This is a genomic window from Bifidobacterium tsurumiense (assembly GCF_000741765.1).
Taxonomy (GTDB): domain Bacteria; phylum Actinomycetota; class Actinomycetes; order Actinomycetales; family Bifidobacteriaceae; genus Bifidobacterium; species Bifidobacterium tsurumiense.
The window spans coordinates 1-57,671 of sequence record NZ_JGZU01000015.1 but is presented as its reverse complement, the minus strand read 5'-3'; the positions used below and the strand labels follow the sequence as shown (position 1 = coordinate 57,671).

The 57,671-nt window shown below is 53.0% G+C and carries 44 protein-coding genes, 3 tRNA genes and 4 pseudogenes (1 of these 51 running past the window's edge); 31 read left to right on the top strand and 20 right to left on the bottom strand.

Annotated elements, in window-relative coordinates; genetic code table 11:
- The 6 genes and pseudogenes from rpsM to BITS_RS06065 form a co-directional block, all read left to right on the top strand.
- A pseudogene (gene rpsM / locus BITS_RS06090) lies at nucleotides 1-232 on the top strand (30S ribosomal protein S13); it begins 145 nt to the left of the window's first position.
- 83 nt (nucleotides 233-315) lie between these two features.
- Entirely contained in the window at nucleotides 316-714 is a 399-nt protein-coding gene (gene rpsK, locus BITS_RS06085) for a 30S ribosomal protein S11 (protein WP_026641529.1), read from the top strand.
- Between the two features lie 78 nt (nucleotides 715-792).
- On the top strand, nucleotides 793-1,788 hold the full coding sequence (locus tag BITS_RS06080) for a DNA-directed RNA polymerase subunit alpha (RefSeq protein WP_026641528.1): 996 nt from the start codon (nucleotides 793-795) through the stop codon (nucleotides 1,786-1,788).
- Nucleotides 1,789-1,868: 80 nt separating this feature from the next.
- Nucleotides 1,869-2,336, top strand: coding sequence for a 50S ribosomal protein L17 (rplQ, locus tag BITS_RS06075; protein WP_026641527.1), 468 nt, complete (start codon nucleotides 1,869-1,871; stop codon nucleotides 2,334-2,336).
- Between the two features lie 140 nt (nucleotides 2,337-2,476).
- A complete protein-coding gene (gene truA, locus BITS_RS06070) occupies nucleotides 2,477-3,397 on the top strand; it encodes a tRNA pseudouridine(38-40) synthase TruA (RefSeq protein ID WP_026641526.1) in 921 nt (306 codons plus the stop codon).
- Between the two features lie 301 nt (nucleotides 3,398-3,698).
- Nucleotides 3,699-3,784: transfer RNA gene (locus tag BITS_RS06065), tRNA-Ser, on the top strand.
- 193 nt (nucleotides 3,785-3,977) lie between these two features.
- Here the strand turns inward: BITS_RS06065 and BITS_RS06060 are convergent.
- A complete protein-coding gene (locus BITS_RS06060) occupies nucleotides 3,978-5,045 on the bottom strand; it encodes a hypothetical protein (RefSeq protein WP_152571188.1) in 1,068 nt (355 codons plus the stop codon).
- 85 nt (nucleotides 5,046-5,130) lie between these two features.
- On the opposite strand from BITS_RS06060, the gene nusA reads away from it, so the two are divergent.
- The 5 genes from nusA (at nucleotide 5,131) to ribF (ending at nucleotide 12,491) form a co-directional block, all read left to right on the top strand.
- Complete coding sequence (gene nusA, locus BITS_RS06055; RefSeq protein WP_026641525.1) at nucleotides 5,131-6,156, top strand: transcription termination factor NusA; 1,026 nt, start codon at nucleotides 5,131-5,133, stop codon at nucleotides 6,154-6,156.
- 185 nt (nucleotides 6,157-6,341) lie between these two features.
- Nucleotides 6,342-9,212 carry a translation initiation factor IF-2 gene (infB, locus tag BITS_RS06050; protein WP_026641524.1) on the top strand — a complete coding sequence of 957 codons (2,871 nt, stop codon included), beginning with the start codon at nucleotides 6,342-6,344 and terminating at the stop codon, nucleotides 9,210-9,212.
- 231 nt (nucleotides 9,213-9,443) lie between these two features.
- Nucleotides 9,444-10,082, top strand: a complete 639-nt coding sequence (gene rbfA, locus BITS_RS06045; RefSeq protein WP_081693467.1) for a 30S ribosome-binding factor RbfA — start codon at nucleotides 9,444-9,446, stop codon at nucleotides 10,080-10,082.
- A complete protein-coding gene (truB, locus tag BITS_RS06040; protein WP_026641523.1) occupies nucleotides 10,079-11,095 on the top strand; it encodes a tRNA pseudouridine(55) synthase TruB in 1,017 nt (338 codons plus the stop codon). Before rbfA ends, truB begins: the two co-directional genes overlap by 4 nt.
- 133 nt (nucleotides 11,096-11,228) lie before the next feature.
- The gene (gene ribF / locus BITS_RS06035; protein ID WP_026641522.1) at nucleotides 11,229-12,491 is read left to right on the top strand and encodes a bifunctional riboflavin kinase/FMN adenylyltransferase; all 1,263 of its coding nucleotides are present in this window, start codon (nucleotides 11,229-11,231) and stop codon (nucleotides 12,489-12,491) included.
- A 224-nt stretch (nucleotides 12,492-12,715) separates the two neighbouring features.
- On the opposite strand, the gene BITS_RS06030 is transcribed toward ribF, so the two are convergent.
- Genes BITS_RS06030 through BITS_RS06020 form a run of 3 tightly spaced genes read right to left on the bottom strand, consistent with a single transcriptional unit; the run spans nucleotide 12,716 to nucleotide 15,259 of the window.
- Nucleotides 12,716-13,465: an amino acid ABC transporter ATP-binding protein gene (locus BITS_RS06030; RefSeq protein ID WP_034533503.1), complete on the bottom strand. Its 750-nt coding sequence runs from the start codon at nucleotides 13,463-13,465 to the stop codon at nucleotides 12,716-12,718.
- A gap of 47 nt (nucleotides 13,466-13,512) precedes the next feature.
- Complete coding sequence (locus tag BITS_RS06025; protein WP_026641520.1) at nucleotides 13,513-14,367, bottom strand: amino acid ABC transporter permease; 855 nt, start codon at nucleotides 14,365-14,367, stop codon at nucleotides 13,513-13,515.
- Nucleotides 14,368-14,395: 28 nt separating this feature from the next.
- Nucleotides 14,396-15,259: an ABC transporter substrate-binding protein gene (locus tag BITS_RS06020; protein ID WP_034533448.1), complete on the bottom strand. Its 864-nt coding sequence runs from the start codon at nucleotides 15,257-15,259 to the stop codon at nucleotides 14,396-14,398.
- 282 nt (nucleotides 15,260-15,541) lie between these two features.
- Between BITS_RS06020 and BITS_RS06015 the strand changes: the two genes are divergently transcribed.
- Nucleotides 15,542-16,411, top strand: coding sequence for a 5'-methylthioadenosine/S-adenosylhomocysteine nucleosidase (locus BITS_RS06015; protein ID WP_044259606.1), 870 nt, complete (start codon nucleotides 15,542-15,544; stop codon nucleotides 16,409-16,411).
- Here BITS_RS06015 and BITS_RS06010 read toward each other — a convergent pair.
- The 4 genes from BITS_RS06010 to radA all read right to left on the bottom strand — a co-directional run bounded on the left by BITS_RS06010 (nucleotide 16,388) and on the right by radA (nucleotide 21,345).
- Nucleotides 16,388-16,876: a cupin domain-containing protein gene (locus BITS_RS06010; RefSeq protein WP_026641517.1), complete on the bottom strand. Its 489-nt coding sequence runs from the start codon at nucleotides 16,874-16,876 to the stop codon at nucleotides 16,388-16,390. The two genes, BITS_RS06015 and BITS_RS06010, sit on opposite strands and share 24 nt — an antisense overlap.
- A 76-nt stretch (nucleotides 16,877-16,952) precedes the next feature.
- Nucleotides 16,953-18,347, bottom strand: coding sequence for an amidohydrolase family protein (locus BITS_RS06005; RefSeq protein ID WP_026641516.1), 1,395 nt, complete (start codon nucleotides 18,345-18,347; stop codon nucleotides 16,953-16,955).
- 26 nt (nucleotides 18,348-18,373) lie between these two features.
- Entirely contained in the window at nucleotides 18,374-19,897 is a 1,524-nt protein-coding gene (locus tag BITS_RS06000) for an adenosylhomocysteinase (protein WP_026641515.1), read from the bottom strand.
- Nucleotides 19,897-21,345 (bottom strand): DNA repair protein RadA, encoded by a 1,449-nt coding sequence (gene radA / locus BITS_RS05995; protein ID WP_044259604.1) that lies wholly within the window; start codon nucleotides 21,343-21,345, stop codon nucleotides 19,897-19,899. The genes BITS_RS06000 and radA overlap by 1 nt, the downstream gene beginning before the upstream one ends.
- Before the next feature lie 187 nt (nucleotides 21,346-21,532).
- Here radA and BITS_RS05990 point away from each other — a divergent pair, with 187 nt between their 5' ends.
- Together BITS_RS05990 and BITS_RS08945 are read left to right on the top strand one after the other, a co-directional pair.
- Nucleotides 21,533-22,141 carry a hypothetical protein gene (locus BITS_RS05990; protein WP_026641514.1) on the top strand — a complete coding sequence of 203 codons (609 nt, stop codon included), beginning with the start codon at nucleotides 21,533-21,535 and terminating at the stop codon, nucleotides 22,139-22,141.
- A gap of 157 nt (nucleotides 22,142-22,298) precedes the next feature.
- A complete protein-coding gene (locus BITS_RS08945; RefSeq protein WP_003817716.1) occupies nucleotides 22,299-22,388 on the top strand; it encodes a 30S ribosomal protein bS22 in 90 nt (29 codons plus the stop codon).
- A 401-nt stretch (nucleotides 22,389-22,789) separates the two neighbouring features.
- On the opposite strand, the gene rpiA is transcribed toward BITS_RS08945, so the two are convergent.
- The 3 genes from rpiA to pgm all read right to left on the bottom strand — a co-directional run bounded on the left by rpiA (nucleotide 22,790) and on the right by pgm (nucleotide 26,847).
- Nucleotides 22,790-23,491: a ribose-5-phosphate isomerase RpiA gene (rpiA, locus tag BITS_RS05985; protein WP_026641513.1), complete on the bottom strand. Its 702-nt coding sequence runs from the start codon at nucleotides 23,489-23,491 to the stop codon at nucleotides 22,790-22,792.
- Between the two features lie 120 nt (nucleotides 23,492-23,611).
- The gene (locus BITS_RS05980) at nucleotides 23,612-24,871 is read right to left on the bottom strand and encodes a ribonuclease H family protein (RefSeq protein ID WP_034533445.1); all 1,260 of its coding nucleotides are present in this window, start codon (nucleotides 24,869-24,871) and stop codon (nucleotides 23,612-23,614) included.
- Nucleotides 24,872-25,170: 299 nt separating this feature from the next.
- Entirely contained in the window at nucleotides 25,171-26,847 is a 1,677-nt protein-coding gene (gene pgm, locus BITS_RS05975; RefSeq protein ID WP_026641511.1) for a phosphoglucomutase (alpha-D-glucose-1,6-bisphosphate-dependent), read from the bottom strand.
- Nucleotides 26,848-27,136: 289 nt separating this feature from the next.
- Here pgm and BITS_RS05970 point away from each other — a divergent pair, with 289 nt between their 5' ends.
- Together BITS_RS05970 and BITS_RS05965 are read left to right on the top strand one after the other, a co-directional pair.
- The gene (locus tag BITS_RS05970; protein ID WP_026641510.1) at nucleotides 27,137-29,269 is read left to right on the top strand and encodes a glucose PTS transporter subunit IIA; all 2,133 of its coding nucleotides are present in this window, start codon (nucleotides 27,137-27,139) and stop codon (nucleotides 29,267-29,269) included.
- Nucleotides 29,270-29,295: 26 nt separating this feature from the next.
- Nucleotides 29,296-30,180, top strand: coding sequence for a PRD domain-containing protein (locus tag BITS_RS05965; RefSeq protein ID WP_044259601.1), 885 nt, complete (start codon nucleotides 29,296-29,298; stop codon nucleotides 30,178-30,180).
- A gap of 25 nt (nucleotides 30,181-30,205) precedes the next feature.
- On the opposite strand, the gene BITS_RS05960 is transcribed toward BITS_RS05965, so the two are convergent.
- Nucleotides 30,206-31,324: a diacylglycerol/lipid kinase family protein gene (locus BITS_RS05960; protein ID WP_034533444.1), complete on the bottom strand. Its 1,119-nt coding sequence runs from the start codon at nucleotides 31,322-31,324 to the stop codon at nucleotides 30,206-30,208.
- A gap of 265 nt (nucleotides 31,325-31,589) precedes the next feature.
- Here BITS_RS05960 and serS point away from each other — a divergent pair, with 265 nt between their 5' ends.
- From serS to BITS_RS05945, 3 genes are all read left to right on the top strand, one after another.
- A complete protein-coding gene (gene serS, locus BITS_RS05955; protein WP_026641508.1) occupies nucleotides 31,590-32,876 on the top strand; it encodes a serine--tRNA ligase in 1,287 nt (428 codons plus the stop codon).
- Nucleotides 32,877-32,940: 64 nt separating this feature from the next.
- Nucleotides 32,941-33,025, top strand: a tRNA-Ser gene (locus tag BITS_RS05950).
- A 97-nt stretch (nucleotides 33,026-33,122) separates the two neighbouring features.
- Nucleotides 33,123-33,740 carry an HAD family hydrolase gene (locus BITS_RS05945; protein WP_034533442.1) on the top strand — a complete coding sequence of 206 codons (618 nt, stop codon included), beginning with the start codon at nucleotides 33,123-33,125 and terminating at the stop codon, nucleotides 33,738-33,740.
- A gap of 65 nt (nucleotides 33,741-33,805) precedes the next feature.
- On the opposite strand, the gene BITS_RS05940 is transcribed toward BITS_RS05945, so the two are convergent.
- The 4 genes and pseudogenes from BITS_RS05940 to BITS_RS05925 all read right to left on the bottom strand — a co-directional run bounded on the left by BITS_RS05940 (nucleotide 33,806) and on the right by BITS_RS05925 (nucleotide 38,494).
- Nucleotides 33,806-34,429: a DUF4125 family protein gene (locus BITS_RS05940; RefSeq protein WP_026641506.1), complete on the bottom strand. Its 624-nt coding sequence runs from the start codon at nucleotides 34,427-34,429 to the stop codon at nucleotides 33,806-33,808.
- A 91-nt stretch (nucleotides 34,430-34,520) separates the two neighbouring features.
- A complete protein-coding gene (locus BITS_RS05935) occupies nucleotides 34,521-36,731 on the bottom strand; it encodes a DUF4037 domain-containing protein (protein ID WP_044259596.1) in 2,211 nt (736 codons plus the stop codon).
- 244 nt (nucleotides 36,732-36,975) lie between these two features.
- A pseudogene (locus tag BITS_RS05930) lies at nucleotides 36,976-38,143 on the bottom strand (MFS transporter).
- A gap of 277 nt (nucleotides 38,144-38,420) precedes the next feature.
- A tRNA-Pro gene (locus tag BITS_RS05925) sits at nucleotides 38,421-38,494 on the bottom strand.
- A 291-nt stretch (nucleotides 38,495-38,785) separates the two neighbouring features.
- Here BITS_RS05925 and lysS point away from each other — a divergent pair.
- From lysS to BITS_RS05905, 4 genes are all read left to right on the top strand, one after another.
- Entirely contained in the window at nucleotides 38,786-40,447 is a 1,662-nt protein-coding gene (gene lysS, locus BITS_RS05920) for a lysine--tRNA ligase (protein WP_026641503.1), read from the top strand.
- A gap of 333 nt (nucleotides 40,448-40,780) precedes the next feature.
- Nucleotides 40,781-41,782 carry a hypothetical protein gene (locus BITS_RS08740; RefSeq protein ID WP_152571190.1) on the top strand — a complete coding sequence of 334 codons (1,002 nt, stop codon included), beginning with the start codon at nucleotides 40,781-40,783 and terminating at the stop codon, nucleotides 41,780-41,782.
- A gap of 298 nt (nucleotides 41,783-42,080) precedes the next feature.
- Nucleotides 42,081-43,205: a 1,4-dihydroxy-2-naphthoate octaprenyltransferase gene (menA, locus tag BITS_RS05910; RefSeq protein WP_051264292.1), complete on the top strand. Its 1,125-nt coding sequence runs from the start codon at nucleotides 42,081-42,083 to the stop codon at nucleotides 43,203-43,205.
- A gap of 80 nt (nucleotides 43,206-43,285) precedes the next feature.
- A complete protein-coding gene (locus BITS_RS05905) occupies nucleotides 43,286-44,026 on the top strand; it encodes a phosphoglyceromutase (RefSeq protein ID WP_026641501.1) in 741 nt (246 codons plus the stop codon).
- A gap of 332 nt (nucleotides 44,027-44,358) precedes the next feature.
- Here the strand turns inward: BITS_RS05905 and phoU are convergent, their stop codons facing one another.
- Entirely contained in the window at nucleotides 44,359-45,039 is a 681-nt protein-coding gene (gene phoU, locus BITS_RS05900) for a phosphate signaling complex protein PhoU (RefSeq protein WP_026641500.1), read from the bottom strand.
- Nucleotides 45,040-45,228: 189 nt separating this feature from the next.
- Between phoU and BITS_RS05895 the strand changes: the two genes are divergently transcribed.
- Complete coding sequence (locus BITS_RS05895) at nucleotides 45,229-46,491, top strand: sensor histidine kinase (protein WP_034533441.1); 1,263 nt, start codon at nucleotides 45,229-45,231, stop codon at nucleotides 46,489-46,491.
- A 7-nt stretch (nucleotides 46,492-46,498) separates the two neighbouring features.
- On the opposite strand, the pseudogene BITS_RS05890 reads toward BITS_RS05895, so the two are convergent.
- Nucleotides 46,499-46,752, bottom strand: a pseudogene (locus BITS_RS05890) (DUF2530 domain-containing protein).
- Nucleotides 46,753-46,879: 127 nt separating this feature from the next.
- On the opposite strand from BITS_RS05890, the gene manA reads away from it, so the two are divergent.
- Entirely contained in the window at nucleotides 46,880-48,295 is a 1,416-nt protein-coding gene (manA, locus tag BITS_RS05885; protein ID WP_044259594.1) for a mannose-6-phosphate isomerase, class I, read from the top strand.
- Between the two features lie 308 nt (nucleotides 48,296-48,603).
- Here the strand turns inward: manA and serC are convergent, their stop codons facing one another.
- Nucleotides 48,604-49,752: a phosphoserine transaminase gene (gene serC, locus BITS_RS05880; protein WP_026641497.1), complete on the bottom strand. Its 1,149-nt coding sequence runs from the start codon at nucleotides 49,750-49,752 to the stop codon at nucleotides 48,604-48,606.
- 423 nt (nucleotides 49,753-50,175) lie between these two features.
- On the opposite strand from serC, the gene BITS_RS05875 reads away from it, so the two are divergent.
- The 3 genes from BITS_RS05875 (at nucleotide 50,176) to BITS_RS05865 (ending at nucleotide 53,481) form a co-directional block, all read left to right on the top strand.
- On the top strand, nucleotides 50,176-51,153 hold the full coding sequence (locus BITS_RS05875) for a CHAP domain-containing protein (RefSeq protein ID WP_026641496.1): 978 nt from the start codon (nucleotides 50,176-50,178) through the stop codon (nucleotides 51,151-51,153).
- A 405-nt stretch (nucleotides 51,154-51,558) separates the two neighbouring features.
- Nucleotides 51,559-52,278: a C40 family peptidase gene (locus BITS_RS05870; protein WP_034533490.1), complete on the top strand. Its 720-nt coding sequence runs from the start codon at nucleotides 51,559-51,561 to the stop codon at nucleotides 52,276-52,278.
- A 159-nt stretch (nucleotides 52,279-52,437) separates the two neighbouring features.
- Nucleotides 52,438-53,481, top strand: a complete 1,044-nt coding sequence (locus BITS_RS05865) for a universal stress protein (RefSeq protein ID WP_026641494.1) — start codon at nucleotides 52,438-52,440, stop codon at nucleotides 53,479-53,481.
- A gap of 201 nt (nucleotides 53,482-53,682) precedes the next feature.
- On the opposite strand, the gene BITS_RS05860 is transcribed toward BITS_RS05865, so the two are convergent.
- Entirely contained in the window at nucleotides 53,683-54,096 is a 414-nt protein-coding gene (locus BITS_RS05860; protein WP_026641493.1) for an OsmC family protein, read from the bottom strand.
- A 490-nt stretch (nucleotides 54,097-54,586) separates the two neighbouring features.
- On the opposite strand from BITS_RS05860, the gene BITS_RS05855 reads away from it, so the two are divergent.
- The 3 genes and pseudogenes from BITS_RS05855 to BITS_RS05845 all read left to right on the top strand — a co-directional run bounded on the left by BITS_RS05855 (nucleotide 54,587) and on the right by BITS_RS05845 (nucleotide 57,051).
- A complete protein-coding gene (locus BITS_RS05855; RefSeq protein ID WP_238556566.1) occupies nucleotides 54,587-55,387 on the top strand; it encodes a thymidylate synthase in 801 nt (266 codons plus the stop codon).
- Nucleotides 55,388-55,594: 207 nt separating this feature from the next.
- Nucleotides 55,595-56,254: a dihydrofolate reductase gene (locus BITS_RS05850; protein ID WP_026641491.1), complete on the top strand. Its 660-nt coding sequence runs from the start codon at nucleotides 55,595-55,597 to the stop codon at nucleotides 56,252-56,254.
- A 279-nt stretch (nucleotides 56,255-56,533) separates the two neighbouring features.
- Nucleotides 56,534-57,051, top strand: a pseudogene (locus BITS_RS05845) (low molecular weight protein-tyrosine-phosphatase).
- Nucleotides 57,052-57,671: the final 620 nt, after the last annotated feature.

Sequence of the window (57,671 nt, the reverse complement as noted above, 5' to 3'; positions counted from 1 at the left end):
CGGATGAGCAGCTGATTACGCTGCGTGACTATCTTGAAGGTAATTACAAGATCGAAGGTGATCTGCGTCGTGAAATCGATGCAGATATCCGTCGCAAGATCCAGATCAACTGCTACCAAGGCCAGCGTCACCGTAAGGGACTTCCTGTGCGCGGTCAGCGCACCAAGACCAATGCACGCACCCGCAAGGTCCGAAGCGCACGGTCGCCGGAAAGAAGAAGGCTACCAAGTAGTCGGTGGCACGCTCCAGGCCACGAGATGAACAATCTCATCGTCTGGACAAACAAGTTAGTTCGTTACTAGGAAACGAGGGTCAATGGCAGCTGCAAAGCAGGCCACGCGCAAGCCTCGTCGTAGGGATCGCAAGTCGGTTCCTGTCGGGCAGGCGCATATCAAGTCAACTTTTAATAACACCATTATTTCAATCACCGATCCGTCCGGAGCAGTTGTGTCCTGGGCTTCCGGTGGCGATGTCGGGTTCAAGGGCTCCCGTAAGTCCACTCCGTACGCTGCTGGTATGGCTGCTGAGTCTGCTGCTCGCAAGGCCATGGAGCACGGTGTCAAGAAGGTCGACGTATTCGTCAAGGGACCTGGCTCTGGCCGTGAAACCGCCATCCGTTCCTTGCAGTCCGCCGGACTCGAAGTCGGTTCCATCACCGACGTTACCCCGCAAGCGCACAACGGCGTTCGTCCTCCGAAGCGCCGCCGCGTCTGAGCACTACTAGAATTCGTCCATCCAACCCGCTTATGTCCGGTGAGTGCACCACCGCGCAGAAGCTGAAAGGATAATACAGTGCTTATCGCACAGCGTCCGACACTTACCGAGGAATCTCTTACTCCACAGCGTTCCCGCTTCGTCATCGAACCACTTGAGCCTGGTTTCGGTTACACGCTGGGTAACTCGCTGCGTCGTACCCTGCTGAGCTCCATCCCAGGAGCTGCTGTGACTTCGGTGCGCATCTCCGGAGCCCTGCATGAGTTCACCACCCTTCCAGGTGTTGAAGAGGATGTCACTGAGATCCTCCTCAATGTCAAGGGCATCGTGCTCACCAGCGAATACGACGAACCGGTGGTTATGTATCTGCGCAAGAGCGGCAAGGGCGAAGCCACGGCGGGAGATATCACTCCGCCTGCAGGTGTGACCATTGCCAATCCTGATCTGCATATTGCATCGCTTGCCGAAGACGGCGAACTTGAGATCGAGTTCACCGTTGAGCGCGGCCGTGGGTATGTTCCTGCGCAGATGAACAAGCAGGACGGCGATGAGATCGGGCGTATCCCGGTCGATTCGATTTACTCGCCGGTGCTTAAGGTGAGCTATAAGGTCGAGGCAACCCGTGTGGAACAGCGCACGGATTTCGACAGGCTTATTCTGGATGTGGAAACCAAGCCGGCCATCACTCCACGTGATGCCGTTGCTTCCGCTGGTTCGACCTTGGTTGAGCTCTTCGGTTTGTGCCGTGAACTCAATGCCCAGGCTGAAGGCGTGGAAGTCGGTCCGGCTCCTGTCGTTGAGGAAGTCAACCCCGAGATGGCAGTGCCGATCGAGGATTTGAACCTCACTCAGCGCAGCTACAACTGCCTGAAGCGTGAAGGCATCCACACCATTGGGGAATTGGTCGCTCACACTGAGCAGGATTTGCTCGATATTCGTAATTTCGGTATGAAGTCCATCGATGAAGTCAAGGAAAAGCTGCAGTCTCTCGGATTGTCGCTTAAGGCTTCTCCTTTGGGATTTGATGCCAACAACCTTGAAGGTGGCACGTTCTTCTCGCCGGAAGACGAGTGACGTCCTCATTCACCAATCAGCTCGCGAGCATGGATGTTCGGGCATATGCCACCTATGCCTCGTGGCAATAAGGAGAAACAATGCCTACACCGAAAAAAGGCCCACGCCTGGCTTCAAGCCCGGCGCATGAGCGCCTGATGCTGGCAAATATGGCGACCAGTCTGTTCCAGAAGGGTCGTATCACCACAACTTTGCCGAAGGCCAAGCGTCTTCGTCCTCTGGCCGAGCGTCTTGTGACCTTCGCCAAGCGTGGTGATCTGCATTCACGTCGTCGCGTGATGCGTGTTATCCGCAACAAGTCCGTGGTGCACGTGCTGTTCACCCAGATTGCGGAACAGATGGAGCAGCGTGAGGGTGGCTACACCCGTATCGTCAAGATTGCTCCTCGCCGTGGTGATGCCGCTCCTCAGGCCATTATCGAGCTCGTGACTGAGCCGGTAAGCCCGAAGAAGGCAGTCGTCAAGGAAGCTGAAGCAGCAACCAAGGTTGCAGCAACTGAAGCTCCTGTCGAGACCGCTGCAGAGCAGACCACTGAGGCTGCTGAGTAGTCTTCATAGGCATAAAGATAATGGGTCGGAACCTTTATGGTTTCGGCCCATTATTGTTTTCAAGGGAGTTGCGGAGAATTTAGCGGCGCTAGGTGAATTGATACACTGAAGACACTCAACCCTTAGAATGTCAGGACCCAATGAGACTACGAATCGATTTAGCATATGATGGCGGTGCATTTTACGGATGGGCGAGGCAGCCTCATCTGCGCACAGTGCAAGGGGAAATCGAATCCGCATTGCACACGGTTCTGAGGATCCCTGATGATGATATCGCCAATCCTCTGCGATTGACCGTTGCAGGACGAACCGATACAGGAGTTCATGCATCTCACCAGGTATGTCATCTTGATATTGAGCCGCATGTTCTGGATTCATGCATAGGCCATATGCAGGTGAATGGTATTGCAGCCCTGCGTCACCGGTTAACCCATGTGCTGCCAAATGACATAGCTATTCACAATATCAGCAGAGCTCCTGATGGATTCGATGCACGATTTTCTGCACTTGAAAGAACATATGTGTATCGTATCGCTGACGCAACTTCTGTAATCGATCCGCGTATGCGGGGTTGCGTTTTGGCAGTTGATTACAGCCTTGATGTTGATGCCATGAATCAGGCTGCAGCCTTGACCGTAGGTCTGCATGATTTTGGTTCATTTGCAACTCCCAATCCCGGTGGCACCACAATACGCGAAGTGAAAACAGCCTATTGGCATCGAGTGAGACAAGAGGCATTGACACAGATCGGTGATGTGGACTCGTCAACGAAGATTGCGACGTATAGCACGCCCTTTATGGAGAGTGGATTGCTGTGCTTCACGATTGTGGCTGATGCATTCGCTCATAATATGGTGCGTTCATTGGTGAATGCCTGTGTCAAAGTGGGACAGGGCAAGAAGGATATCGAATGGTTCGCATCCAAGATGGACACCCCCGTGCGAGAAGGCTCTACAGGGCCGATTGCAGCATGCGGACTGACTCTCGAGCATGTGGCATATCCCGCTGATGCTTTGCTGGCAAGCCGTGCAAATGCAATTCGCGCAAAAAGGACGTTATGACGCTATGGCACAGCGGCGTGCCAGCGAATTCATGGGATACAGCACGGGATGGTTGCCATAAAGCGAGGAACACCAGCAATCTTGCACGTCGGATACCTTCACGGACTTCAACGTGATCTGGTCGTCACATGAATATGAAGTGTTCAACGTCTCATCGTTGTATTGATACACATTCAAACGCAGGTCGATATCAATGCGGACCGTGGCAGGGATCGACGCATGCGTATGGCCGCATCAAACGGCACGCCGCTTGCGCATATGAAAAAATGTCCTATAATAAACAAGTTGCTTTGCAATAGTTGGATGAGTGTCCGAGCGGTCTAAGGAGCACGCCTCGAAAGCGTGTGAGGGCGAACCCCTCCGCGAGTTCGAATCTCGCCTCATCCGCACTTCAGGGTTTTGGGTCATTCCCAAAACCCTTTTCCTTTTTCGTTTGGGAAACGTGTGCAATTCGGCCTGTAGGCCACGATTGGGGCCTATGGTCGGCCTATATAGGAACTGAGCGTGGTGCCTAGGGCCTGTTATTTGGCCTATAATTCCGTTGTTTGTCCTATAACCCTTTCAGTAGGCCGATATTCTATTATTTCGTCACCAGTAGTGCCACATCCAGGTTCGGGTATCCAAAAGTCAGTGCTTGGTAGATATGAGTTGCTATCAAGATGGCGAGATTATCATAGCCGGCGTTATTCGTCAGGACATCGGTGCTGGAATCTTCACTGGCAGAAGGCGATTCGTCTGAGTCGGCTGTGGAAGTGGCTGATGGCGAAGATGACATGGTGGGTGTCGAAGATGACGAATGTTGCGAAGATGACGAAGAAGATGACGAACCCTCTGAGGGTGAGGAATCTTGCGAAGCTGAAGAATCCTCTGGGGATGAGGAATCCTGTGAGAGTGAGGCCGAAGATGAGGATGCTTGGCTGGACTGTGTCATATCCGTTAAAGCGGCAAGCTCCTCTCGAGCGCAATCCATTTCTGTTGCAGCAATGGTGGGCACCGTCAAACCGGAGCTTGAATCGGTTATGGTGTCAGGATGCGCAAATATTTGGTCGACTGCGTACACTTTCTGACGATTGTCTTTAGCGGTGCCGCTCAGCGCAAGAAATTGTGACGCTGCTGCCTTGTGATTGTCGCTAATGGTCAATGAGGCATTGCTCACAGAACGGGCAGCCAGAACCTCGACGATGAAGCCAGCGCGGTCTTCTGCCAAAGCCATAGAGGAAATGGCGGAATCAGAAATAGCAAGAGCGGTTACCCCATCCAACCGTGAAGAGGTGCCGACGGAATTCGCGATGCCCAATCGCTTCGAGAGAATATATTGCCTATACATGGCCTGGGCTGCACGCACGGTTCCCTGACTGAAGCGTTGAGAACAAACAGCCGCTACCTGAAGCCATGCATTCTGGGCTCTCTGAGCAGACAGTAGCCTCAACTGATCAAAGGGGAGCGTATCGATATATGTAGAATTCGCGTGTGCTACGGCATACGACGCTTCGCATGTGCTCATGGTTCGCTCGGATTCCGCTCTGCCTGCCAAACGAGGCATGCTGCACGCCGCCAAAGTCAATGAAATCCCCAACGATACGCCTATAGCGCATATGCGACGCAGAAGTGAAGTACCGTGCGAAAGAATGCCGTAACGTGTCTGCATAGAGCTATAGACTAGTGGTTGTCTGTGACCAAGCGGGGCGGAACGCTTGGCATTATGTATAACTTCATATAGGAGGTCTTGCAATATGGAACTGGACCTGTCAGGAATCCACCAGCTGGCTGCTGGGCAAGGAATTGATCCCCAAACACTTGATGACGCACTTTCTGAAGCCCTGCGTCTGGCTTATTCAAAAACCCCTCACGCTGCAAAGCATGTTCGCGTGGAATTAGACGAACGTGCAGGCACATTCACGGTCTGGGCTCGAGATGAGATTCGTGTGGAACCCACCGAAGATAACCCGCATCCGGCACCGAAGTTAGGGGAGGAATATGACGACACCCCTAAGGACTTCGGTCGACTTGCAGCTGCTACGGCTCGTCAGGTTATTGGACAGCTCTTCCGCAAGGCTGAGGACGACCGTGTCTTGGGTGCTTTCTCTGGGCAAAAAGGCAAGCTGATTACCGGTATCGTACAACAGGATGTGAAGGATCCCACCAATGTGCATATTGCCGTAGGCGATGTGGAAGCGATTCTGCCAAGGCGAGAGCAGGTTCCCGGTGAGCGGTATAGGCACGGAGAACGTTTGCGCGTGTATGTGGTGAACGTGGCTCGTGGCCTGCGCGGTCCGGAAATCGTGGTTTCGCGCTCGCATCCGGAACTGGTTCGTCGTCTCTTCGAGCGAGAAGTGCCTGAACTGGTTTCCGGAGCGGTATCCATTATGGCAATCGCACGAGAAGCGGGAGCTCGTACCAAGATCGCAGTGCGGGCGAATACGGAAGGCGTGAATCCCAAGGGCGCGCTTATCGGGCCAGGCGGCGCTCGTGTGCGTGCCGTTATGGAAAATCTGGGACCGGAAAAAATCGATATCGTCGATTGGTCGGATGATCCGGCAAAGTTTGTTGCAGCGGCGCTCTCGCCGGCCATTGCCCGTGGCGTGCATGTGATCAGTGACAAGAACAAGACGGCTGTGGCATTTATTAATGACGATCAGCTCTCTCTGGCAATAGGCAAGGAAGGGCAGAATGCACGCCTTGCTGCAAAGCTTACCGGGTGGAAAATCGGCATTGAATCTGCCCAAGCGCATGAGGCAAAGGCTGAGGGCGCAAATTAAGCCAGCAATCCAGCGTAACGAGTATGCTGGAACGCGGTATCCGGGTGGGGGCGTGTGCGCCTCCACCACGGTCAGAGACGAGGTAGCACGATCATGGTCGCACGATGAGACGGGGTAAGCTCGCCGATAGAGAATAGTGGCCGCGCCCATATGCGCGTGGTCACAGAATTTTAGGAGAAAACTGAGTGGCAAAACAGCGCGTATATGAACTAGCCAAGGAGCTTGGCGTCGAGAGTAAGACGGTTCTTGAAAAACTCAAGGATATGGGTGAATTCGTCAAATCAGCATCCTCGACGGTAGAAGCCCCAGTTGTACGCAAATTGAAAGCAGCCTTCCCCAAGCAGGGCGGGGCTGCCAAGGAAACGCATCAGGGTGCACCGACACATGCTGCGCCCAAGCCGGCAAAGCCGGAAGCTTCAACACCATCAGCCGCGGCACGACCCAAGCCAGGTCAGCAGGCAACGGCGACACCGGGGCCGGCACCGGCGGCAAGGAATCCTCGACCTTCAGCGCCGAGGCCCGCAGGCCCTAAGCCCGGTCAGCGCTCCTCTCAGCAGCATGAGCGCAATGAGCGTTCTGAACGTAATGAGCGCAACGGTTCTCGTGATTCCCGCCAGCGTTCGCAGGGCATGCAATCGGGTCGTCCGGCACGCCCGCGCAATCATGAAAACAGGCCAGGAAACGGCAATGTTCCCACTCCGCATGCCCCTCGCGGTCAACAGCATGGCGGTGCTGCATCCCAGGGTGCTCAGGGATCGCGCCCGACCCCAGGCCCACGCCCAGGCAACAATCCGTTCAGCCGTAAGCAGGGTATGCGTACGCCTACGCCGGGGGATATCCCTCGTCCGCATCCGATGGCACGCCCCAATGTGGAAGGCGGTCGTGGTCGCGGCGGTCGTCCCGGACAGGGACAAGGTGGACAGCGCGGTGGTTTCCGCGGTCGTCCGGGCCAAGGTGGCGGTGCAAGACCAGGTCAGTGGGGGCAGAATCGTCCTCAGTCCGGAGGCTCGCAAGGCCGTCCAGGCGGCAATCGTTTCGGCTCCGGTAACGGTGGCGGATATCAGGGTGGTGGCAACTCCGCTCCTGCCTCAGGTCCGTCACGCGGTGGTGGCCGCGGTCGCGGCGGCGCTGCTGGTGCATTCGGACGCCAAGGCGGCAAGTCTTCTAAGGCACGCAAGAACCGTCTTGCAAAGCGCCATGAGTTTGAGGAGCTGAAAGCACCGGTTATCGGTGGCGTTCGCATTCCGGCAGGCAACGGCAAGACCATTCGCCTGCGTCAGGGCTCGTCGCTTTCAGATTTGGCTGAGAAGATCAATGTCAATCCAGCTGCTTTGGTGACTGTGCTCTTCCATTTGGGAGAGATGGCAACCGCCACCCAGTCTTTGGATGAGTCGACCTTCCAGATCCTCGGCGAGGAAATCGGTTGGAATATTCAAATCGTTTCCGCAGAAGAGGAAGATAAGGAATTGCTGCAGCAATTCGACATCAACCTCGATGAGGAAGAGCTGCAGGAGGATGAGGATTTGAAGCCTCGTCCGCCTGTGGTTACGGTCATGGGCCACGTCGATCACGGTAAGACCCGTTTGCTGGATACCATCCGCCAGACCAATGTGGTGTCCCGAGAGGCTGGCGGCATAACCCAGCGCATCGGTGCCTACCAAGTCACCGTCGATCTTGAGGGCGAGCCCAGGAAGATCACCTTCCTTGATACCCCAGGACACGAGGCGTTCACCGCCATGCGTGCCCGTGGTGCCGAACTCACTGATGTGGCGATTCTGGTTGTGGCTGCAGATGACGGCGTGATGCCTCAGACCGTGGAAGCGATCAACCACGCTCAAGCCGCACATGTGCCAATCGTCGTGGCAGTGAACAAGATCGATGTCGCAGGAGCCAACCCTGACAAGGTACGCGGTCAGCTCACTGAATTCGGCCTTGTTCCGGAAGAATACGGCGGCGACACCATGTTCGTGGACATCTCTGCTAAGCAGGGAACCAATGTGGACAAGCTGTTGGAATCAGTGTTGCTCACCGCCGACGCCGAGCTGGATCTGCGCGCAAATCCGGATATGGACGCCCGTGGTGCAACCATCGAAGCGCGTCTGGATAAGGGACGCGGTGCAGTGGCCACGGTTCTGGTGCAGTCGGGTACTTTGCATGTGGGTGATTCCATCGTTGCCGGTACGTCATATGGCCGCGTTCGTGCCATGCTTGACGAGAACGGTCAGCATATGGATAAGGCCGTGCCATCCGCTCCTGTTCAGGTGCTCGGTTTGACCTCGGTGCCAACCGCTGGTGATTTGTTCCTGGTGGCTCCTGATGATCGCACTGCTCGACAGATTGCTGAAAAGCGTCAGGCAACCGAACGTGCGGCCCAGCTGGCCAAGCGTCGCAAGGTCGTGTCCTTGGAGAGTCTCAAGGAGCAGTTCGCCAAGTCCGAAGTCGATATGCTCAATATCGTCATCAAGGGCGATTCCTCAGGTTCTGTCGAGGCATTGGAAGATTCTTTGATGAAGATCGAGGTTTCTGACGAGGTCGGTATTCAGGTCATCCATCGCGGTGTCGGTGCCATTACCCAGAACGATGTCAACTTGGCCACTGTCGACAAGGCAGTTATTATCGGCTTCAACGTGCGTCCTAATCGCCAGGTGGCTGATTTGGCCGAGCGCGAAGGCGTGGAAATCAAGTATTACTCGATTATCTACAAGGCCATTGAAGATATCGAAGCCGCTCTTAAGGGCATGCTCAAGCCGGAATTCGAAGAGGTGGTCACCTCGCATTCCGAGATTCGCGAGATCTTCCGTTCCTCCAAGTTCGGCAATATCGCTGGTGTCCTGGTTCAGGATGGCGAAGTGAAGCGTGGCACCAAGTGCCGCATTCTGCGCAACGGTGTTGCAACAGTGAATGATCTTGAGATCTCCTCGCTGCGTCGTTTCAAGGATGACGTGAATTCGGTTCAGGAAGGATATGAGGCTGGTATTAACCTCGGTACCTTCAATGACATCGAAGTGGGAGATATCATCGAGACCTTCGAGATGCGTGAGGTTGAGCGCAAGTAATTCACCTCAAGCTGTGAATTACTGATTCATACCAATGAAGCATTGCCTGTCGTGGTAGCGACGGGCAATGCTTTTTCTTGCCGCATACCATGCGGGAGCGGCCCGCGATAGACTGGGCATAGTTAATGCATGAAGCGCCGGAGCAAAACCTCAACATGCATGGTTGTGTTGAGGCTAACCGGCGTAATACAGCGAAATGAATAAGACCTAATACGAGGAAAAGGAAATCCCATGGCTGGAACGAACCCCCGTGCGGCACGCATTGCAGCGCTTATCCAACGAGTGATCGCATCATCAATGGAATCGCATCTGCATGATCAGCGTCTTTCCAATGTGACCATAACCGAAGTGCGCGTTACCAATGATTTGCAGTTGGCCAAAGTGTACTGGACTCAACTCGGTCATGCGGGCAAGGAAGAAGGCGAGCGCAAACGTGCTCAGCAGGCCCTTTCCCAAGCAAAAGGCCGACTGCGTTCTTTGGTGGGATCCAAGGCAGGTCTGCGTCTCACTCCTCAATTGCAGTTCATATATGACGAAGTGCCGGGTGAGGCTCATGAAATCGAGGATATTCTGGCCCTTGCGCGCAAGCGTGACGAAGAACTGGCCAAGGCGCGCGAAACGGCGCAATATGCGGGTGACGCGGATCCATACCGCCACGATGATGAATACGATGAAGATGAGTCCGACGATGAGTGGGACGAGCAAGATGATGGCATTGATGGCAGTGGCGAAGAATCAGATGGTTTCACGGATTCATATATTGAGCTCGATGATAATGACGACGATAATGAGGACGACGATGATCTCGATGACGACGGAGAAGAAGCCTCTGGCTTGGATTCGCATCATGATTCGGAGTCTGCTCAGTGACCGGTGTTTCACAGCATGATTCAGGATTATTGCTGGTAGATAAGCCTCAGGGCGTAACCAGTCACGATGTCGTTGCGGCCGTCAGATCAGCACTCCATATGAAAAAGGTCGGCCATGCGGGCACTCTGGATCCGATGGCCACCGGCATGTTGGTTATCGGTTTCGGCTATGCCACGCGGTTATTGAATTACCTTGTGGAGCATAGCAAAACATATGAGGCCACGATACGGCTTGGTCAATCAACCACCACTGATGATGCCGAAGGCGATATTGTGTCGCAGACTGCCTCGTTGTCCCCAAACGCTATTGCATTGTTGGCTGATGCGCAGGGTATGCGGCTCGCTGCGGAAAATGCGATTCGGAAGCATTTCCTTGGTGATATCGAACAGGTTCCGAGTTCTTTCTCAGCCATCAAAATCCACGGACAAAGGGCCTATGATCTTGCCAGATCAGGTGAGCAGGTCGAATTGCAGGCCCGACCCATCACCATCAGTGAATTTGAAGTACTCGATGTGCGTCAAGGCATCGCTGAAAACGAGCAAGCCGTCGTCGACCTTGATGTGAGAGTGTCGTGTTCCAGCGGAACATATATTCGTGCACTCGCACGAGATCTTGGTGCTGAGCTTTTGGTCGGCGGACATCTGACACGTTTGCGGCGCATACGAGTGGGACGATTCGATATCCAAGACTCGAAGGTTCTGACAGCGCATACCGAAAGTCGCCTGATCACCGGCAAAGACGGCTCACAGATAACAAGAAACAAGATCGTCCTCGAATGCGATCGCGACACCATCCGCGAATACGCGATTCCCATGTTGGATAGTGTGAAGCGATCTATGAATACGATAGAAATCACCGACAGCCAGGCTCAGGATTTACGCTATGGCAGGCGAATCGCCGCAGTAGTCGGAGAGCTCAGCGCCGCTTATATGCCTCATACAGGCGATGTCGTCGCGATTATCGAAGCCGATGGCGATGGGATGGCCAAGCCGGTGACGGTGTTTACAGCATAGATACGGTATTTCCGCGTAACATATGGTATTTTCCACACAATATGTTGAACCCATGTATTGCCATGGGCGTATGGCAGCGTTGGCGGTCTACTGCTAGCATGGACGCGAATAGAAGTTTGGATACGAGGATCATATGAATATCACCACGTTGATACCGGATAACAGTGGATTGGTGGATTGGCCCACCTTGAGTGCCGACAAAAAAGCAGTTGTGACAGTTGGGGCTTTTGACGGTATGCACCGCGGACACCGTGCGGTGATCGAGCGCACTGTTCAGCAGGCTAAGGCCACGCAATCATTCTCTGTGGTAATCATGTTTGATCCACGTCCGAATCTAGTACACCAATACGCGGGACAGCATCAGGGAATGGACCTTCCCGAAGATGCGCATGACGACCAGAAAATCTCCGGGATTCGCCAAAGACTAAGGATTATGCGTGAACTTGGAGTGGATCATGTGTTGGTAGTGCGCTATACACTCGCCTTTGCTGCAAAGTCCTATCGGTTCTTCCTTGGGCAGTTGGTCGGCAAACTGGGAATGCGCATGCTGGTCCTGGGGGCCGATGCGGTCATGGGCGCGAATCGGGCAGGCGATATCAAAGCCATATCATTGCTTGCACAGGCCACCGGCGTATTCCAGCTTGAAGTGGTCGATGACTTGGGTCCTGGATATGTGCGCGTTCCGGCATCGATAACGCCGCAGGCTCCTGAAAGTGAGGGAGAACCGGTTGATCCAACGGCCAGCATGAACAAGGCAGAGCTGAGAGCGTGGAGCAAGAGCGTACAGGGTCGCAAAGTGCGCGTATGGAGTTCTTCCCATGTGCGGTATTTGCTTTCGCAAGGCCGGATCAAGGATGCCAATGAGGTGTTGGGCCATGCCCATGGCATTGAAGGCACTGTGGTCCATGGTGAACAGCGTGGCCGCACAATAGGTTTTCCTACGGCAAATCTGGACACGGTTGTTGATGGGTATTTGCCGGTCGACGGCGTGTATGCAGGCTGGCTTATCGATTTGGGTGAGCAGGACTCGAAGACATCTGAATCAGCTGATTCAGAAGCTTCGGATGGTCACAAGAACAACTCAGTGCAACAATATCGCGATGAAGACGCACGATCTGATAGCGCTCGATTGGCGCCTCATTCGCCTTGGCGTTGGCCTGCAGCCATTTCCATAGGTACGAAACCAACGTATAGCGAGGAAACCGGAATTGCAGAGCGTGCGGTCGAGGCGTATGCCCTGCATGATGATTGGCTGGATCTCTACGGGCACAGAGTTTGTGTGGAATTCGCTGGATTCCTTCGGCCGCAAATAGCATTTGACGGTACGGATGCCTTGGTGGAAGCCCTGAAGAAGAATGTGGAAGAGACCAAGGAATTGACCCGCGACATGCTATAGCATCGGGAATCGTCTGAAAAGCGTTGAGATATCGTTGGGTCCCCTTGGAGTATTGCCGCTCCAAGGGGACCCAATCATTGAAAAGAACTGTTGTATTGCGGATGCGGTATGCCGTGGATGGCATGGATTGCAATGTGATATCCCCGATATCTTTTGCGCCATTCCTCGACGTTTTGAGGCTTAGAGCCGTTAACAGCCGCAGAGGAGCCAGGATCCGTAAACCACTAATGACGGAAATGGCTGAAGAACTCCTTGGTCAAAGGATTCTGTGATTCATCCATAACCTCATGCGGCGTGCCCTGCTCGGCTATGACACCATTGCGGAGCAAAACAATGCGGTCAGCCGCCTCATGGGCAAAACTCATCTCATGAGTGGCCATGAGAATCGTCGTACCTTGCTCTTTCAGCTCAGTGACCATATCAAGCACTTCGCCGACCAGCATGGGATCCAAAGCCGAGGTGATTTCGTCCAAAAGCAGCAATTCAGGATTCGTCATCAAAGCTCGGGCAATGGCAACACGCTGCTGCTGGCCTCCTGAAAGCTGATCCGGATATGCATCCGCCTTGGCCTGCATGCCAATGCGTTCCAAAAGTTCAGTCGCGCGTTCATAGGCACGATCCTTTTGCCAATGATGCACCTTGATCGCAGCAAGGGTGACATTACGCATCACGGACATATGAGGGAAAAGATTGAACTGCTGGAACACGACTCCGATGCGGGATCGGGCCTTGTCCTGATTGATTCGCGGATCGGTGATATCGGTATCGCCAAGCCAGATTTGGCCATCGTTGACTCGCTCAAGCAGGTTGACGCATCGCATGAGGGTGGACTTACCCGATCCTGAAGGGCCCAGAAGCGCCACCACTTCATGTGGCTGGATATCAAAGGAAATGCCTTTGAGCACTTCGGTTTCGCCATATGATTTGCGTATGCCATCCAAGCGAAGCACTGGATTGGCCACGGAAGAGCCCATATGTGCAGAAGGCTGTTGTCCCAAGGATGTTGGAGTCGAAGAGTCGCTCATACCACGCCTCCATTCAATTCGCGCTTGCGCAGTCGCTCGGTATACCAATCATTGAGCAGGATAAAGGGAACGCTCATGGCGACGAAGAGGACGCTGGCCACCACATACGGGGTGAAATTGTATGAGCTTGCAACGCTGATCTGAGCCGCACGAACGGCATCCACTGCGCCAAGCACAGAGATCAACCCTACATCCTTTTGCATTGCGATGAAGTCATTCATCAATGCCGGCGCAACCTTCCGCAAAGCCTGAGGAATCACGATCATGCGGATGGTCTGCGCCGAAGTAAGTCCCAAAGACCGTGCCGAGGCGCGTTGCGAAGGATGAACGTCTTGGAATCCCGCGCGCAGAACCTCCGCCACATATGCGGAATAGGTGAGCACAACGGCAATCGTGCCCAAAACCGCAGCTGGAATGCGCCCGAAAAGGTTCAATCCCGGTATGCCAAAACCGACAAGGTACAGCACCACGATCATGGGGATGCCTCGCATAACAGTGGTGTACACCTGCGCCAAGGCTCGCAGAGGAAAGAGCACTGCGGAAGTGCTTATGCGCACCACGGCCAATAAAGTGCCCACAATAGCCACGCCGATTGTCGCAAAGAAAAGCACCTGAACATTCAGCCACAGACCTTTGAGCACGGCGGGGAAGGATTTGACGAAGTATTCGCCGGAGAAGAAGGATTGCTGCACGCGGGACCATCCCGGCGACAACCCAAGAACGGTTGCTACCAGCGCAGCCAGCACCAGAGTGCTGACGATGCTGATAACAACCGATGTCAGATTCTGCTTGCGTCGATATTGGCGGCGATCAAGTTCTACCGCACTCACCGATTGCGAAGAATTGTTCATAGTGGTTTCCGCACAGAAGACTAGTAACTTAGGCCAGCGTTGGAATATCGGTGGTGTATTCTGCAAGCCACTTGTCCTGCAGTTGCTTGAGTGTTCCATCCTGCTGTAAATCGTTCACGGCCTTGGTAACGGCTGCGGTCAGTGCAGAGTCCTTTGGCAGGACAATGCCATTGCCCTGAGGATCTTCAGATCCGGAAAGCTGCCCCACAACCACGGCATCCTTGACCTGATCGGTATCCACGATATTGACTGCCGTCGGAGTGTCCACAATGAGGGCGTCGATCTGATTGGAGTCCAGTGCCTGGGCAAGAACGGCATTGTCGTTGAAGGTTTGAATGTCGTCCTTGATCAGCTTCTTGGCGAAGTCGTAGCTGGTGGTCCCAACCATGGCACCGATTGCGGCATCCTTGAGATCCGCAATGGAAGTTGCCGAAGCATAAGAGGAATCCTTGCGCACCACAACAGCCTGAGTGGCATTGAAATAGCTGGGGGAGAAGTCCACAGCCTGCTTGCGTTCATCGGTTATCGAGAACTGCTGGATATTCATATCGAAATCCTTGGTTCCAGGAGCGATGGCTGCATCGAAAGTGGTGCGCACCCACTTGACATTGTCCTTGCTGAACCCAATCTTTTCGGCAACCGCATAGGCCACGGCAGCCTCATATCCTTCACCCGATGCAGGATCGTCATTGAGAACCCAAGGCGTATAGGCCGGGTCTCCAGTGGCGATGGTAAGGGTTCCCGGGGTGATGGTCTGCTGGGTGATATCGCTGGAATCGCTCGAGGCTGAAGAAGCGGAATTACCGCCGCATGCTGCGGTAAATGACAAGGCAGCAATGCTCACAGCTGCTGCAATGGTGCGGAGGATGGAGGGCTTGAAGAAGCGGGGCATGGTCTCTCCTTAGCAATGTTGAAATCGGAGCCGCAAAATAGAAATGAAATAAGCGTGGAAACGACCCGAACAAGCACAGTGTATCGAGTGTTCTGTACCGACATGAGCGTTAGGGTATTGCTGTTGCTTATATCTTGCTATTGATAGTTGGCGGATGGGCGAAAAGGCCGTCGAATCAATGCGTTGTGTATGCGCAATTCCTTTCACGCACATCGCTTATGGCGAAATTTCCATTGGTCTGTGCGCTGAATATTGTCTCGGCATGCCTTGAATATTCGACTTATGAGAGCTCAACGCATTGCTGTGCTGTGTGCATTGGATAAGGAAATCGCTCAGATCGAGGCCGCGCTTGATGGTGCCGAGCGCCAAGAGCGGTATGGCGTCACGATTATTACCGGCCGAAGAGGTTCTGCTACAGTGACTGCTGTTGTGGGCGGCATGGGCAAAAGTGCAGCCGCGGCAGCCGCTCAATTACTGATCATGCTCGCCCAGCCGGATGTGTTGATCTTCACAGGCATCGCAGGAGGATTGAATCCTGCGCTGCAGGTCAGTGATGTGGTGATTGGCACATCATTGCATTATTTGGAGACCAATACTGCTATCATCGCTGAATGCGATCCGTGGCTGGAATCCTTTGTTTCTGATGAATCCCTGGTGGAATTTGCCGAACGATCGTTGGAAAGCCTGGGGTATCGGCGTACTGCCTCATTGCAAGAGGCGCATCAAGAGGCGCTTGACAAATCAAGTCAGGATGCGTGCCCACAGACGGACTCTCACAATCGACAATGTCCTGTGGCCAAAACTGGTGAAATCAAGCGAGATCTGACTTCTCATGCGGTCGAAGAATGCGAAACCAGGCATTATGTGCGCGGCACAATAGCGACAAGCGACCAATTCAATACCGAAGCGGAAGTATTGGATCTGATACGCAGCACCATTTATGCGGACTGTGAGGAGATGGAAGGTGCGGCCGCAGCCCATATCAGTGCCAAGAATCGCGTGCCTTTTGTCGCAATACGAGCCATAAGCAATCAGTGCGGTGAATCATATGAATCGCTTGATGAGCATCAGGACGCACTGGTCAAAGCTGCCAATGCCGCGGCAGCAGTTACGCTGGGCGTTGTGAACTCACTCATCCAAAGTGAATCCTGAGAATACGAAGCCAGGGCTGACCACGCAAGAAACCAAGACATCCCCGGTTGCGGGGAGTGTGCGTTGCCAAACTCCTGCCGGGACTATGGCATGGCCAACCGGCACAGCTGCGTTGGATGCGGGCGTTGATTTTTCGTGTCTTGTGCTCAATCCGGATCCCAAGACGATGGTGGTGCATTCGGCATCGGCTAGGGGAGAATCGCCGCTGCCGCCTAATTGCAGGTTCAGCCTCGAAGGACCATGCCAAAGCCACAGTTCATCGGCGTCGACTTTATGCCATGCGCTGGCATCCCCTGTGGGCAGCAGGAAATAGATAAGCGATGCCAATGGGCGCTCGCTTGCGATGTCGGTGTGAGGAGACTGCCAGTCGCGCACATACCATCCGCCTTCTGGATGTGCTTCCAGACCTAGCTTATGCACCAAGGATTGGGCATATGCACTCATATCAGTCAATGCAACGCTCATATTCGCTCCCTATGTTGTGTGTCGATATTGCAGTCCCGTAAGGGTAATTCGGCTGCGCAGTTTTGGACGGGCAGTGTTATATCGAATCTGCCTCAAACGCATTATCGTTATATGTCAAATGGCTGGAAATAACCGTCGCTCTATTGGTGCCGGCGCCATGTCGGACAAAATCCTCCAGGGCTGTTTCTATTCCTTGAGGAGTGGTTGAGGATATGGGAATATCGAAGAATGCCAGATCTGCGGTCGCTCCCGCATTGATTTGGCCGATTCTTCCCGGGCCGACATGCATTCCCATGACTTCGGCGCCGCCCAAGGTCAGCATGCGAATGATACGATGCGATAAATCGTCATTCGTATAACCCTGCTCCCGGGCGATGTCATAAATCATTGCCGCATCGTCTAGCACATCCAGACTCGGTGAGCTGGACAGCGAATCGGTGCCGATTGCCAGGAGGTTGCCCTCTTCGAGATATTCGCGAATAGGAGCGTCCTTGCCGGTAACCGTTATCCGATTCGAACGCGGGCATAAGGCTACCCCCACACCTCGTTGTCGCAGAATGCGCCGATCTTCTTTGTCTGCCCATACGCCATGTGCGATATGTACATCCGGGCCGAGCGATCCCAATTGGTCCAGGAACTGGATGGCGGAAGCCCCTTTTCCTGCTTGTCTCAGTTGCTGATAGCTATTCCAATCCTGATCTCGCCAAGCGGTGGAGGAATAGGTGGTCAGCGAGGTGTCGCGATCTCCGGCTTCCAAAGGGGTTTCTGCAAGATGGATGTGAAGCCTGATATCTAGCTGTCTGGCAATATCGGGGAGATCCACGAAAGGAGAGGTTTCCAGAGTGTATGGAGCATGCGGACTGATGCCGATGCTGGGGAGCTGCTCGGCATTCATCCTGCCTAGGTGCGAAACGAGCTCGCTTACCCCTGAGGCCTTCCAATCGGCGTTATGCCAGTCCATAACCTCCCAATAGGCGATGCCGTGCATGGACTGCGAAGACAGCGCCCCGGCAGCTTCCGGATCGGTGACGATATCGGCAGCCGCGGTTGTGCCAGCCTGCACCATAAGTCGCGCTCCCAGATTGGCTGATTCTCTCCAAGAAGGCAGTGTTTCAGGTTGGTCATACACCGCATTAAAGGCCAGCTCCCATTCATGGAAGCTGGAATATGACCCTTGTGCGACCTTGGACATGCTGGTGTATTGCAAATGGGTATGGGCATTGATCAGCCCTGGGGTGATCAGGCCATCCCAATGGCGTTCGGTGATATGCCCATGAGGTGCCATGTCTTGCTGCAGAGCTTCCAGAACCCAGCGCCTGGTACCAACATGCACTACTCGACCTCGGCTGACGGCAACTGCTCCGTCGATAATAACCGGGCCGGTTATGGGAATGACCATGGGTGCGCTGTACAAAATCACCTGGTCCAAAGGGATCGGGTGGGCTGCGGCATAAAGCGGATCGTGAAACATCATATGGTCCTTGGCTGGGCTGTGATTCACTGCGAAGTATGGGTTTTGCCGCGCTCTTCGCGAGAGTCGGCAAAGCGTGTCAGCTTCCAATGATAACCGTTGTCCGTGGCAGCCTGACTTGCGCTGTAACCACGAAGTTCCAGCGCCACGGAGGCGATATTTCGATCGCATGTTTCAGGAAGTCGATGAAGTCGTGCTTCGAGATGTCCTCTTGTGCGCAACAAATACGCAACGGCGCTGGCCTGCACGGCGAAGCTGAAATCCATAATCTCGATGGGATTGCCTCCGCCCGCCGTGTAATTGACGCCGTCACCTTGTGAAAGCAGCACGAGATTCGGTCCATGGGGAATGTGGATTGTGCTGACGGCACCCTCATGGTAGTCGAAGGATGGAAGCTCATCCAAGGCGAGCTCATTGGCAATGCCTCCAATCACAGCCAATACCGCACCTTCGCGCATATGCCTCATATGATTCACTGTTATGGTGTGGCGCACGCCGGTTGCCGACACGATCATATCGGCGTGAGGCAGGCATTGATCAAGGTCCTGAGCTGCAAATCCATCAAAAACAGCGCGCAGAGCCGCCACGGGATTGCTGTCGCATATGGTTACGCTTGCGCCGATTGAGCGAATGCGTTTGGCGAATCCTTCTCCCACGGGACCATATCCGACAACGACAACCCGAGAGCCGTCGAAGGTCTGTGGGCCAAGCAGTCGTTGAATGGTGGTCACGCAGGTTTCACCCGTGCCATGAGCATTGTCAAAACCTGTTTTCATGGCACTGTTATTCACAGCGATTACCGGGAAGGGGAGTGCCTGCTCATCTTCCATCGCTTGGAAGGCGCGGATGCCGCTTGTCGTTTCTTCGGCGACACCGATGAGTTTCGATGCGATATCGGGGCGTTCCATAATGGCCAATCGAGCCAGATTCCCGCCATCATCGATGATGATATCGGGCTGGAGAACGTCAAGTAGGCGAAGAGCGCCTTGATGGGCTTCCTCATCATTCCAGGAGGCGTTGGCTTCGACGGCAATGCCCTCGCGTTTGAGCTCATCGGCAATGCGCTGGTCTGTGGCATCGGGTTCGCAAAACACTCCCACAACGGCTCCGGCTGCAGCGAGTTCACGAAGGAGCACCGCAGTTTTCGGTTCGAGTATCAAGCATGTCGCTATGCGAATGCCTGAAAAATCCATCTCTCTGCGGAAACGCTGCATCAGGGTTGTGAGCACCGGCATATGTTCAGCCGCATAACCGATGGCTTCTTCCCCTGTGAGATTGGGAGCGTCCGTGATGTCTTCGAGAGGAGCGCTCATATCGAAATCGGCATCCTCCTGAGTCTGAGCGAGTGTCATTCCCCATGCATATGCCTGCAGAGCTTCGTGAGATGCAGTTTCGGATGTTGATTGCAGGCTGTTGTTGAAAGGCTCACCTTTCGTATTGGATGTAGCGAATCCTTTGGCGGCCCCTGGGAACAAGCGGGAGCCTGCAAGGGAACGGTTGCTCCGTTGAGAGACGGCGGCTGCCCATTGTGCAAAAGTCGGGGATGGCATTATTTCCTTTCGGTAGGAATGTGAGCGTCTGCGGATACCCGACGGTTGGAAGATCGTAATCCAAGCGCTTCCAAGGCGTCTCGAAGGGAGGATGCTTCGATGATATTCAATCCCGGAATATGCAATTGTTTGCGAAGCGGAGCGGTGACTGCAGTGGTGAAGCCCAACCGAGCAGCCTCTCGCAAACGATGTTCCAGCCGAGGAATAGGTCGCACCTGCCCGGTCAGGCTGATTTCCCCTATCGCGCAAGTGGTGCGCGCAATGGGAGAGGATTTCGCAGCGCTGGCCAAAGCGGCAACTATGGCCAAGTCGCATGAGGGTTCTTTTGCTTGGCCACCTGCGATGGTGGAAACATAGAGGTCTTTGGACAGCAGATTAACGCGCCCATGACGATACAAGACTGCTGTGAGCATGGCGATACGGCTTGGATCCACGCCATTCACCGCCCTACGCGGTGCAGGAAGCGCTGAATCGGTGACCAATGCCTGCACCTCAATAGGAAGGCTGCGGTGGCCGTCAAGCGTAAACGTGACACAAGTGCCTTCCACGGCAGCATCCGCCGAGGAAATGAACAAACCTGAGGGATCGCTCACCTCTTCGATGCCCTCGCCGCTCATATCGAAGCACCCGACTTCATCAGTAGGCCCGAATCTGTTTTTCACTGCGCGCAGCATGCGCAATGCAGTTTGTGAATCGCCTTCGAACTGGCAAACGACATCAACCAGATGTTCGAGAGTGCGTGGGCCTGCTATGGATCCGTCTTTGGTGACATGTCCAACCAAAAGAACGGGAATATTCATGGTTTTTGCCGTATCGATCAATGCGCTCGCCACTTCGCGCACTTGTGTTGAACCGCCCGAAATGCCATCGACATCCTGGGAGATGATGGTTTGCGCGGAATCCACGATTGCCAAAGTCGGATGTTCGCGTTCAATAAGAGCCAATACCGTGGATAAGTCCGTTGTCGAAGCGAGCAGCAGATTCTCGCATGTCGCATCAATGCGTCCGGCACGCATGCGCACTTGGGATTGTGATTCCTCACCGGACAGATACAGCACGGTTTGATTCGGATATGCGCGTGCGATATTGCCTGCGGTTTGCAATAGCAATGTTGATTTGCCGATGCCGGGTTCTCCTGCGACCAAGGTGACGGAGCCGGGAACGATGCCGCCTCCTAATACACGGTCAAATTCGCCATAACCTGTGTGAAGTCGGGCGACATCTTCTTGGCTCACCTGTGTTATGGGCTTGGCTGCCGTTTGAATGGCCGATGCAGGTAAGGTGCGTGAAGTGCGTCCCGGCGCTGCTGTTCGGGAAGCCGAAGCTGGCTTTGCCTCGTGGAATTCTTCTATGGTTTCCCATTCGCCGCATTGAGGGCATCGGCCGTACCATTTCAGACCACTCCATCCGCATTCTGAACAGAGGTATTGCACAGAGGATTTCGCCATACCCTGACGCTATCGAAGTTTCGCGACAACATGCCGGCTTCATTCTCAGAGCCGAAGTACGTCTGAATCATCTTTGTACTCATGCTTATGGCTAGATCAGGGAGCGAAACGATTGTGCTGTGCAACCTTTGAATATGTATTGCCGTCACCGACCGCAGAGTCATAGCGATGTGAGAGAATATGCACCATGTCGAACACGCAGCATTCCTCTTCTCATGGCAAGCTTATCGCCGTGCTTATTGCCGCGGCATTGGTCATCATCCTGGCGTTGATTTCCGCTTTTGTGTGGCCCGGTTGGGCGCTGAACGGACAGACTCAGCCGGCAACGCAAGAAACGACAACGTCGACTGAGAGCAGCACCCCAACCATCAGTGCGACACCTTTGCCTGAGGATGCAACGGAATTGCTGAAATCCATGCCCGACTCTGTCCTGAATTTTGCGCGTACGGCAGCTTCGCCGAGCGCGACATGGGGGAGTTCATCGCCGCTTGAGGAATACACCATGACCTATTCCACCGGTGAAGACGCATTGAATATTACGTTGATCGCTGCCCAGTGGTCCGCTGCGGATAATGCGAAAACCCAATATGATGCCCTGGTCGGTGGTTTAAGCGGTCAGGAATTGAGCTCTGGCAATGTCAAAGTGAATGGCAGCACTGTGGGAAGCTACACGGTGAAGACCGACGCCTCCGATGATACGAAGGCAGTGGCTGTTTGGCAGAACGATACTGCAGTATTCCAGGCCTCGGGCCTCAAAGAATCGGTGTTGCGTTTCTACGAAAAATTCCCCATGTGATCGACTCGAAGCGTAATGCGCCTGAATCGATCGGTATTGCAATGCACTGAGGTCACAACACGCCGCCTGTTGAGATGAACATGTGGTATATAAAGTCCCCAAAGCAGTGTACTATTGGGCAAGTTGCAATCTTACACCTTAAGAATGGAGGCTTCAGATGGGTTCTGTCATCAAGAAGCGCCGCAAGCGGATGAGCAAGAAGAAGCACCGCAAAATGCTGCGTAAGACTCGTCACCAGCGCAAGTAGTCTTCGCGCTCGAATTCGAGAGCTTTGCGACCCCGGTTTATCTACGGATATCCGGGGTTGCGTCATATCGGGGCAACGCGGCTAAGCAGCAGGCGGCGCTTTGTGCGCGCTGTTGACTTGCTTTGCGCGCACTGTTGACTTTGGAAGCGTCGACTGTTATGCGAAGATACATCGGAGCTTCGAATGACGGTAAACACGCGACATTCTCGTTTTCTTTTGGGCTCCGCAGTCGTTGAGAACGGAGAAGAGAACGGGTTATGTGAGGGGTGCATGTATGTGTACATGGGATGTTGAACACAGCTGATCAAGAACAAGAATGCCGTCCCATCTTGGCGAGGGACGGCATTCATTGAGTCGAAGGACCTCTGAACAAACAATATTCAGCGGCAGGAGCTCACGGATTAACGCTTATTCGGATTCGTCAGCGTTCGCGGTCCATTTGGATCGCCAACAATCACTTGGTCGACCATATTCAGGAACAGGCCATGCTCGACAACGCCGACGGTGGTTATGAGATCGTGTGCCAGTTCCAATGGGTTGTCAATGCGGTCCAAATGCAGATCCACCACGAAATTCTGCTCGTCAGTGCGAACTTCCTTGCCATCAGCATCCATACGCAACACGGGCTTGTATCCCTTGGCCTCGAAACGCTTGATCACATGACCCGCACCAAAGGGAATCACCTCCACGGGCAGCGGGAAACGACCGATGGTGTCCACTACCTTGGACTCGTCAACGATCCAGACAATGCGATCCGAATTGGTGGCAACGATCTTCTCCCACAGCAGTGCTGCGCCGCCACCCTTGATTCCATTGAAGTTCGCGTCTACCTCATCGGCGCCGTCGATGGTCACATCAATATGATCCACATCATCCACGTCAACGATGGTGATGCCATAGCTTTCTGCCTGTTCCTGGGTGCGTCGTGAAGTGGTGACACCCGTGAACTTCAAGCCTTCTTCCTGAACGCGACGACCGAGCTCATCAACGAGGAATCGAACGGTCGAGCCAGTGCCCAGACCCGCGATCATGCCATCCTGAATCAGTTGAGCGGCCTCGATGCCGGCAGCCTTCTTGAGTGCGTCCTGTTGTGCCTTATCCATAGTGCTCCTTTGTCTTCTATTGTGTGACGTTGTTCAATCTGTGGATTGTTGGTTCCATAGTAATGGGAGTGCGGTATGTGCCTGCTCAGTATCGTCTCTGCGAGAATGACTATTCAGCGCCTAATCATCGGATTCGATCATGAACGGTGCTCGTGTAATGACGATGCGGCCGTCACCTTCCACATATCCTTCGATATCAATACTGCCACGGACCAAACGAGGGCGGCCCTTGTATGTGGCGCTTGAAGAAGGAGGAGGAGAGAATGTGAGTGTGCCGGAAACGGTCAAACCGCTTGCTCTGCGCTGATTATGGCGGCTTTGCGTAGAGGAGGTAGAAGCATTGCCATGTGCAGAGTCATTATCGGTCGAGTTTCTTTGGGTTGAGTCACTTCCTGCTGAGTCGCTTGTGTCTGAGTCGCTCGTATCTGAGCCACTTGCGTCTTGAGCGTCATTATGTTCCGAAGAATCAGAGTTCGTTTCGTTATTTGCTGTTGTTTCGTTTGCGCTGGCATCTGATATGCCTTCCGCATGTGAGGGGGTTGTTGCGGATTCTTGATCTGCTGAGGGGAGGATACCGTGTGCGTCAGCCGATCTGTTTTCATCCTCATCCGTTTCGTCCACTGCATCCGTTGCGATGGCAACCGTTTGCGCATCATCGTTATCAGAGACAGTGATATCGTCGATATCGCTACGCTCTGAATCGCCAGAATCCTTTGTTGTGCCGTCATGTGTATCTGCACTGTCTGCATCTTCGACATCAGGCAATGATGCCGAACCGCGGGCCATATGGTATTCCTCGGCAGAAATACTGCCATCGAGCAACATTTGGGCATCGGATGGAATATCAAGCCCTTTGGCATATTCAGATGACATCAAGGACTGCCATCCCTCGAGTGGCAGATAGCCATCGCGAGCTTTGCTACGCGCATCACCGGCATATGAATGGGCAAGATCATCGACCTTTTCATTGCCGGGATTGCCGGCATGACCCTTCACCCAAACGAATGTGACAGGACCGGGTCGTTTGGAAAGTTCGGCATCAATGGCCTTGATCAACGCCGCATTTTTGACGGGTTTATTCTGTGAATTTTTCCATCCGTTGCGTTTCCAACCATGCACCCATTTCGTGGAACAATTGATGGCATATTGTGAATCGGTTTCTATGGTCAGTGGCTCTGAACCTGGATGCGCTCGCAATACCTCGAGCACTGCGCATAGCTCGCCTATTTGATTGGTGCCGTTGGTGGCCCCGCCCGCATCGCTATCTCCGCTATGGCGATGCTCTTGGGCGTTATCAGGTGTCGCATGGTCGGCCCAGGCCCATCCCATTGGCCCGTTCGGATTGCCCAAAGCCGAACCATCTGTGGAAACTGTGATCATGCTTGTTCTCCTGACATTGCGTTGGCCTTAAACATCCTTAACAACTGCATAAGCATTGTAGTTCATGCGATTGCAGGCATTTTCAGTGCCCATTGCCTGAGGAAATGCTCAAGGCGCGGGTTGCATTCAGTGCATACCATACCTGAGGTATCCGATACATCCGCTGTAGCTCTGTGCCTGAGACAAGCAGAGAAGCGCAGGAATTCATGATATGCGCAGTTGCAATGCATGCTGGCATGACAAGAGGGTGGTGCAAGACATAAGCCTCGCGCCACCCTCTTGTCATGCCGAAGCGATGATTATTCGTTCAAAGCCTTGTCAACGACAACCGTTGCCTCGTCAAGGACCTTGTCCAATGCCTCGGGAGATTCAAAGGACTCGGCATACACCTTGTAGATATTTTCGGTGCCGGAAGGACGGGCAGCGAACCAGTTGTTCTTGGTCGTCACCTTCAGGCCGCCGATTTTTGCGCCATTGCCAGGAGCTTCGGTGAGTTTGGCGGTGATATCTTCGCCTGCCAGCTGAGAAGCGGTGACATCATCACCAGTGAGCTGTGCGAATTTCTGCTTCTGCTCGAGCGTCGTTGGGGTGTCAACGCGCTTGTACCAGCTTTCTCCGAAGCGCTCGACCTGCTCCTGATGCAACTGTGCCGGATTCTTGCCGGTGCGAGCGGTGATTTCTGCAGCCAGAAGATCAGGAATCAGACCATCCTTGTCAGTGGTCCACACATGGCCATCCTTGCGCAGGAAGCTCATGCCGGAGCTTTCCTCTCCGCCGAATGCCACCTCGCCGCTGAACAGCGGGTCCACGAACCATTTGAATCCGACCGGAACCTCGACGAGCTTTGCGTTGATGGCTTCGGCAACGCGGTCGATCAGACTGGATGACACCAAGGTCTTGCCGATACCAGCATTTGCAGGCCATTCAGGACGATTGCCGCCGAAGAGATATTCGACGCACACTGCGATGTAGTGGTTCGGGTTCATCACGCCCCAATTCGGGCAGACAATGCCGTGGCGATCGGCGTCTGGATCCGTGCCGCCTACGAGATCGTATTTGTCCCAGGCACCGGCATTGAGCTCGTCAACCAAACCCTTCATGGCGTATGGAGAACTCGGATCCATGCGGATCTTGCCGTCATGATCCAAAGTCATGAACTTCCATGTAGGATCGACATCCGGACGCACCACACCGATATTCAATCCATACTTCTCGTTCATCAACGGCCAGTAGTTCACCGAAGCGCCACCGAGCGGATCGATGCCCAGACGAACACCTGAAGAACGAATGATGTCAAAGTCGATGACATGTTCCAGATCCGAGACGTAATGCTCGCGATAATCGAAGCCTTCAACGAGATCGGACTTGATGGCTTCTTCATAAGGAATGCGCTTGACGGAACGGTAATTGTCCAACAGCTCATTGGCACGGGCGGCAATGGCATTGGTCGTTTCGGCAGGTGCGGGGCCTCCTGTGACGGGATCGTATTTAAATCCGCCGTCGGTTGGAGGGTTATGCGAAGGAGTCACCACAATGCCGTCGGCCAGACCTTCTCCGGTGAAGCGCTGAGAACCGTCAGCGGCACGGTTATGCGTCAAAATCGCCTGGGAAACCACTGGCGTGGGAACATAGTCACCGCGAGAGTCCACGCGGACATGAACGCCATTGGCGACCAAAACCTCAATGGCAGTTTTCTGTGCCGGTTCGGACAATGCGTGAGTATCACGGCCGATATACAGAGGGCCGGTAACTCCCGCCTTTTTGCGGTATTCGGCAATAGCCTGCGAAATCGCAACGATATGTGCCTCGTTGAATGAGGTTTTCAGCGAAGAACCGCGATGGCCCGATGTGCCGAAAATAACACGTTGCTCAGGGACGGATGAATCGGGGACTAGGTCATAGTATGAGCCGATGACTTCGTCAACATTGATCAGATCAGCTGGGGTGGCGGGCATGCCCGCATTATTTGCAACCATACTTGTATTGTGCCATGCAGTAAGGAAGTCTGCATCGTTGTCTCGTTTCTTATGTTCCGAATGGTGAAATCCAAGTATTTTCAAGTGTGACAACGTTGGCAAAAAGAAGAATTTGCTAAATCGATTGAAGATGGTTATAGTAGCTAATTGCTTATTTATTTGCAGGGTTGCAAGTCCCAAACAGACGCAAGACCTGAGGTATTGTCATACCTCGGGTCTTTTTTGTTGTCGGAATGCCTCTCTGCCGATGGTGAGCTGAAAATACACTCCCAAGGAAGGAAGCGGCGAGATGGCTCAATCAACTGCCTCTCAGATCATCGACGCAATCGGTGGTTCGCAGAACGTCAAGACGCTGACGCACTGCGCGACCCGTCTGCGCTTCGAACTGGTCGATGCGGACAAAGTGGACCAACAGCGATTGGAGCATATGCAAGGCGTTTTGGGTGCGGTGCCCCAAAGCGGTGATAGATACCAAGTGGTCATAGGCGGTGCCGTGGCCTCAATGTATGAGCAGATCATGCATCTGCCTGAAATGTCCAACGCAGGAGCTGCTCAGGCACAGGATTCCGGCGACGGTCAATTAAGCAACGCAGAGCTCAAGGCACAAGAGCGTGCAAAGGCACGAGGCAAGGTGAAGTGGCTGGACTCCTTCTTCGAGTATTTGGCCGATTCCTTCCGCCCGATTCTGGGCGTGCTGTTGGGCGCATCTCTGATTATTGCTTTGGTGAATCTGCTCATTTCTTTGAAGCTGATTCCCAATGACACTGCCAACGCATCCCTCGTATTCGTGCAGGCACTGTGGAAGGGCGTGTTCTACTTCCTGCCGATTATGGTCGCTTTCAACGCTGCCAAGAAGCTGAAGGTGGATCCTTGGCTGGGCGGCGCCATCATGGGTATGCTGATGACCCCACAGTTCATGTCATTGGCCAACCCGCAGATGTGGTCGAGCGTATTCGGCACCAATACCGCAGGTTTGGATGCGGTCAATGGTGCTCTCAGCTGCTCTGAGAACGCAGCTCTGGGCTCGCAGGTGTGCCAGACGAGCGTATTCGGTTTGCCGATGATGCTTTCTGATTATTCCGGTAACGTCTTCGTGCCATTGATGATGGCAGCGGTGCTTGCCTTGGTGTATCACGGGCTGAAGCGCATCATTCCTGACTCGGTCCAGCTGGTATTCGTGCCGTTCCTCTCCATGATTATTGTCGGTGCGCTTACCGCGTTCCTCATCGGACCTCTGGGCGTCTGGATGGGCAACTACCTGGGCATTGGATTGGCCTGGTTGAACGGACACGCGCCATTCATCTTTGCAATCCTCATTCCTATGCTCTACCCGTTCTTGGTGCCGTTGGGTCTGCATTGGCCGCTGAATGCACTGATGCTGCTGAATATACAGACCATGGGTTACGACTTCATCCAAGGTCCTATGGGCACGTGGAACTTCGCATGCTTCGGTGCAACTGCTGGCGTTTTGGTACTAGCGATGCGTGACCGCGACAAGGAAATGCGCCAGACCGCATTCGGCGCTTTGGCAGCCGGCCTGCTTGGTGGTGTTTCCGAGCCGAGCCTGTATGGTATCCATCTGCGTTACAAGTTGGTGTACCAGCGCATGTTGATCGGCTGCGGCACCGGCGGTGTGGTGATCGCCATTTTGGGTTGGATCTTCCCATCAACCGTTGCCAACGGTGCAGTCGTTCATGGCGTTACCACCACGGCATTCGCATTCACTTCCTTGCTGACCATCCCTGTGTTCAGCCAGACCTGGGTGTACACAGTGTCCATCGCAGCGGCATTCTTCGTCTCGATGTTCCTTATCATCACTTTCGATTACCGCACTCCTGAGCAGAAGGCGGAAATCAAGGCTGCTGTCGCAAAGCGTGAGGCGCAAGAGGCCAATAACGCCACCGCACAGTCTGCCGACCAGGCTCCTGCAGTCGCTTCCTCAGCAACGGCCACGGCCACTGCAGTAAGCACTGACACCGTTCAGGCACCTGTTTCCGGTCATGTGGTGTCCCTTGACGATGCCGGTGATGCGGTATTCGCGTCTCGTGCACTGGGTGAAGGCGTTGGCATTCAGCCCACAGATTCGGTGATCACGGCACCTGTGTCCGGCACCTTGCAGACAGTCGCCGAAACCGGTCACGCCTTCGGCATCAAAACCGATGATGGCGTCGAGGTTCTGGTGCATGTGGGCATCGATACCGTCAAAATGAACGGCAAGGGTTTCAAAGTCGCAGTGAGCAAGGGGCAACGCGTCATTGCAGGTGATAAGCTGGCCACGGTAGATTTTGATGCCGTCAAAGAAGCGGGCTTCAGCACTACGACACTGATGACGGTACTGAATACCGCCATGCTTGCCAGTGTGACCCCGCGAGTGGGCATCGATGCGCACGCCGGTGATGCGGTGCTGGACATCGTGCACTAAGTCGGCTGAGTAGTCGGAGGGGTGCTTTGGAAGTACTGCGCGTATTCAACAATAACGTCATACTGGCCAGGGACGGCAACCGCGAGGTGATTCTCACCGGTCGTGGACTTGGCTTCCAAGCCAAGCCTGGTCAGCATGTTGATGACGCGAAAGTGGTTCGAAAGTTCATCCCCTCCGATGGTCGCGATCCAGATCATATGGCCGAATTGATGGCCGGTATCCCTCCTGAGGCGATCCGGTTGGTCACTGAGGCCATGGGAAAGGTGGGGCTTGGTCCGCAAGCCGAGTCAAGTCCCACCTTGGTTATGGCGCTTGCAGATCACGTGGTTGGCGTATTGCAGCGCATGGCCAAGGGGAATATGGTCGAATATCCTCTTCAAGTGGAAGTCGATTCCCTGTATCCCCGCGAATATGACCAAGCTGAGCATTTATTGGATGCTCTGAATAAACAGCTTGAGGTGCAGCTTCCGCATAGCGAAGCGGTAGCATTTGCCTTGCATTTGGTCAATGCAGGGTTTTCCACAGGTGATTTGTCTGCCACATATACGATGACGGGCGTTATCCAACAAATTTTGACGGTTATTGAACGTAGCTTTAATGTCAAACTCAGCCAGCATAGCGTGAGCGTGGGCAGGTTCATCACGCATCTGCGGTATCTGTTCGTCAGAATTCATCAGGGCAAACAGCTCGACGGTGAACCTGAGCCGATCGTTGATGCCATACGGCAGTCATATCCTGATGAGTATGCATGTGCGATGCATATGGCCGAGATTGTGGAATTGCGCTTGGGGGCGTCATTGAGCGCAGGCGAAGTCGCTTATCTGGCCTTGCATGTTGCCCGTGTCGTTGCGGATGTCAACAGGGGAGATGTCGACGAAGTGGCGGCCGAGGCCGGTCTCCAAGACGATTAACTTCGAGGCATTGTCCTCATACTCGTCACTCCTGTGATGAGGATTCGATTTCCTGTGTTTCAGTTTCCGGCACGCGCACGCATAATGAGCGTTGTTCGATCGAGAAACGAATATGGCGTGTTTGTCCGAGAGTATCGCCATCCACTTGTGCCAATGCTGGTTTGTCTAATGTGATTTCGGCTTCGGTGCCTTGGATTTGTTCGATACGCGAGTTCGTGGAAAGAGGACTTTGCTGAGCTTTTCCCGTAATGGTCTGATGCAGAACGTCGCCGAAGAGGTTAGCCCATCCGATCAGTCCTCCTGAAGTGTCCAAAAGGGCGAAATCAAGAAGGCCATCGTCATATTGTGCATCCGGCATCAAAGAGAACATGGGAATCTGGCCGCAATTGCCGGCCATGAGTGTGCGGAATGAGACATTCTTCAAAGTATGCGTTGTGCCATTCGATTCAGTGAATACCATGGAACCGCGTGATTTGGCAGCAAACAAATGCTTCACGCCTGAAACGAAGTATGCTAGCCAACTGATGTTTTTCTTCAATGTGGGATCGGTATCGTCGATCATCAAAGCATCAAAACCAATGCCTGCAATGATGAGAAAGGCATGTGCCAAGGTGTCGTCCTCGCGGTCCAACAACGTGAGTCGTCCCATATCCACCATGCGTGAACCGTGAGAAGTCGCCACTGTAAGCGCAGCTTCAATATCGTCCACAGGAATTCCCATATTGCGGGCGAAGAGATTGCCGGTCCCGATGGGGATGACTCCCATGGCATGACCCGTTCCTGAAACCGCGCTGGCAACTGTGCGCACAGTGCCGTCACCGCCGACGGCCACCACGACATCGGCGCCTTGTTCCAAGGCTTCCAGAGCGCACTCACGTCCATCCTTATCGAGTTTGGTTTCGATGAAATTGATCTGTGTCAAACCCTTGGACTCACAGAATTGCCGAATGGTCTGTTCGGTCGCATTGGCGTGGGGTTTGGAAGGGTTGATGATGAAGGCGTAGTGAACTTGATCGTCATCACGCTGCTGCAAACTTTCTGCTCGCCTCCGTCGCTTGATTCCGCGGATTGTGGCAACAGTGATGCTGCCGATAATGAATACCGCAACTACGGCGACTATGGCGATGAGAACAGCTTGGGGCATGGTTCCCATTGTGCATGACTTCATGAACAGAGCGCGGCATAGGGCGGAATATCAACGATTCCTGCACGAAGGCTGGAAGAAATCGAAACTCATTGAGAACAATCACACAAAAGGCGGGACATTATCTGCGATGTGGTCGAAAAGAGTCGGTGTGAAGTTGATGACAAAGCCTGTCATGGTATGTGGATAATCCGCTGTTGGCCGTGACCGGCTTGAGGTTGATGCCATATATGCTGTGTCGGCTTGCGGCACTAGTCTTAAGGCTATGCTCGATATTCAATTCATTCGTGAACATGCCGACATCGTCAAGGAATCACAGCGCAAGCGCGGAGAGTCCGTCGAGTTGGTTGATGAGGTGCTGCGCTCCGATGAGATTAGGCGTTCTTCTTTGAAGGAGTTTGAAGCCGCTCGTGCAAAGCAGAAGGAAATAGGCAAGCAGGTCGCTGCCGCCGCTGCGGACGAGAAAGCCGCATTGATTGCCCAGACCAAGGAACTCTCTTCCAAAGTGTCTGAATTCAAGTCGGCTGCAGATGAGGCTGCTGCGTCATACACTTCGGCGATGTGGAAGCTTTCCAATATCGTGGAGCCGGATGCGCCAGAAGGCGGCGAAGATGACTATGTTGTGGTGAAAAAGGTGGGTACACCACGCGATTTCGCCGCTGAAGGATTTGAACCCAAGGACCATTTGGAACTTGGCACAGGTGTGGCGGGCATCGATATGCGCCGCGGTGTGAAGGTTTCAGGCTCCCGCTTCTACTTCCTGCGCGGGGCTGTGGCGCGTTTGCAGATAGCCATGCTGACCATGGCTGTGGATCAGGCTGAAGCGAACGGGTTTACTTTGGCCATTACGCCGACTCTGGTTCGCCCTGAAGTCATGGCCGGCACGGGCTTCCTCAACTCCCATGCCGATGAGATCTACCGTCTGCGTGAGCCTGATGAGCAGTACTTGGTTGGCACTTCCGAAGTGGCACTCGCAGGTATGCATGAGGATGAAATTCTCGATCTGAGCAATGGTCCGTTGCGCTACACCGGCTGGTCCAGCTGCTACCGTCGTGAGGCTGGCGCTGCAGGCAAGGACACGACTGGCATCATCCGCGTTCATCAATTCGACAAGGTGGAGATGTTCGTCTACACCAAGCAGGAGAACGCCCGCGAAGAGCATCAGAACTTGCTGCGGATGGAGCAGGAGATGCTGGGCAAGGTCGAGGTGCCGTATCGCATTATCGACACCGCAGCGGGGGATTTGGGTTCCTCTGCGGCTCGTAAATTCGACTGTGAAGCCTGGGTGCCGACACAAGGTCGTTACCGTGAGCTGACTTCAACCTCCAACTGCACCGAGTATCAGGCTCGCCGTCTCAATATTCGTGAGCGTATGGAAGATGGTGGCACGCGACCGGTAAGCACCTTGAATGGAACGTTGGCAACAACCCGCTGGTTGGTCGCCATCCTCGAGAACCATCAGCATGAAGATGGTTCCATCGATATTCCACAAGCCATGCGTCCATATATGGGTGGCCGCGAGGTTATAGAGCCAACGGCTTGGGAAGCGTGACACGTCGGTGCGTCGTTGGATGGCATGATGATATAATCTTCATTCGTGTGCATTCCGCGCACATGGATAGGTGTCCGAGCGGTCGAAGGAGACGGTCTTGAAAACCGTTGAAGCGCAAGCTTCCGCGAGTTCGAATCTCGCCCTATCCGCTTGATCAATCCCCGGTTCCATCCGGGGATTATTCATATGTGGAGCAATGCAATAATGCGAGAACTCTCATGCTTGAGCGGTCGGGAAGGTAATGAAATGGCACAGCCGTTGACGGATATTATCTTCGATTGCTGCGGTGTTTTGGTGGATTGCAATCCGCGATTGACTCTGGAAGGCCTGTATCCTCCTGGTGTGGTTGAAATGTTTTTCGATCCTGATGATGAGTGGGGTTTCGATTATTTCAATGCCATGACCGATATCGGTTGGAGCCAGGAGCGCGTGCTTGCACAATACGAATTGCATCACGGTCCTGCTGTGGCTTGGATACACAGGATGTATTTCGAACGGCATAAACTCGCATTTGCGGGGATGATTCCCGGAATGGCCAAGCTCTTGAAGGAATTGCACAACAGTGGCAAAAGACTGTGGGGACTGACGAATTTTACGACATCGTATTTGCAGGAGGCAATGGAATTGTATCCGGAGCTGCACCTGCTCCAAGATATTGTGGTGTCTTCTGAAGAAGGAGTGCGCAAACCTGACGCATTGATATATCAACGTGCAATAGGACGTTTTGGCGTGAATCCTTCGACTACGGCATTCGTGGATGATAACCAGCGCAATGTGCAGGCGGCGGAGCGTCAGGGCCTCATGGGGATTCAATTCACAGACGCGGTGCAACTTCGATCGACATTGGAACGGCTTATTGGATAACGTCCATTATGCCGATCAGTTGATGATCGGTTTTGGGATGCAGCAGAGCATAGGCCGAATATTGTTTATTGCGCTGATTCCGCCTCTTCCAAGCCGGCGAAACCTGCGAGTTTCACCGTGTTGGCTATGGTGAGTTCGGTGAGATTCTTGTGCTCAGCCTGCAGTTCGTGAATAAACGATTCGTATTCATGAAGTGTGCTGTCGCTGTATGTGCTCAGTTCTCCGCGCAGATAAGTTTCAAACGAAGTTGTTTGCTCGGTATCCTCGCTCGTCCGTAATGTTCTCATGGCGCTGCCAAGTTTGGGGTAACGGGAGCGGAAATCGTCGGCCCACTGAACCTGGATGGCAATAATACGTTCCTGCTGGTCGATTCTATGATGATCCAGAGTCGCCAGATATGGTTCGATATGGTGTCGGTATTCTTCAGGAGCCGTTGATTGCATCATGCGCGCATACTTCTCGGTCACGAGATTGCGCCCGATACTATCGGCTTCCTGCAAGTCGGATTCATATGATTGCAATAACGACTCCGGCCATGTAAGGAATTGGCTCATTCGCATTTCGTGGAACATTGGCCAATTGCTCTGGCATGACGCAGGTCCGCCCTCGTTGGTGGTGTTTTGGAATTGTTCCCATTCCAATTGCACGATGCGTTCTGTGAGTGCGGTGCTCTTTTGTGTTCCCTGCATAGTCTGCTCTCGATTGTGGTGTGTTGTTCCGTTGTCCGTGTATTCATCCATGCGATATCCCTGTGTTATGTGACCGTGCCGTCTATCGGCTTTATAGGCTATGAAGACATGCATCAGAGGACACGATATGCTCCTCCACATAGGGACGCTGCCATTCCAAGAAATCCTCGGAGGATGAAGTGAGTCCTTCTCGTTGCAATTCCACAACCACTGCTTTGCTTATTGCCGCGATATGCTCGTTGATTTGCCGCTGAGCTGGGTCGGCGCCTTTGCCTCCTTCGCCGAATCCAGCTCCGCCAAAGCATGCTGCAGAGGACAGTCTGAGAATATCTTCCAACCGGGCACATACGCCGGCAAGTCTTGTGGCGATACGGTTGCTCAGTGAGCGCAGTGCGGCAAATTGCCATTTGTAATATGGCAGATACCCTACGGTGATGGGATTATTGATAAGAAAAACCAACGAAGCAGTTGCTTGTACGAATTCATGAACAGACATCCATGCAGCAGCGCCATCGCCACGCTGCGCCATTCTCGGGAAATTATATTGCCCGGCTTGGGCCATCATCCCCAATCGACGAGAGATCAATGACAGCCTGACATCATCCGGCATATTCTTGAATCCCTGTCGTGTTTTCAAAACTTGCCCATATGGATCGGCGAAGACCTCACCATTCGTTGCGGCGGCCAGAGTCGCTTCATCAAGCATCAGCCATTCATGAGATTTGTCGGTGCGAGGAGCTTGGGTATATCCGGTAATGCCGCTGAAGAAATCACTTGTGGCAAAGACACCAACACGACGGCTCGCACCTTGCGCTCGCGCTGTCGAGGACCGTGGTCCGTATCCCATGAAATGGGAGGGGAGTCGATCGTAATCTTCCTGAAGTCGGCTTCCAATCGTTGCATAGTCCTCGTCGGTGAGCCATAGGCAGAAGCCAGGGCCGAAATCATGGTCCTGCGAATACTCGTCATCGAAACCATAGCATTCTGAACCGTGTCCTATGAGCCCTGCGGCAATACGCCCCTGATATTCGGGGTAGCGGTTTTCGATTAATGGCTTTCCATAGGCTTGCCAGAATGCTCGAGAGAGTTCCAGACCTTGTAGTGCAACTTGGGTTGTCGCCTTGACGCTGGGTGCATTTGATTCATAGTTTCGGTGAGACTCGTTGGTCGGATCAATGGCGTCACTGGTGGAATGCCGATGGAATGAGGACTGTGGTGACGAAGTGCGTTGGGAAGTAAGCGGTTGAATGGATGATGACTGCGAGGATGACGGCTGAGTGGATGAAGACTGCGAGGAAGGCTGCCGAGTGGAATCTCGTTGAGCCTCGGAATGCTGCTGATGCGCTCGTTTCGACGCCTGCTTCGCTTCCTCCAGGTTCGCCGAGGTAATGCGGTAATAGTCCGTGTCGGTTCCGTAGCATTCGGCGATGACGTCCAAAGATTGACGATAGAGCTGCACTGCCTGGTCATAGTGCTGGGAAGCGAAACATACTTGAGCATATCCTGCCAATGCCGAAGCAAAATGCGCGCTGTGCTCAAGATGCCCATGACGATAAATATCCAGAGCCGTTGAAGCGTGTGACATGGCTTCTTTCAATAACAAAGAAGCCTGGGTTGCGGTTGGCTGAGCAATTTCCCCATGCTCTTCAGCAGTATCGGAAGCTTGCGAAGGATGGACATGCGGGTGTGCACGTTCCACCAAAACCAGCGCGAGATTGGTGTGGCTTGATGCGATATCAATATCGCTTAAGGCGTCCACGCTGGAAGCATGCAGTATGCGAAGAGCTGTTTCCAATTCTCTTTGCGCCTTGTCAAGTCTCCCCGTCTCTGAATACAGCATGGACAGGTTATTGTGCAATGCCGCAAGGCGGCGGTCCTTCGCACCGAAAGTTGATTGTGCGCTTTGCAAGGCCTGACGATAGAGATCTTCCGCCTGATCATAGCGTTGGGCGGCGCGCATTCCAGTGGCCGCATTGATAAGCGTTGTGGTCCAGGCTTCTGTGCCTTCCAATCCCATGCGTAATGCCAATTCAATGGCACGCTGGATAATCCATTGATTATCGTCATGCCGTCCTTGTGATCGGTAGAATCCCATGGTTTCATTCAGCACGGTGAGCAGACCTGCGTCATCTCCTGCATTTTCTGCGTCGGTCAAAGCCTGCAAGAGGTAAGGCTCGGCTTTTTCAGCTGCCTCATGGGAGGAGAATATGGAATCCAATCCTTGCAAAAACACTTGCACGTCAAATATTGACTGTTGGTTTGTGTCCGGGGTATCAGACTCTGTCGCATCGAACATTTGCATATTCACTCCCTTGTGCCGACTACACTGACACCAGTCTAATCCTCGACGAGCGCAGTGATATGCGTGGCATGCTGTGGGTGAAGACCATTGATGTGCTCCCGCCGCCTGTAGAAGCGGGAGCTTCCTGCTCAAGAATCCTGTATTGAAGTCTGCACGACAGGGAGTGTGTCAGGTTGATGCTTGATTGATTATTCTCGTCAGTGGCATGCGCTGTGTTCTCGAGCAACAATCGTGGTAACGCTGCTCAGACTTGCTGAATTTCTCGAATGCCTTCATATCGCAAGGAGAACATGGCCAGTAGGAGGACCGCCAGTATTGCGAAGGGAATGCCTCCCAACGCTGGGTAGTGATAATCCATGGAGAAGGAATTCAACATGGATCCGCCAACAATGGATCCCACGGCGTTTCCGAAGTTGAAAGCCACTTGAACCGCAGCTCCACCAACAAGTTCGCCGCCGCCTTTACCCGCTTCGGCCATCAACAATTGCTGAGGCGCCGAGACGAAAAACAGGCCGAATGAGATAAGGAAGGTGAGCAGAGCCGTTTCCCATCGTGATCCAGGTGTGAGCAGTACCAGAATCAGTCCGACTGCTGCGACGGTCTGTCCGACTGCTGCCGTTCCTGCATGACGCCATCGATCACTTAAACGTCCTCCGACCAAACCGCCGACAACCATGCCGAATCCTGCAAGCATCATCATGGCTGAGATCATCGATGTCGGATGCCCTCCCACTTCGATAAGCCAAGGAGAGACATAGCTCCACCAACAGAAAATACCGGTATTGCCGAAGAACACCGCTGCAAGGATCAGCCAGGGTCCGGGTTTGGAAAGGAAACGGAATTGGCCGGCTATGCCGGCATCCTTCACAGGGGGCACAGCGGGCACCCACTTATGCACCAGCACTATGGTTATGCCTGCCCAAAGCGCAAGGATGGCAAAGGCCAGGCGCCAAGACAGTATGTCTGCCAACATGGTTCCAGCGGGTACTCCAATCATATTGGCGACGGTTTGTCCAGTGACCATTGAAGCCACTGCTTGCGACTCCTTGCCCGGCTCGGCAAGCAGTTTTGCGATAAGGGTCGCGGTTCCAAAGAATGCTCCGTGGGGCAGGCCCGCGATGAATCGTGCCACGATGAGCATAGGGGAATTCATCGCCACCGTGCTGAGGAGATTGCCGGTCAAGGCGATGATCATAAAAAGGATGATGAGGTTTTGGGAGGTATTTTCGTCCGAATACCAATATCAAGGTGCCGAAGCACACGCCGATGGCGTATGCGGAAATATATGAGCCTGCTGTCGGGATGCTTACATTCATGGCTTGCGCTGTTTGCGGCAAAATGCCCATCATAACGAATTCAGCTGCGCCGAGAATGAAGGCGCCGGAGGCTAGGGCAAGCAGACTGCGTTTCACTGCGGACTCCTGAAAAGTGTGGTGATAACCGATGCTGCACACATTGCGCATCGGCGACAAGGTATACGATGTATCTTACATACACTGCCGGAACAAACGGAGTAGTTTGAGGTGTTGCACGAGACAGTCGATGGCTCGTGTGAAACGATGCGTATGGAGCCATATTGCCACGGTCGATTCCGGTGTGAAACGGTGTTGGCAATGTGTGCGCATTGCCGTACAACCACTGCGATAGTAACGAAAAAGCCACATCCTGAAAGGAGTGGCTTTCACAAAGTCGGGCTGGCGGGATTTGAACCCGCGGCCTCTTCGTCCCGAACGAAGCGCGCTACCAAGCTGCGCTACAGCCCGTTTGGCAACGTCGGAAATGATACAACGGGGACTAGGACAAAGGCAAGTCGCGTGTCGGTGAAAATGCGGAAATCGGTTCGATGGATAATGCGGTTGAACCTAGGCATGAAAGGTTGTGGCTTCATACGGTCATGAGGTTATGAAGGCCGAGAGTGTTTTTGGGGTAGGTTGACCCTTTGTCGGCAACACAATATCCATGAACTGCGTGAAGGGTTGCCTTGTTTTCATTGACGCAGAGTGTGCGCGGCTTCGAAGCCTTCTCAGTAGAGGTAGTTCGATACACTGTGCGTTATGAGTGAGTCGATCGAATCGCAAGATAATGAAATTGAGGGCGAGGCCGCTGCCCCAAGCATGACAACTATTGAACGTGCGGAGCTTTTGGTGGCTCAGGATGAAGCCATACAGTCAAAAATCAACGAAGGTGCAAGTCTTGATGAGGCTGTGGATCCTAGCAATAAGGAATTCGGACCCTTGGCGCATCCGGAACAGGTGCAGATGCGAGTTGCCAAGCGCGCTTTGATGCTCAAAGAAGGCGTCGAGCCTTATCCTGTGCACCTAGATGTGACGGATACCATCCTCCAGGTACGCGAACGATACGATGGCAAGCTGGAAGCGGGCCAAGAGACTGAGGATATGGTCGGTATTGCCGGCCGTGTGCTGTTCATTCGCAATGCAGGTGGTTTGTGCTTCGTGAAGATTGCGGCTGGTGATGGCACGGCAATTCAGGGCATGGTCTCCAAGCGCGAGGTGGGTGCCGATTCACTCAAACGATTCAAGCAGTTGGTGGATTTGGGCGATCATCTCTATCTACGTGGACGTGTGATCTCTTCAAAGACCGGTGAACTCTCCATATTCGCCACAGAATGGTCCATTGCAGCCAAGGCTCTTCAGCCATTGCCTGCGCTGCATAAGGATCTGAATGAGGACACGCGTACGCGTAAGCCATATATCGGCATGATCGCCGATGAGCGTATGCGTGATATGGTGCGCAATCGTTCCAAGGCCGTGGCCAGTTTGCGATCCACTTTCGCTGAGCATGACTTCATCGAAGTGGAGACGCCCATGTTGCAGACGGTTCATGGAGGTGCCGCTGCGCGCCCGTTCACCACACATATGAATGCTTTCGATTTGGATTTGTATCTGCGCATTGCCCCGGAGCTCTTCCTCAAGCGGTGCCTGGTTGGTGGCATTGATCGCGTATTTGAAATAAACCGTGATTTCCGCAATGAAGGCGTGGATGCAACACATGCTCCTGAATTCACCATGCTTGAGGCATATCAGGCATACGGCACCTACGACACCATCGGTCAGTTGGTGAAGGAATTGGTGCAGAAGACGGCAATGGATGTCTTCGGTTCTCACAAGGTCACCCTGGTGGATGGCACTGAATACGACTTCGGTGGTGAATGGAAGACCATCAGCATGTATGAGTCGCTTTCGCAGTCTTTGGGCGAAGAGATCACTCCTGAGACCGCAGTTGAGCATCTTGGCGCCATTGCTGACAAGCTGGGTGTGGAACGCGATGATGTGGAGAATCACGGCAAGTTGGTCGAGCATCTGTGGGAGCACTTCTATGAAGACAATCTCTATGAGCCCACCTTCGTCCGCGATTTCCCTGTGGAAACGAGCCCGCTCGTCAAGAGTCACCGTTCAAAGCCCGGTGTGGTGGAGAAGTGGGATCTGTATGTGCGCGGGTTTGAATTGGCAACCGGCTACTCGGAGCTGAACGACCCTGTCGTGCAACGTGAGCGCTTTGTGCAACAGGCCAAGGATGCTTTGGCAGGAGATGCCGAGGCAATGGATATTGACGAAGATTTCCTTGAGGCGCTGGGTGTCGGCATGCCGCCAGCAGGAGGCATGGGAATGGGTATCGACCGATTGCTCATCGCTCTTACCGGTGCAACCATCCGTGAAACCATCACTTTCCCATTGGTGAAGCCTTTGAATCTGTAAAACGGTGCACAATGCGCCTGTCTATGACCCAACCTATGGGCTGCAGAACGATTTCGGGATATTTCCCACTGTGAAATCGAATCTATGGCGGCTCCCGGTTGGGTCGTTTCGTATTCAAAGGACATCAATACTTTCGATTGGTGAAAACCAAGCCAAGCTAAGGATGACTGTGTTTAGGTAGTGTCTCCATGTGCCTCATGTAAAATAGGCCATACCATGCGTTTTCGGTGAATGTCTGAATACGTTGCTCAGGAAGAAGGATTCGGTGCCACGTGGAGGGCAGTGTCAAAGTGCATGGCGCAATGTGCACATATTCCTTTGAAAGGGATAGATATGACCAGTCCTATGAACCCTACTCCTCAACCCCAAAATCCTCAGCAAAACAATCAGCAGCCTGTACAACCTGCACCGCAGCAGTGGCAACAGCCTCAGGCGCCTCAGCAGCCGGCGCAATCCACTTCCCCAATTCAGTTCATTCTGGGTATGGAAGACAAGACCTTTAATCTCGGCGGTTTCGTCGTCAATGTGTGGTCCATTGTCGCATACGCAGGTGCTTTGGTGGTCTTGCTTGGCGTATTCATGCCCTTTATTTCTGTTTGGGGCATTTCGCAAAGCTTGATTGGCGGAGGCGACGGATGGATTCTTCTGTTGCTTGCCATAGCGGCTTGTGTCTGCATGTCCTTGCGTCAGCATATCGCCGCCGTAGTGCTCGCTGCATTGTCGGTGTGCATGATGATTTTCGAGTTTATCCATGCGCAATCTGTGGTCGGAGATTATTCAAGCGAGTTCTTCTCGGTATCCGTGAAGTATTCCGCTGGAGCATTCTTCTCAATGCTAGGAACACTGGTACTTCTGGCAGGAACGGTAGCTTTGCTGGTCGCTCAGCAGTACCGCAAGAAGAATGGTATTGCACCGGCAATGCCTATCGGTTTGACGCAGCGTCCGGCAGGATTTGCTCCGCAAGGTCAGCCGATGCCGATGCAGCAATATCCGGCACAGCCGCAGCAGGGCGCTGCACAGCCCCAGCAATTCAACCAACCTCAGCAGTTTGCCCAGGCACCGGTTCAGCAGCCGGTTGCTCCTCAGGGCACAGCTCCTCAGTATGCTGCTGCACAGGCTCAGCCGATGCAACAGCAAACTCCGCAGACGCCTCAGATGCACCAAGTCCCGCAACCAGCTCAGCAAATGCCTCAGGGTGTTCCTCAGGCATCGGCCACTCAACCAGTTGCAAATGCCACGCCAGCGGCTGCGTCTCAACAAACCGGGCAGGCCCCGGCGCAAACTCCTGACATATCTGTGCATCAGGAAGGTGAGGAGACGGAGCAAAACGCATAATAACGTCAAGCAGCGTTTCACAGTTTCGTGAAGTGCTCCAACATTGATCAATGAGGCGACGAGATGAACTTCACTCGTCGCCTCATTGCATGCGTGGAATTGTTCGCGTGTGTTACCCAGCAATCCGTGACGTGCAGACGAGACGTCAACGATGAATAGAAACCGTGCTGAACGTTGATTGGTTGACTTCGATGGAGGGTTTAGCGTTGCGGTGAGCGAATAATCATGGAGATTCAGCACTCCGAAATATGCAATGCAATGCATAATGCGATGCGTATACTAGACGGATAAGGTCGATATGACCTCATATCAGAGAGAAGAAGCTGAGGTAGTCATGCGTGTGCGGATGTGGGTCGAAGGGATGCGACCCCGAACCTTGCCCGCCAGCGTGGCTCCGGTCATCGCAGGCGTATCCGCGGCTTGGATGCTCCTGTCAAAACCATCCCAAACCTTATGCGATATTCAAGGACAGAAGATCCCTTGTGCAATCCCGTGGCATGAAATCCCGGGCGCAATGACCCGTGTTCAATTCATTGCGTTGTTATGCCTTGTGGTGGCAGTATGCATGCAAATTGCAGTGAATTTCGCCAATGATTATTCTGATGGCATCCGTGGAAGCGATCGGGATCGCGGAGGAGCGGAACGGCAATCAGGAAAACCTACCCGTTTGGTGGCGTCCGGTGTGTCTCCTCGCCATGTGTTATTCGCCGCCGCATGCAGTGCTGCAATAGCGTGCGTCTGCGGGATTGTCGTTGCTGTCTCAGTGCATCAATACTGGTTGATTGTGGTGGGTGCCGTGGCTCTTCTTGCCGGATGGCTATATACGGGAGGCAAACATCCATATGGCTACTCCGGATGGGGAGAATTGTCAGCAGCAGTGTTTTTCGGCCCCGTGGCCACACTGGGTACGCAATATGCCGTGTATCATTCCCTCGATGATTTCAGTGGTCTCGGGAATCAGACGGCATCGTATGTTTCACCTATTTCCGCAGGAATAGGCGACATCATCGCTCAAGGCATGAGCGGCATAGACCTTCTTGGAATTCTTCTTTCGATGTGTGTCGGTATCAATACCGCGATCATTATGTTGGTGAATAATATTCGCGATATTGAGGACGATATTCCCAGCGGAAAGCGAACTCTTGCCGTGCGTCTCGGCCGAAAGAACGCCGAGTTGATAATGGAGGCGGGGGCGGTTCTTGAGGTCTCCCTGTCGGTTGCAGTATTGTCTTTGGTTTTGCGATCGCATATATTGCCCCAAGTTCAGGTGTGGGCCGTGGTTATGCTGTGGATCGCGCATATTCTCATGCTCGTTATGGTATTGAAGGCGGTGTTATTCGAGGATTACCGCAAAGCGCTCTCGCTTGCCGGCATGAATAGTTTGTTCGCTGTGATGTATGTCGTCGTCGGCAGTTTGTGGTGATTGTCGGTTCATCGATTCATATGGTGGATAGAAACGGCGCAATATAAGTCCTCGTCGTTGATGTCACATAAACTAAGGCTATGTCTTACAAATTGGTATTGCTCCGACATGGTCAGAGCGCATGGAATAAAACCAATCAGTTCACCGGCTGGGTGGATGTCCCGCTGACCGAGCAGGGCGTTGAAGAAGCCAAGCGCGGTGGCCAGCTGCTCAAGGAAAAGAATGTCCTGCCGGATATTGTTTTCACTTCGCTGCTGCGTCGAGCCATCAATACTGCTAACTACGCATTGGATGCCGCAGACCGCCTGTGGATTCCTGTGCAGCGTAGCTGGCGTCTGAACGAGCGTCACTATGGCGCTCTGCAGGGCAAGAACAAGACCGAAATCCGTGAAGAATACGGTGACGAGAAGTTCATGATCTGGCGTCGTTCCTATGCAACTCCGCCGCCAGAGATCAACCCTGACGATGAATATTCGCAGAACAACGATCCTCGCTATGCCGGCGACCCGGTTCCGGAAACCGAAGCTCTTGCCAATGTGGTCGAGCGCGTCACTCCTTACTGGGAATCCGATATTGTTCCTGAGCTCAAAGCCGGCAAGACGGTTCTGATTGCAGCTCACGGCAACTCGCTGCGCGCAATCGTCAAGATGCTTGACGGTTTGAGCGAAGAGGAGATTGCAAAGGTCAATATTCCTACTGCAATTCCGCTGCTCTACGAGTTGGACGAGAACTTCAAGCCGATCAAGCCTCGCGGTGAGTACCTGGATCCGGAGGCAGCAGCCGCCGGTGCCGCTGCTGTGGCAGCTCAAGGCCAGAAGTGATTGTGGCATAAGTTCAAGTAACTTTGAATTCGGGTCGACCATGTGTCGGCCCGTTTTTTGTTACCCTCTCCAGACAATCTTGGGCCTATAGGAACTTTTGTGGTGTTTATTACTGTTGTCCGGCCTTGTGCGAGTAGGTGTTTCGTCCTATTATTTTTCTCTCATTGAAAATGATCTGCGGTGAGTTGGGGCAGGAGTGCCGCCTGACGCAGTGTCTCTGGCTCATCGAATTTTGGCACTGAATTTGAGTTGTTGTGGGACCATATGGTGAGGGCCGTGCTTCATCAATAAGCACGGCCCTCACCATATGCAGTCAGATTCGATGCAATCGATTAGTCGATATCGGTGCCCTCATCTCGTGTGGGCTCCTTGCTCGGATCAAAACCGGAGACGATGAATACCACACGGCGAGAAGCGGAAACGGCGTGGTCGCCAAGGCGCTCAAGGAAACGACCCAAGAGCACGACGTCGATGAGTTGTTCCTTGGTGCTATTCCAGTCGTCAGACTGCACCAAGGTGAACATTTGCTTGTGCAGATCATCAAGCTTGTCATCATCGATGATTACCTGCTCTGCAATCTTGGCATCACGATCAGCGAGCATATTGACCAAACGATCAGCGGTTGTGCGCAGGAAATCAACCATTTGGGTAAACAGTGGCTTGGCCTCATCTGGCAACGGGCACTGTGGATATGTGCGACGTGCTGCTTCGGCGATGTGGCGAGCAAGATCGCCCATGCGCTCGAAAGTAGCGGCGAGTCGCAAAGTGGATACCACCACGCGCAAATCGGTGGCCACTGGGTTTTGTTTGGCCAAAAGCTTGACGCATTGGTCAATGACGCTTGATTCCAGCGCATCGATCTCAATATCGCCGTCGATAACGGCTTGAGCAGCTTCGACATCTGCATTCAACAGAGCGTCGCCAGCACCGTAAATGGCCTTGTGTACGTCCTGGGCCATGCGGTCGAGATCGTCTGCGACGGCTTTCATCTCCTCATTGAAAATAACGCGCATCGTATATGCCTTTCCTTCTACTGTGGGAGACCCTTGACCATACCAGTCTATTATCTATTTCGATGTTATGTCGACAATACCATCAGGTTCTTGGCTTATGTTGGGCAAATTTCCTCCATATGTTCATATTCCGTTCACTCGTGCCAGCTCGCTGAAACCATCTCCACGTAGATGTGGAAGAATGGAAGCATGCAACAGTCCGGTTCGTCTCTGTTTATATTCATTGCTTTTGGCATCATAGGTGTAGCAATTGCGGTGATTTTGGTATTTGCTCTTACTGATTGGCTGCAGCCCGTTTCCTTTGCCATTCGTAGATGGCTATCCGCTGTATCCAGTTCGGTGAAGTCGGCTTTTGGTGGCCGCAACGACGAGAATGATGACAGTCGCAATGATGATATCGACAATGCGACCGCGACATTATTGTCGTTGATCCAAGGCGTGACCATTGTCGTAGACGAGTCAGGTGATGTCATCAGGGCAAATCCTGCGGCGTATGCATTGGGAGTGGTTGAAGACGATACGATAACCAATGCCGAGGTGCGGGATGCCATCGAAGAGGTTCGTGAACGCGGGGGGCGGAAGCAATTCGATATCACCACGCAAACACCGGAACGCTACGCTTCGACCCAGAAGGACAAGTGGGCTGACCAAGGCATCAATGTGCAAGGTGTGCGCAGGCCAAATTGGTTGAAAGTTACGGTTGGACGAATCAATAAGCACTTCGTGGTCGTTCTGATCGATGATGTAAGCGATATCGTCCGCTTCACCGAAGTAAGGGAATCCTTCCTGGTCAATGTTTCTGAACAATTGCTCAAGCCCACTGAGGCTTTGACACAGTTGGCCGATGCGCTGGAACGCGATCACCTTGATCCTCAACAGGTTCGTGACGAGGCGGTTCAGGTGCGTGAATCATCGCGCAGTCTCAACCATATGGTTGCCGATTTGATGTTGTTGATGAAGGCGCAGGAGCCGATTATCCCTTCCAGTGCCAATCGTTGCCTTATTTGCGAACAGCTTGAAGGAGTCAAGCGAGAAGTTGCTGATCGCTTGGATAAGGCGTCGATAACGCTGAATATCGATTGCACAGAAGGCTTGACCGTGAACGGCGATAGCGAACAGATTCAGGCTGCAGTAACGAAACTGGTGAATAATGCCATTCGATATTCCGAACCGGGTTCCATGGTGGTGATCAGCGCCCGACCCTCAGCTGATGGCAAGGAAGCGAATATCAAGGTCATCGATAGGGGAGTGGGAATTTCCAAACAGGACCAGGCGCGTATTTTTGAACGATTCTATCGAGGTGCGAACCAAACTGAACGGTCTGAGGAAGGCATGGGATTAGGGTTGGCGATTGTCAAACACGTGGCCCTGACGCATCACGGCAGCGTATCCGTGTGGAGTACTCCAGGGCAGGGAAGCACTTTTACCCTTACCCTTCCACTGGCTCAGTGAGTGGTATTCATTGACCCAGACGGCGATAATCCCAGCGATCGAAATGCTCCCAAACCAGCATCAAAATGCCGATAACAAGACCTGCCACGCTGACAAACAGCGCACGTTCCACCTGGAAGTGAAGAAGCTGCATAACCAAGAGCACCAAGCTGAACCAAGCCAGAGCAATGTGCCGACAGTGAATACGGTTCGCAAATCAACACGGACCGGCTTCGGTGATGGCTTGCGTACATCTGGATCGAAAATCGCAGCAAACTTCATATCATCACCATAGCGTGCAGGGTAACCTTGTGTGAGGATAGATTGCAGATCAGTATGCCTTCACCGATTTGCCAAGGTGTGTGATCTGGGGGCATGAACGGGAAATAACGAGTGCAAAGGAAGAGGTATGTATCCGGTTCTTCCTGTGATGAAGCATTATGCATGGGGTTCGTATCACCGGTTGCAATCGCTGATGGCGTCTTCCTCATTGCTTCATGATGAGGGCATTCAGGCGCAAGATGGGCGACCTTTGGCCGAACTGTGGTACGGCGCTCATCCACAATGGCCTTCTTCTATTGCCACTGCGGATCACGATATGCAAGAGCTTTCAGCTCGCATTGCGCAGGAGCCTCTCGATATGCTTGGCGCTGATTGCAATGAACGTTTTGGGCCATCTCTGCCATATTTGTTGAAAATATTGGCTGTGCGCTCGCCACTATCGTTGCAGGTCCATCCAATAGCGCATCAGGCTCGTGCAGGTTTCAATGCAGAAGAGCTATCTGGCATTGCCCATGATGATACCAAACGCTCCTTTCCGGATGCTCAGGAAAAGAACGAAATGGTGATGGCATTGGATGATTTTTATGCCAGTGTGGGGTTCAGGCCGATAACCTCGATTATTCACGATTTGTCGATTATTGATCATGAAGTGGCACAAGAGATGCTCAGCGCTTTGCAACATGTGCAGGACGATGAAGGACGAGAGATAGATAAGAGTGTATCGGGTCAGGGCAAGATCCAAGAAGGCAAGGATTCACGCGGTTCGTTTGGAATCGTAAGCCGTTCGAATCATTCGAATCGATTGCGCAATGCACTGCGCATCGCAATAACCGCATCTCAGCAAGAAGGTGTGGCGGATTCTTTGCAATGTGCTCTGGAGGAAAGTGACCCTTGCAATAATGCGATTCGTCATGCATTCATAGCAGCACAGCAATTTCCTTCGGATCCCAGTGCATTTGCTCTGGTATTGATGAATCCGGTTTCCTTGTGCGCAGGAGAGGCGTTGTATATTCCTGCTGGGACGCTGCATGCATATATCCATGGGTTTGGTGCGGAAATCATGACCAATTCGGATACGGTTTTGCGAGCAGGTTTGACGGTCAAACATAAGGATATTGCCGGGGCATTGGATGGTATTCGAGTATGGAAGGATGGCGTCATCAACCCACATGTCCTTTCAGGTTGCATCTCGCCAGGTGTGCAGGGCGGTCTATTCTTTCCTGGATTGGATGAATTTGAGTTGGTGGTTGGATCGATTCATTCAATGGGCGTTGGAGAGTCGATTCAGCAGAAATGCAATGTCGAACAAGATGCCAGAGTCCGACGTCTGGTTGAAACATTCGAGCGTTCTCGTCCTCGTATGGTTGTGTGCATTGAAGGCGCATTACGCTGTGTGAGCGATAAGGATTCTCGAATACTTGAGGCAGGGGACGCTGTGTTCATTCCGGCTTCAGATGGGCCTTTGCGGCTTGAAAGCGCTCAACACAAGAGCGGAATTCATGCCGGTCCAGCGAGATATCTGCTGGCAACCACTCGTTTCTAGTGTTCAATACTTCATTGCTGACCGGTCGTTTATCGATATCTGGTAATCGGCCGAAATGATATTGAGCAATGATGAATGGCAACACAGCCCATGGAATGCGGTCAATCAGCATTCATTCAGGTGATGTCCATATATATAAGGACTCATTACGGCACGGGTAGTGCGAGGTCAACTGCTCAAGCCCAAACAGTGAGCGCAGGAACAACAACGGCCTTCCCGATACCATGTCGTACACGGGAAGGCCGCCGGTTCATTGGGCTATGCATACTCGGCGCTGCATCGCCTCGCTGAATATTGTGAGCTATTCCTTACTGTTGAATGTGTTCCACAACATAATCAATGCATTCGGTCAAAGCAACAACGTCATGAGGCTCCACTGATGGGAATACGCCGATACGCAATTGATTGCGCCCAAGCTTGCGGTATCCTGCAGTGTCAACAATGCCGTTATCGCGCAAAGCCGCAATGATTTGCGCAGCATTGATGGCTCCATCGATATCAATGGTGACCACTGCTTGTGAACGAGCGGAGGTATCAGAGACGAAGGGGGATGCATATTCGCTGTTTTCGGCCCAGGAATACAGCAGCGATGAAGATTTGGCGCAGCGTGCCACGGCCCAAGCCAATCCGCCATTATTGTTGAGCCATTGAATCTGCTCATTGAGCATGATAAGCGTTGCAAGCGCTGGTGTGTTCAGTGTCTGATCCTTGCGCGAATTTTCGACTGCTGAGGTCAAGGACAGGAACGGTGGAACCCAACGCCGTGCACCTTCGAGTGATGCGCTCGCTTCAACGGCTTGGGCACGTTCGATGGCGTCGGGGGAGAGGACAGCAAGCCACAATCCTCCATCGGAACCGAAAGCCTTTTGAGGAGAGAAATAGTATGCATCCGTTTGCGCGATGTCTACTGGAAGGGCGCCTGCAGCGCTGGTTGCATCTACCAGAATAAGCGCCTGCTGTTCTGCACTGCCGGGAATGCGCTCAACAGGGGCGGCGACACCGGTGGAGGTTTCATTATGTGCCCAGCAATAGGCGTCCACGCCTTCGGTGAATTCAGGCAAGCGAAATGTTCCGGGTTCGGATTCGTAAATAACCGGTTCTTCCAGGAAAGGTGCTCGATGTGCCGACTGAGCGAACTTTGCGCTAAAGGATCCGTATGAACCAAAAGCCGCCTTGCGATTGATCAAGGAAGCGCATGCCATATCCCAGAATGCGCTGGCCCCTCCGTTCCCCAATGCTATTTCGTAACCGTCAGGGATGGAGAAGAATGAGGACAAGCCCTCCCGAATAGATGCAACGACTTGCTTTACAGGAGACTGACGGTGAGATGTTCCCATAAGCGACTGAGCGCCTGAACGAATGGCCTCGATTTGATCAGGCCGAATTTTGCTTGGTCCGGAGCCGAATCGTCCGTCTTTAGGGATTAATTCGGAAGGTATGCGCACTGTATTTCCCATGGCTGCCAGCCTAATCAGTAGCGTGGATGATGCGGAGTGAAATATATGATATGTGAGACAGAACCGCGAATGACCGATGTATGGTGCGCGATGCAGGGCAGGGTGGCATTAAATACGATGCTCAGCAAGGCATCCTTCGGGATAATAGTCAAAGCTGATATTAATGACTAGCGCTATGGGATGAAGCATCCGGTGTGTCGTACATCACATTTTCTTATGCATCGGTATTGTCGAACGTAAATTATGGGGGAAAACCAAGGATTTCAGAGGCTGGTGTTCAGGCATTGAGATGGCTGGAAGGCTATGCTCTTTACAGAATGGCATTGCACTGGCTCCATACGTTGGGGTAGTCTGCACAAATGTGACGGTAGTGCGACACCCTGCTGCAGAGGGTGTAGATGATCCGGCAAGGAGTTTTTCAATATGAAGCATGCGGCCCATAAGGCAGGCAGAGGCTCACAACGGCAGTTCAGCGTATCCAAAGCGCTGTTCGCATCGAGCCGTGGTGGCCACTCAGCAAAGACGGCACGTATGGTCGAACGTTCCGCAAATGGCGGAGCGGTTGTAGGTTTAGATGACGCTGTTGCTCGTAAGTTGAACGAGATCACACCTCGAACTCGTCGTTCAATTCGTCAGGCGAATCGCGCCGCAGAGCGTAAATCAGTACTTTTGGCATCCACTTCTTTGGCCACTTTGGTAGGAACCGCTGCGACGGTTATGGCCTTCGCAAGTCCAGATGAATCGGCTACTTCGCTTTCTGAAGCCTCGACCACAACAACACAATTGAAGCGCGTATCAGTGGATAGCGGTTCAACCGTATCCCGTTCCGAAGAGCGTACTGCGTTGACCAGCACGGATGGAACCGTGTCAACGGCAGAGTCCACGCAGACCACGAATGATGGCGGATGGCAGCTCGGTGCTGCGGATACTTCGCTGGATGTGAATCAGATGTCACGGTCCACGGCGAATAACCAAGTGGTGGCTTCGTTGATGGATGGCGATGCAAGCGTTCTTCCAGCGGGATTCAACCCCAACCATGCCACGGGTGACGTCGGCAATGTGTATGAATTCAGCCAGTGCACTTGGTGGGTCTACACACGTCGTACCCAGCTCGGTTTGCCTGTAGGTTCTCATATGGGCAACGGCAATATGTGGGCTAATTCAGCGCGTGCATTGGGTTATTGGGTTGACAATACCCCTCGTCATGTCGGCGACATCATCGTGTTTGCTGCAGGACAGGCGGATTCTGACGCGACTTACGGTCATGTGGCCATTGTTGAGAAAATCAATGAAGACGGCTCGATTGTAACCTCTGAATGCGGTTCTGTTATGAACGGCCAGACATATTCCCGTACGTTCACTGCAGCTGAAGCCGGTAATTTCGAATACATTCATTATTAATCGGATAGAACCAATAGGTTCAGCATAATCCGGATCGATGGCGCTTGAGGTATTCCTCGGGCGCCATTGTTGTATCTCAAGAGATTACGCGAGATCAAAACTGCGCAAGATTGTCTATATGCGGGAACTCACATATCGAAGACAAGCCGACATCTCGACAGAGGGATTCAAGATATTCTGTGTGCAGGAGCTTGCACGAAGAACAGATAAGCGCCAGCAGATGCTCTTTCATATGTGCTGCTGAGTTTTTGAATATCATATTTGATGGTTGCAAATTCAGGTTGTTTCCAGCTATCTTTAGGCTGAGAAGGGGCTTATTTTCCGGCGTGTTGCTTAGTATGGTGGGAAGGGGGAGGGGTCTCCCAACTGTGTTGGAAGTGTGTATGCTACCCTTGTTCCTTGATGATGAAACTAACGAAGTCCATGTCGGCAATCGTAGCTGCCGTCGCCGCAAGTGCGACACTGGCCGCTCTTGCCCCCACCGCCTCTGCGGGAACCGATGACGGTTCCGTCGTGACATCGTCGCGTTCGTTCCCCAAGGTCAATACCGTCAAGAAGAATCTGCTTGAAGAGTCGACTTCCACCAGTGTGGATCAGGACTCAAACTGGGGTGGAATCGAAAGTCTTGATGTGCCACAGACCCAGTCTCAGGCAGAAAAGGATGCTGAAGCTGCACAGAAGGCTGCAGAAGAAGCCGCTGCTGCCGCGAGCAGGTCCTCAACTCGTGAATCGACGACCACGTCGACATCTACCTCCTACACGGTGACTCCACCTGATGACGCCTCTGTATCGTCGTTGTTGAACTATGCAGCGCAGTTTGTAGGCAATGTGCCCTATCTGAGCGGTGGCACCACGCCTGCAGGATGGGATTGCTCAGGCTTTGTCCAGTATGTATATGCCAGCATCGGCGTGAGTCTTCCGAGGACTTCTGGACAGCAGGCGACTGTCGGACAGGCTGTGGCAAGTCTTGCAGATGCGCAGCCGGGCGATATCATTGCCAATGGCACGCACGCCGCCATTTATGTCGGCAACGGCATGGTGATCAATTCTCAGCTGAACGGCACCAAGTATGATTCCGTGCCGGTTGTATTCACCAGCTCGTATTCCATTCGTCGCGTGCTGTAGTCACAGCAGATAAGTGCTCAACGAAAAGGGCGTACTCCTTCGGGGGTGCGCCCTTTTCGTTGCATTAAGCCATGCCGAGCCCTTACATCTCAGCAATTGGGGAGTATTGTGGAGATAGGCGGTGCGTATAGCGTTGCCGTTTACTACAAGGAGGTCGTCATGATTAACGACAAAGCCATTCTCGTTGGCGTTGACGGTTCGCATGCTAGCTACAAAGCGACGTGGTGGGCTGCGAATTATGCAAAACATGCCGGATTGACCCTGCAGATCGTGTGTGCGTACTCATTGCCGAGCTATGCTGCGGTTTCATTTGACTCAACATATACGGCGATGGGGGATGACAACGCCGCACACAGTGATGCACAGGAAATCCTGTCCAAAGCCAAGGCGATCGCTGACGGCCAAGGCGTGGAAGCGACCACATTGATTGTTACCGGCGACCCGGCCTCCGTATTCGTAGAACTATCTCGCAATTACAACTTGATTGTTATCGGAAACAGAGGTAAGGGTGGTTTGGCGGAGCGTCTGCTCGGCACGACCAGCTCCTCGCTTCCTGCATATGCATATTGCCCTATCGTCGTGGTTCCTTACACCGATGATGACGGCAATCTGCGTCATTTGAACAACACCATCACCAAGGTTGCAGTTGGTTCAGATGAGTCCAAGTGGGGTCTGAAGGCGCTTGATATTGCCGCCGATTTCGCTGCCGGATGGGGAGCTGAGCTGAATGTGATTTCTGCAGTGCCTCGTATCCAGGGCGTGGATGAAGGCGAAGAAAGCGTTATGGATTCCTATATGGAGGATCTGGACGTTCGCATCAAGCCATTGCTTGAGGCTCATCCCGATCTAAAGGTGAACAAATCCGTGGTTCCGGGCTCGGCGGTGAATGCATTGACGAAGGCCAGTTATGACCATGATGTTGTTGTAGTGGGTTCCCGCGGGCGTGGTGGCTTTACTGGCCTGTTGCTTGGTTCCACAAGCCAGGGACTGCTGCAACACGCCGCAGGACCTGTGTACGTGGTTCCACGCAAGTATGTTGAGGCTGCAGAGTCGCGGCTGGATACGGTACCAAGCTCGCCGGCTGATGTGCCGACCAAGCCGTTGCAGGATATCTCAGGCGTTGAAGAGATTTCTGTGAAGACTGCGGACCAAGACCAGGCGCAGGATATCGAAGCAACTATCGATCCATTGCATGGTGAGTGAATTCATGTTTCACGGAGTGTTTCACAGCGATTTCTGTGAAACACTAGTGGTAATGAATGCATAAGAATTGAGCCCGGCTCCTGATGGAGGCCGGGCTCAATTCTTAAATGGCTCTGCATGAATATCAATGGCGCAGTCGTCATTCGCAATTCAGTTGGTCGGTCATCGCATTTTCGGTGGATGTCGATTCGAAGAATGCGATTATCGGCGAATAGTGACATCCATGCGTACAGGTGTTTCCTGTTCATAGGTGTGCTTCACCGTGCAAGCTTTGGCGACATGGCGATTCATGCGCTCTTCAAGAGCCTTCGCATCATCATCGCTGAGCTGTGCATCGGTTGCGTCAACCACAAGCTGCTCGTTGAAATTCAAGTAAGCGTCATTCTCGGCATCATAGGTTCCGTCGACCACGATGCGTGCGCCATGGCCTTCTCCCAGCGCACGTTCCACTGCGGATTGGGTTGTCAATGCCGTGCAGGCAGCCAGAGCGACTTTCATAAGATCGCCGGGGGAGAATTGACCGCGGCCTTTACCGAATTTGATATGTGCGCCTTCATCGCTAAAGGCGTCCCATGAACCGTCCTTATTGCGTTCTACCCACAGTCGTTTACCCACAATGGCCTCCTTACGCCGTTTGGATGCGATAATGGCATCGCACTGTACACCAATGTAGTCGAATTATGTGCTACGCGATGGTGCTGCTGCAATTTTCGAGAGATTTATCGTTTGAATAAAACTCAATATGTTCGGATTGCCGCTTAAGGAATATGGTGCGTTGCATCATAGGCGAAAGGGTGGCTTGACTGATGTCGTGGTCGAAATTGCGCGAAGAATTCGTTCATTGGCGTATCTGAGGTGATGACATTTATGCGAAATATGGCGTGTCCAATACGCTCAGAGAGCAAGAACCGTGGAAGCACTTCGTGACAAGTTGCGTGTCAAGGCGTGTGATATCAAGCATATTGAAACATCCTTCAATCTTGATTGGTTAGTGATATGGCTGGGTGGCTGGCTCAATTGCTACACTGGTCGCATGGCTTTGACACCAGAACAACTTGAAGACATTCGTTCACGCATTCCTGCACGTCCCCAGACTGATATCGCAATGCCGTATGAGGACTTGGTGCGCAAGATCGTGATGGAAGGTACGCTGAAGTCGGATCGTACCGGTACAGGGACCGTTTCGTTATTCGGCCAGCAAATACGCTTCGACCTCAGTGAAAGTTTCCCCCTGCTCACCACCAAAACCGTTTTTTTCAAGGGATTGGCTTATGAGCTGTTGTGGTTCCTTAAAGGCTCAAGCAATGTGCGTTGGTTGCAGGAACACAATGTGCATATCTGGGATGAGTGGGCTGATGAGAATGGTGATCTGGGGCCGGTGTACGGTGTGCAATGGCGTAGCTGGCCTGCCCCAACTCCTGAAGACCCCGATAGGACCATTGATCAGATAACCAATGTGCTGGATTTGGTCAAGAACAGCCCTGATTCACGTCGTATGGTGGTCAGCGCTTGGAACCCGGCAGAGGTCGAGAATATGGCTTTGCCGCCATGCCATGCGCTGTTCCAGTTCTATGTCGCTGATGGCAAATTGTCCTGCCAGTTGTATCAGCGCTCATGCGATATGTTCCTCGGAGTACCCTTCAACATTGCTTCGTATTCCTTGCTCACCTTGATGATGGCACAACAGGCTGGTTTGGAGCCCGGCGAGTTCGTCTGGACAGGCGGAGATTGCCATGTGTATGACAACCATATGGAACAGGTGCTTGAACAGCTTGGGCGCGACCCATATCCATATCCACAGATTCGCATACGCAAGGCCGACTCCTTGTTTGATTATCAATTTGAGGATTTCGAGATTCTCAACTACGAGCATCATCCTACGATCAAGGCTCCGGTGGCGGTCTGAGCAAATCGCGTGGGCTGTTGGAATTGTTTCATCGCATACTCAATAGCGGATGTGGGTCGAATCAATTCGTTTGCGGTTGATTCTTATGAGGCGAGAACAGTCAAGCGGCTTGATACTGAGTCTAACGCTGAATGCGTCTGGAACCTAGGGGCAGTGGTCTGAACCCACCAATACACTTGTGGCTGTTACGATTCAAGGAGTAATGAAATGGAGCATGATAGTAGCCGTAGTGGCTATCACGAACCCGAGCCCGGATTATCCGGGCTACATGAAACCGAGGATTGGGGTGACGATTATCCCAAGGCATTTTCGGTGCATTTGATTTGGGCTCAGGCAGTCGGAAAAAGCGGCCGTGAGGGTGCCATAGGCTTCAATGGAGAGTTGCCGTGGCATTTGAGCGAGGATTTGAAGCGGTTCAAGGAGCTCACCGTTTCTCATCCGGTGATTATGGGACGCAAGACTTGGGAGTCTTTGGACGTCAAATATCGCCCTTTGCCCAATCGCGACAATATCGTTGTCACACGCAGCAATGCATATGTGGCGCCAGGAGCCACAGTGGCAAATAATCTTGAAGCCGCATTGGATTTCGCCCGTCAGGAGGCCATTCCTGATGACGGTATGGATCGCAGCGAGATATGGGTCATCGGTGGGGCGGAGCTCTTCCAGCAGACTTTGGCCATGGCTAAGAAGGTCTATGTTACCCAGATTCGTGCGCAAGTTGATGCGGATACGTATGCCCCTGATATGGACAGCTTCGTTCAGGCTGGATTGTGGCGAGTGAGCGAAGAAGGTCCGTGGCTGAAACCAGCGGACGAAAACTCGCGTATCGCTGCATATCGTTTTGTTACATACGAGAGGCAAGTCTGAGGCCATAATAGGCGATATTGCAAATAAGTCCCTGTCGAATTTTCGGCAGGGACTTTGTTGGTTTTCGGCTTGGTTTTGTTACCGGCCACGCTTTGATAGCGAATGGTGATTGTTATTGTATGAGCATTATCCCATTTTCTCTTGTATGCACTGTGTACTGAGGACGTCAGTGGAAGCGCTCCTTGCTCTGGGTTGAATGGCAGGGCTTCCGGAACATGGCAGCCGATATGATGGTGTCATTGAACGCTTGAGCATAATGGCAAGGAATGATATATGGAAATGCACAAGAATGCATCTGATAAGTACACCATTATGACTGTGTGCACGGGTAATATCTGTCGGTCTCCTATGGCTGAGATCATCTTGCAGTCATATGTTGACCGTGAGGGCTTGCAGGACCGCGTACGGGTCATTTCTAGCGGTGTCAGCGATGAAGAGGACGGCAATCCTATCGATCGTCGTGCTGTCAAGGTTTTGCGTGACAGGGGATATGAAATCCCTGCATATCACCGTGCACATCGTGTGACTAGGGATGAAATCGCTCAGACTGATTTGTTCCTTCCTATGACGGCGTCGCATATGAGGCTTTGCTCCGTCAGATTCCAGATGGCAAGCGTAGCGAAGTGCATATGTATCGCAGCTTCGATCCGGCTCTTCCGACGCCGGCAAGGGGTGATGAATCACGGATAGACCTGGTTGATCCCTGGTATGGCGGACCTCATGAATTTGAGGTGGCCATCGATCAGATCGAAGAAGTTGCGCCATATATTATCGAATGGGTCAAGAAGCAGCTGTAGCGCTGTTGTAAACGCTGTCTTGAGTGCATCGAGTGAAGAAAGCCCACCTTTGGGTTGTGCAGGCATATAGTCTGCGTCGGCCCCAAGATGGGCTGTTGTGTTATTTGGAGGAACGTATTTGATCGATCTTGCGTCTCCGTGCGGAACCGGCGTGGACTGGAAGGAATTTCGTACCGGCACACGATACTCCGACGCCACAGAATGACATCCAAAAACCAGTCTAAAGCACCACAAAAGTTTCTCTAGACCACTTGACCGAAAAACCGGCCATCAGATACACAATTTGTCCTATAGCCCCAGGCAAACCAAACTGGAGACTGCTCAACAACATCTACCCCTAAACCCCGCCACAATGCGAAGAGCCACAATTGGCCAATATCGGGTTAATGGACAAAATGTGTGTCTGATGGTTGGCGTCGGGGTTTGTGCTTGTTGGTGTGTCGGGGTTGTTTTAACGGTTTTGGTGTTAATGTCCGGGTTCGTTTGCTTTTTCGGTGTATGTGTGCTGTTTGATTGCTGTGCATGGTCAAGAGGAATCGTCCGTGCCGCGTTGTGTGAATTGTGCGGCGGGTCCATGCGCAAGAACGGGTTCACTTCGCGGCCGGCAGCGGTGCGCTGCG

Bases quoted from the DNA above. Each gene is read 5' to 3' on its own strand.
- BITS_RS06020 (WP_034533448.1), bottom strand. From the start codon at position 15,259: ATGCCCCGCTTCTTCAAGCCCTCCATCCTCCGCACCATTGCAGCAGCT.
- rplQ (WP_026641527.1), top strand. From the start codon at position 1,869: ATGCCTACACCGAAAAAAGGCCCACGCCTGGCTTCAAGCCCGGCGCAT.
- BITS_RS05940 (WP_026641506.1), bottom strand. From the start codon at position 34,429: ATGCAGGGAACACAAAAGAGCACCGCACTCACAGAACGCATCGTGCAA.
- ribF (WP_026641522.1), top strand. From the start codon at position 11,229: ATGAATATCACCACGTTGATACCGGATAACAGTGGATTGGTGGATTGG.
- BITS_RS08740 (WP_152571190.1), top strand. From the start codon at position 40,781: ATGACCAGTCCTATGAACCCTACTCCTCAACCCCAAAATCCTCAGCAA.
- rbfA (WP_081693467.1), top strand. From the start codon at position 9,444: ATGGCTGGAACGAACCCCCGTGCGGCACGCATTGCAGCGCTTATCCAA.
- BITS_RS05870 (WP_034533490.1), top strand. From the start codon at position 51,559: ATGAAACTAACGAAGTCCATGTCGGCAATCGTAGCTGCCGTCGCCGCA.
- pgm (WP_026641511.1), bottom strand. From the start codon at position 26,847: ATGGTTGCAAATAATGCGGGCATGCCCGCCACCCCAGCTGATCTGATC.
- BITS_RS06010 (WP_026641517.1), bottom strand. From the start codon at position 16,876: ATGAGCGTTGCATTGACTGATATGAGTGCATATGCCCAATCCTTGGTG.
- radA (WP_044259604.1), bottom strand. From the start codon at position 21,345: ATGGCGAAATCCTCTGTGCAATACCTCTGTTCAGAATGCGGATGGAGT.
- lysS (WP_026641503.1), top strand. From the start codon at position 38,786: ATGAGTGAGTCGATCGAATCGCAAGATAATGAAATTGAGGGCGAGGCC.
- BITS_RS05875 (WP_026641496.1), top strand. From the start codon at position 50,176: ATGAAGCATGCGGCCCATAAGGCAGGCAGAGGCTCACAACGGCAGTTC.
- menA (WP_051264292.1), top strand. From the start codon at position 42,081: ATGACCTCATATCAGAGAGAAGAAGCTGAGGTAGTCATGCGTGTGCGG.
- nusA (WP_026641525.1), top strand. From the start codon at position 5,131: ATGGAACTGGACCTGTCAGGAATCCACCAGCTGGCTGCTGGGCAAGGA.
- BITS_RS05855 (WP_238556566.1), top strand. From the start codon at position 54,587: ATGCCGTATGAGGACTTGGTGCGCAAGATCGTGATGGAAGGTACGCTG.
- BITS_RS05990 (WP_026641514.1), top strand. From the start codon at position 21,533: ATGTCGAACACGCAGCATTCCTCTTCTCATGGCAAGCTTATCGCCGTG.
- BITS_RS05980 (WP_034533445.1), bottom strand. From the start codon at position 24,871: ATGATCACAGTTTCCACAGATGGTTCGGCTTTGGGCAATCCGAACGGG.
- BITS_RS06025 (WP_026641520.1), bottom strand. From the start codon at position 14,367: ATGAACAATTCTTCGCAATCGGTGAGTGCGGTAGAACTTGATCGCCGC.
- BITS_RS05970 (WP_026641510.1), top strand. From the start codon at position 27,137: ATGGCTCAATCAACTGCCTCTCAGATCATCGACGCAATCGGTGGTTCG.
- BITS_RS06015 (WP_044259606.1), top strand. From the start codon at position 15,542: ATGAGAGCTCAACGCATTGCTGTGCTGTGTGCATTGGATAAGGAAATC.
- BITS_RS06005 (WP_026641516.1), bottom strand. From the start codon at position 18,347: ATGTTTCACGATCCGCTTTATGCCGCAGCCCACCCGATCCCTTTGGAC.
- rpsK (WP_026641529.1), top strand. From the start codon at position 316: ATGGCAGCTGCAAAGCAGGCCACGCGCAAGCCTCGTCGTAGGGATCGC.
- BITS_RS08945 (WP_003817716.1), top strand. From the start codon at position 22,299: ATGGGTTCTGTCATCAAGAAGCGCCGCAAGCGGATGAGCAAGAAGAAG.
- manA (WP_044259594.1), top strand. From the start codon at position 46,880: ATGTATCCGGTTCTTCCTGTGATGAAGCATTATGCATGGGGTTCGTAT.
- serS (WP_026641508.1), top strand. From the start codon at position 31,590: ATGCTCGATATTCAATTCATTCGTGAACATGCCGACATCGTCAAGGAA.
- BITS_RS05960 (WP_034533444.1), bottom strand. From the start codon at position 31,324: ATGCCCCAAGCTGTTCTCATCGCCATAGTCGCCGTAGTTGCGGTATTC.
- BITS_RS06000 (WP_026641515.1), bottom strand. From the start codon at position 19,897: ATGCCATCCCCGACTTTTGCACAATGGGCAGCCGCCGTCTCTCAACGG.
- BITS_RS05850 (WP_026641491.1), top strand. From the start codon at position 55,595: ATGGAGCATGATAGTAGCCGTAGTGGCTATCACGAACCCGAGCCCGGA.
- BITS_RS06060 (WP_152571188.1), bottom strand. From the start codon at position 5,045: ATGCAGACACGTTACGGCATTCTTTCGCACGGTACTTCACTTCTGCGT.
- BITS_RS05895 (WP_034533441.1), top strand. From the start codon at position 45,229: ATGCAACAGTCCGGTTCGTCTCTGTTTATATTCATTGCTTTTGGCATC.
- phoU (WP_026641500.1), bottom strand. From the start codon at position 45,039: ATGCGCGTTATTTTCAATGAGGAGATGAAAGCCGTCGCAGACGATCTC.
- BITS_RS05865 (WP_026641494.1), top strand. From the start codon at position 52,438: ATGATTAACGACAAAGCCATTCTCGTTGGCGTTGACGGTTCGCATGCT.
- rpiA (WP_026641513.1), bottom strand. From the start codon at position 23,491: ATGGATAAGGCACAACAGGACGCACTCAAGAAGGCTGCCGGCATCGAG.
- serC (WP_026641497.1), bottom strand. From the start codon at position 49,752: ATGGGAAATACAGTGCGCATACCTTCCGAATTAATCCCTAAAGACGGA.
- truA (WP_026641526.1), top strand. From the start codon at position 2,477: ATGAGACTACGAATCGATTTAGCATATGATGGCGGTGCATTTTACGGA.
- BITS_RS06030 (WP_034533503.1), bottom strand. From the start codon at position 13,465: ATGGGCTCTTCCGTGGCCAATCCAGTGCTTCGCTTGGATGGCATACGC.
- BITS_RS05935 (WP_044259596.1), bottom strand. From the start codon at position 36,731: ATGCAAATGTTCGATGCGACAGAGTCTGATACCCCGGACACAAACCAA.
- BITS_RS05905 (WP_026641501.1), top strand. From the start codon at position 43,286: ATGTCTTACAAATTGGTATTGCTCCGACATGGTCAGAGCGCATGGAAT.
- BITS_RS05945 (WP_034533442.1), top strand. From the start codon at position 33,123: ATGGCACAGCCGTTGACGGATATTATCTTCGATTGCTGCGGTGTTTTG.